At 37.7% G+C, this 52909-nt stretch carries 37 protein-coding genes and 5 pseudogenes; 5 read left to right on the forward strand and 37 right to left on the reverse strand.

The features are described from left to right. On the forward strand, window positions 1-266 hold a 266-nt coding region (locus A3I7_RS0102605; protein ID WP_018375225.1), incomplete at its 5' end, for a transposase. A 2-nt stretch (window positions 267-268) separates the two neighbouring features. Here A3I7_RS0102605 and A3I7_RS12340 read toward each other — a convergent pair. The 22 genes and pseudogenes from A3I7_RS12340 to A3I7_RS0102715 form a co-directional block, all read right to left on the reverse strand. Then, window positions 269-865: pseudogene (locus A3I7_RS12340) on the reverse strand (Fic family protein); the annotation flags it as partial. A gap of 156 nt (window positions 866-1021) precedes the next feature. Continuing rightward, complete coding sequence (locus A3I7_RS0102615) at window positions 1022-2536, reverse strand: hypothetical protein (RefSeq protein WP_018375227.1); 1515 nt, start codon at window positions 2534-2536, stop codon at window positions 1022-1024. After that, entirely contained in the window at window positions 2536-5187 is a 2652-nt protein-coding gene (locus tag A3I7_RS0102620) for a valine--tRNA ligase (RefSeq protein ID WP_018375228.1), read from the reverse strand. The genes A3I7_RS0102615 and A3I7_RS0102620 overlap by 1 nt, the downstream gene beginning before the upstream one ends. Before the next feature lie 12 nt (window positions 5188-5199). After that, window positions 5200-8220 carry a DEAD/DEAH box helicase gene (locus A3I7_RS0102625; RefSeq protein ID WP_026217097.1) on the reverse strand — a complete coding sequence of 1007 codons (3021 nt, stop codon included), beginning with the start codon at window positions 8218-8220 and terminating at the stop codon, window positions 5200-5202. A 188-nt stretch (window positions 8221-8408) separates the two neighbouring features. Then, entirely contained in the window at window positions 8409-9401 is a 993-nt protein-coding gene (locus A3I7_RS0102630; protein ID WP_018375230.1) for a hypothetical protein, read from the reverse strand. A gap of 18 nt (window positions 9402-9419) precedes the next feature. Continuing rightward, window positions 9420-11036: a restriction endonuclease subunit S gene (locus A3I7_RS0102635; RefSeq protein ID WP_018375231.1), complete on the reverse strand. Its 1617-nt coding sequence runs from the start codon at window positions 11034-11036 to the stop codon at window positions 9420-9422. Continuing rightward, entirely contained in the window at window positions 11029-12039 is a 1011-nt protein-coding gene (locus A3I7_RS0102640; RefSeq protein WP_018375232.1) for a virulence RhuM family protein, read from the reverse strand. Before A3I7_RS0102640 ends, A3I7_RS0102635 begins: the two co-directional genes overlap by 8 nt. Beyond that, the gene (locus A3I7_RS0102645; RefSeq protein ID WP_018375233.1) at window positions 12032-14014 is read right to left on the reverse strand and encodes an HsdM family class I SAM-dependent methyltransferase; all 1983 of its coding nucleotides are present in this window, start codon (window positions 14012-14014) and stop codon (window positions 12032-12034) included. The genes A3I7_RS0102640 and A3I7_RS0102645 overlap by 8 nt, the downstream gene beginning before the upstream one ends. A 62-nt stretch (window positions 14015-14076) precedes the next feature. Beyond that, the gene (locus A3I7_RS0102650; RefSeq protein WP_018375234.1) at window positions 14077-15276 is read right to left on the reverse strand and encodes a helix-hairpin-helix domain-containing protein; all 1200 of its coding nucleotides are present in this window, start codon (window positions 15274-15276) and stop codon (window positions 14077-14079) included. Between the two features lie 629 nt (window positions 15277-15905). Next, window positions 15906-16466 (reverse strand): shikimate kinase, encoded by a 561-nt coding sequence (locus A3I7_RS0102655; protein WP_018375235.1) that lies wholly within the window; start codon window positions 16464-16466, stop codon window positions 15906-15908. Then, entirely contained in the window at window positions 16466-17041 is a 576-nt protein-coding gene (locus A3I7_RS0102660) for a GNAT family N-acetyltransferase (protein ID WP_018375236.1), read from the reverse strand. The genes A3I7_RS0102655 and A3I7_RS0102660 overlap by 1 nt, the downstream gene beginning before the upstream one ends. A gap of 56 nt (window positions 17042-17097) precedes the next feature. Next, a complete protein-coding gene (locus tag A3I7_RS0102665) occupies window positions 17098-17619 on the reverse strand; it encodes a hypothetical protein (protein ID WP_018375237.1) in 522 nt (173 codons plus the stop codon). 270 nt (window positions 17620-17889) lie between these two features. Further along, window positions 17890-18278, reverse strand: a pseudogene (locus tag A3I7_RS13050) (VOC family protein). Between the two features lie 188 nt (window positions 18279-18466). Then, window positions 18467-19048 carry a flavin reductase family protein gene (locus tag A3I7_RS0102675; protein WP_018375240.1) on the reverse strand — a complete coding sequence of 194 codons (582 nt, stop codon included), beginning with the start codon at window positions 19046-19048 and terminating at the stop codon, window positions 18467-18469. Window positions 19049-19089: 41 nt separating this feature from the next. Beyond that, window positions 19090-19686 carry a ligT like phosphoesterase gene (locus tag A3I7_RS14425; RefSeq protein WP_245538832.1) on the reverse strand — a complete coding sequence of 199 codons (597 nt, stop codon included), beginning with the start codon at window positions 19684-19686 and terminating at the stop codon, window positions 19090-19092. A gap of 515 nt (window positions 19687-20201) precedes the next feature. Continuing rightward, entirely contained in the window at window positions 20202-21416 is a 1215-nt protein-coding gene (locus A3I7_RS0102685; RefSeq protein ID WP_018375241.1) for an FtsW/RodA/SpoVE family cell cycle protein, read from the reverse strand. Between the two features lie 701 nt (window positions 21417-22117). After that, a complete protein-coding gene (gene budA, locus A3I7_RS0102690) occupies window positions 22118-22837 on the reverse strand; it encodes an acetolactate decarboxylase (RefSeq protein ID WP_018375242.1) in 720 nt (239 codons plus the stop codon). 98 nt (window positions 22838-22935) lie between these two features. Next, the gene (locus A3I7_RS0102695) at window positions 22936-24162 is read right to left on the reverse strand and encodes a tetratricopeptide repeat protein (protein WP_018375243.1); all 1227 of its coding nucleotides are present in this window, start codon (window positions 24160-24162) and stop codon (window positions 22936-22938) included. Continuing rightward, window positions 24152-25333, reverse strand: coding sequence for an AI-2E family transporter (locus tag A3I7_RS0102700; protein ID WP_018375244.1), 1182 nt, complete (start codon window positions 25331-25333; stop codon window positions 24152-24154). Before A3I7_RS0102700 ends, A3I7_RS0102695 begins: the two co-directional genes overlap by 11 nt. Window positions 25334-25648: 315 nt before the next feature. Further along, the gene (locus A3I7_RS0102705; RefSeq protein WP_018375245.1) at window positions 25649-26209 is read right to left on the reverse strand and encodes a GNAT family N-acetyltransferase; all 561 of its coding nucleotides are present in this window, start codon (window positions 26207-26209) and stop codon (window positions 25649-25651) included. Further along, window positions 26193-26681: an NUDIX hydrolase gene (locus A3I7_RS0102710; RefSeq protein ID WP_018375246.1), complete on the reverse strand. Its 489-nt coding sequence runs from the start codon at window positions 26679-26681 to the stop codon at window positions 26193-26195. Before A3I7_RS0102710 ends, A3I7_RS0102705 begins: the two co-directional genes overlap by 17 nt. After that, window positions 26671-27153, reverse strand: a complete 483-nt coding sequence (locus A3I7_RS0102715) for an NUDIX hydrolase (protein WP_026217099.1) — start codon at window positions 27151-27153, stop codon at window positions 26671-26673. Before A3I7_RS0102715 ends, A3I7_RS0102710 begins: the two co-directional genes overlap by 11 nt. A gap of 83 nt (window positions 27154-27236) precedes the next feature. Between A3I7_RS0102715 and A3I7_RS0102720 the strand changes: the two genes are divergently transcribed. Beyond that, window positions 27237-28250 (forward strand): lactonase family protein, encoded by a 1014-nt coding sequence (locus tag A3I7_RS0102720; protein ID WP_018375248.1) that lies wholly within the window; start codon window positions 27237-27239, stop codon window positions 28248-28250. An 86-nt stretch (window positions 28251-28336) separates the two neighbouring features. Next, window positions 28337-28531 (forward strand): hypothetical protein, encoded by a 195-nt coding sequence (locus tag A3I7_RS0102725; protein ID WP_018375249.1) that lies wholly within the window; start codon window positions 28337-28339, stop codon window positions 28529-28531. Between the two features lie 115 nt (window positions 28532-28646). Here the strand turns inward: A3I7_RS0102725 and rfbB are convergent, their stop codons facing one another. The 6 genes from rfbB to A3I7_RS0102755 form a co-directional block, all read right to left on the reverse strand. Then, window positions 28647-29693, reverse strand: coding sequence for a dTDP-glucose 4,6-dehydratase (gene rfbB, locus A3I7_RS0102730; RefSeq protein ID WP_026217100.1), 1047 nt, complete (start codon window positions 29691-29693; stop codon window positions 28647-28649). A 363-nt stretch (window positions 29694-30056) separates the two neighbouring features. Next, window positions 30057-30542, reverse strand: coding sequence for a phosphoribosylanthranilate isomerase (locus A3I7_RS0102735; RefSeq protein WP_018375251.1), 486 nt, complete (start codon window positions 30540-30542; stop codon window positions 30057-30059). Then, window positions 30542-31135 (reverse strand): dTDP-4-dehydrorhamnose 3,5-epimerase family protein, encoded by a 594-nt coding sequence (locus tag A3I7_RS0102740; RefSeq protein WP_018375252.1) that lies wholly within the window; start codon window positions 31133-31135, stop codon window positions 30542-30544. Before A3I7_RS0102740 ends, A3I7_RS0102735 begins: the two co-directional genes overlap by 1 nt. 1 nt (window position 31136) lies before the next feature. After that, window positions 31137-32006 (reverse strand): glucose-1-phosphate thymidylyltransferase RfbA, encoded by an 870-nt coding sequence (rfbA, locus tag A3I7_RS0102745; protein ID WP_018375253.1) that lies wholly within the window; start codon window positions 32004-32006, stop codon window positions 31137-31139. A 256-nt stretch (window positions 32007-32262) separates the two neighbouring features. Continuing rightward, entirely contained in the window at window positions 32263-38751 is a 6489-nt protein-coding gene (locus A3I7_RS13530; protein WP_018375254.1) for a pullulanase, read from the reverse strand. Window positions 38752-39113: 362 nt separating this feature from the next. Then, window positions 39114-41075 carry an FtsX-like permease family protein gene (locus tag A3I7_RS0102755; RefSeq protein ID WP_018375255.1) on the reverse strand — a complete coding sequence of 654 codons (1962 nt, stop codon included), beginning with the start codon at window positions 41073-41075 and terminating at the stop codon, window positions 39114-39116. Window positions 41076-41917: 842 nt separating this feature from the next. Here A3I7_RS0102755 and A3I7_RS14435 point away from each other — a divergent pair. Further along, window positions 41918-42077: pseudogene (locus tag A3I7_RS14435) on the forward strand (transposase); the annotation flags it as partial. Window positions 42078-42117: 40 nt separating this feature from the next. On the opposite strand, the gene A3I7_RS14440 reads toward A3I7_RS14435, so the two are convergent. Then, window positions 42118-43542: a VWA domain-containing protein gene (locus tag A3I7_RS14440; RefSeq protein ID WP_018375258.1), complete on the reverse strand. Its 1425-nt coding sequence runs from the start codon at window positions 43540-43542 to the stop codon at window positions 42118-42120. A 369-nt stretch (window positions 43543-43911) separates the two neighbouring features. Here A3I7_RS14440 and A3I7_RS14445 point away from each other — a divergent pair. After that, a pseudogene (locus tag A3I7_RS14445) lies at window positions 43912-44310 on the forward strand (transposase family protein); the annotation flags it as partial. 191 nt (window positions 44311-44501) lie between these two features. Here A3I7_RS14445 and A3I7_RS0102780 read toward each other — a convergent pair. The 8 genes and pseudogenes from A3I7_RS0102780 to A3I7_RS13060 all read right to left on the reverse strand — a co-directional run. Then, window positions 44502-45479: a LacI family DNA-binding transcriptional regulator gene (locus A3I7_RS0102780; RefSeq protein ID WP_018375260.1), complete on the reverse strand. Its 978-nt coding sequence runs from the start codon at window positions 45477-45479 to the stop codon at window positions 44502-44504. A 476-nt stretch (window positions 45480-45955) separates the two neighbouring features. Then, window positions 45956-46324 carry a VOC family protein gene (locus A3I7_RS0102785; RefSeq protein ID WP_018375261.1) on the reverse strand — a complete coding sequence of 123 codons (369 nt, stop codon included), beginning with the start codon at window positions 46322-46324 and terminating at the stop codon, window positions 45956-45958. A gap of 10 nt (window positions 46325-46334) precedes the next feature. Next, a complete protein-coding gene (locus tag A3I7_RS0102790; protein WP_018375262.1) occupies window positions 46335-46775 on the reverse strand; it encodes a VOC family protein in 441 nt (146 codons plus the stop codon). 93 nt (window positions 46776-46868) lie between these two features. Next, window positions 46869-47420: a cysteine hydrolase family protein gene (locus A3I7_RS0102795; RefSeq protein ID WP_018375263.1), complete on the reverse strand. Its 552-nt coding sequence runs from the start codon at window positions 47418-47420 to the stop codon at window positions 46869-46871. A 59-nt stretch (window positions 47421-47479) separates the two neighbouring features. Continuing rightward, window positions 47480-48265, reverse strand: coding sequence for a GTP-sensing pleiotropic transcriptional regulator CodY (gene codY, locus A3I7_RS0102800; protein ID WP_018375264.1), 786 nt, complete (start codon window positions 48263-48265; stop codon window positions 47480-47482). A 530-nt stretch (window positions 48266-48795) separates the two neighbouring features. Continuing rightward, a complete protein-coding gene (locus A3I7_RS0102805; protein WP_018375265.1) occupies window positions 48796-50010 on the reverse strand; it encodes a pyridoxal phosphate-dependent aminotransferase in 1215 nt (404 codons plus the stop codon). Window positions 50011-50095: 85 nt separating this feature from the next. Continuing rightward, window positions 50096-51847 carry a glycerophosphoryl diester phosphodiesterase membrane domain-containing protein gene (locus A3I7_RS0102810; protein ID WP_018375266.1) on the reverse strand — a complete coding sequence of 584 codons (1752 nt, stop codon included), beginning with the start codon at window positions 51845-51847 and terminating at the stop codon, window positions 50096-50098. Between the two features lie 259 nt (window positions 51848-52106). Then, window positions 52107-52909: pseudogene (locus tag A3I7_RS13060) on the reverse strand (IS982 family transposase); the annotation flags it as partial.

A 52909-nucleotide genomic window follows, 5' to 3' on the forward strand; every position in this document is an offset into this window, starting at 1 on the left:
TCGAAGCTTGGTTTAAAACATTCTTACTACCCACTTTAGATAGACCATCTGTTATCATTATGGACAATGCAAGGTTTCATAGGATGAGTAAGCTAAAAGAGTTATGCAAGGAGCAGGGGCATAGACTTTTACCACTTCCTCCTTACTCACCTGAGTATAATCCCATTGAGAAAACATGGGCTCAAATCAAAAAACACCTCAGAAAAGTATTGCCAAATTGCGATACTTTTCTTGAGGCACTTTTGTCCTGCTCTTGTTTCAATTAACTATATTTGATAAGAAATACGGTAATTGTTCGAGTATTCCCTTCTCGGAAAGGATGAATTTGCCAGATACCTGAAATAAAGGATTGGATATGAGCAACGATGGCTTTTTTATCTAATCCAGCATAAGAAAAATCTCTTTCTTGCTGGAAATCATAATCCAAAGTGGCGGCGATCAATGGAAAATCTGAATAAATCACCGTATCACCTTTTAAAACTGGCTCATTTTTTGTAATGTTAACCGTTCGATACTCACCAACTGGAATACTGCTGTCAAAAATATCCTGAAAGAGTTCTTTGTGGATATGTAAGAGGGTAGTTGGTCGGAGGCTGAAACCATTTTGGGAGAGCATTTCAACAATTCGGAGAGAGACAATATCCGCCTCTTGCGTACTAGCGTCAGTTGACTGGTGGTATTTCGTAATTTCCTCGTACACCTGCTCATAGGTGTACTCTCCACGAGCTTGCCTATCAGCCAACTCTTCCATATAAACGGACGGAGTCAATCCATCCACTTTTTGAAGTCCAAAACCTGTTTCCCAGAGTTCTTGCTTGGCTTCGTAGGAAAGATTGGGGTTATCAATGTTGTAAGTTGGTTGCATAAACTCCTCCTGTTTGAATTTCTAGCTTTATTATACCACAAAACCCAGCCTTTTTAGGCTGGGCATTTGTTTATATAGCATTTCATCAAGTACGGCTAAAATCAAGGTTTTATAAGACTGTAGTGGATAAAAACATTGTAGAGATTATGGAGCCTTTTAGGATGTAAAATAATCTCTTTCTCGAAAGATTCTTTGCCTCACAAAACTCTTCAAAATATTTTGAGAAATTTCAATTATCTCACTCCTTTTATTATATTTATCTTCAAAGATATAAAATAATCCTTCGTCCCTTAAATCAATATGATAGCGTCCATGTGCCATAGCATTTCTAACTCTTTCAATGATATAATTAGAACGCAAATCCTTATTTGTTTGTAGTGAAAGCGTATCTTTATTATTTTTATAATATTCATATAAACTTAATGGATTTTTTAGAAAAATTCCGCGTATGTCAATATCAGCCGGATTAATATGAGGTAAATCATCGTCTTCCATCCTAGAGGTAATGTTAAACATCCGTAATATATCAAAGGAATATTTAAAACAAGGATGTCTATCTTCATCTTCTCTTAATTCTTCAATACTCTTTAGAATCTGCTCTAATCTGTTTACTCCCAATTTCTTATCTCTTAAATAATCAATTAGCCTATCATTTAACTGAATCATATGAACTAAAAAATTTGAAAACTCCGTATCAAAGTCAATTAAAAATTTTATTTGATTAACAAAATCTGATGGTCCACCACTAACATTTCCATTTTCCTCTAAATAAAATTTACAATATTTATCTAACTTATCTTGTCCAATCTTTGATTTTTCGTGATTAAGTTTATTATCCCTTATAAATTTGACTATTTTTCTTGGATCTCCTGTTTGTAAAATACTAGTAAATTGATTCATTGGATGTTCTCTATCAAATCCGGAATACTTTGATGTGTAATTTTCAGAAAGAGTAACCTCATGAAAGTACAACTTTTTAGAATCCCGATCAATTTCAAACCATGAATGCTTATAAGGTAAACCTGAATAACTATAATTTGAAAAAAATTGCTGAATAAAAAGATGTAAAATAGGTTCAAAAACAAATCCTATCTCTTTAGTAACTCCTTTATCATGATTGTATATTGAAAAATTGCTTAAAAATCCTGTTGAATCACTAGCATAAAATCCATATTGCATGTGGGCAAAAGCATTTCTTATTATTTTAAATTGATCCCAAACTCGTCTTAATTCTCCATCAAGAGAGTAAAAGAAGGAATCAAAATTACCGATACTTATTTTAAAAAGAGTATTCAAATATTTCTTATAATCCTCCAAAAAAGACCTTTCACGAATCAAAATTTTGGGATCGTTCAATCTGTCAAAAAATGGCTGAAATGCAAATTTATCTTGCAAATAGTCATTATAAACTTTCTCATTATTAAAAATTAAAAGTGTGGCATCTAAAAATATTCTAAATCTATTAAGATCGACAATATTTAATCCATCAAAATCTCCCTTTTTTAACTTATCTATTAAATTACTTATGGAAATTTGATCGATATAAATTTCTTGATAGAAATCAATCATTCGGAAATTATTATTCAAATAATCAACGATTGAATCCTTTGACTCTAATATATTCAATGGGCTATTAAACCAAGATTTATACTTTTGATAATCTTCACTCATTACCCCACCAACTTCTTCATCTCTTCAATCCGTCCTACTGTCGCATCATACTTAGCTTGGTAATCGGCTTGTTTTTCTTTTTCTTTTTCAACAACTTCTGGTTTGGCGTTGGCGATGAAGCGTTCGTTGCTGAGTTTTTTGCCGACCATGTCTAGTTCTTTTTGCCATTTGGCGAGTTCTTTGTCCAGACGAGCCAACTCTTCTTCGATGTTGAGGAGGTCGGCGAGTGGCAAGAAGATTTCAGCACCGGTGATAACAGCTGACATGGCTAGTTCTGGTGCAGCAATGCTTGAGCTGATTTCCAGATGCTCTGGATTTGTAAAGCGTCGGATGTAGTTTTCGTTAGCTTTGAAGAAGGTTTCAAGCTCGCTATCTGCCGTCTTAATCAAAATGGTAATCGGCTTAGAAGGGGCAACATTCACTTCTGCTCTGCTATTTCGCACCGAACGAATCAGATCCTTAAGGCTTTCCACTCCCTTGTGGGCTTCCACATTGTCAAAGGCTGGGTTGACAACAGGGTAGGCGGCCACCACGATAGAGCCCTCTGCATACTGGGCGAAGATCTCTTCCGTCACAAACGGCATGATTGGGTGGAGGAGGCGAAGGATTTGGTCCAGCGTGTAGAGAAGGACAGAGCGGGTCATAACTTTCTCAGCCTCGTTGTCGCTGTAAAGCACTTCCTTGGTCAGCTCGACATACCAGTTGGCAAACTCTTCCCAGATGAAGTTATAAAGGATGTGACCTGCCACACCAAACTCGAACTTGTCAAAGTTTTCAGTGACTTTAGCAATGGTTTCGTTGAGGTTGTGAAGAATCCAGCGGTCCGTCACGTTACCAGCCGTACCAGCAGCAACTTTTTCAACATTTGCACTTGCTTGGTCAAGTGTAAGGCCTTCATTGTTCATCAAAATGTAACGAGAAATGTTCCAGATTTTGTTAATGAAGTTCCAAGCAGCATCCATTTTTTCATAAGAGAAACGAACGTCTTGACCTGGTGCAGAACCGTTTGATAAGAACCAACGCAGGCTGTCTGTACCATATTTTTCGATAACATCCATTGGGTCAATGCCATTGCCGAGGGATTTGGACATTTTACGTCCTTGTTCGTCACGAATCAAACCGTGGATGAGGGCATTCTTAAATGGGCTCCTACCTGTAAATTCGATCCCTTGGAAAATCATACGGGATACCCAGAATGGGATAATATCATATCCAGTTACCAACGTAGAGGTTGGATAATAACGTTTGAAGTCTTCTGCTTCTGTGTCAGGCCAACCCATTGTTGAAAATGGCCAAAGGGCAGAGCTGAACCATGTATCAAGGACATCTTCATCCTGTTTCCAGCCATCGCCTTCTGGAGCTTCTTCACCGACGTACATGTCACCTTCAGCATTGTACCAAGCAGGAATTTGGTGACCCCACCAGAGTTGACGAGAGATAACCCAGTCATGAACATTTTCCATCCATTGGAGGAAAGTATCGTTGAAACGTGGTGGATAGAACTCTACCTTGTCATCAGTGCCTTGGTTGGCAATAGCATTTTTGGCTAACTCATCCATCTTAACGAACCACTGGGTGGACAGCCGAGGTTCAACCATAACACCTGTACGTTCTGAGTGACCGACTGAATGGGTCATTTTTTCAATATTGACAAGAGCACCGATTTCCTCTAATTTAGCAACCGTTGCCTTGCGGGCCTCAAAACGATCCATACCAGCAAATTCGCCAGCCAGTTCATTCATGGTGCCATCATCATTCATGACATTAACTTGAGGCAGATTGTGGCGTTGACCAACTAAGAAATCGTTAGGGTCATGGGCAGGTGTGATTTTAACAACCCCTGTTCCAAATTCTGGGTCAGCGTGTTCATCACCAACGATTGGGATTGGTTTGTTGACGATTGGCAGGATAACATTCTTACCAATCAAATCTTTGTAGCGATCATCATTTGGATTGACAGCGACAGCCGTATCCCCAAACATGGTCTCTGGACGCGTGGTCGCAACTTCGAGGGCACGCGAGCCATCTTCCAGCATGTAGTTCATGTGGTAGAAAGCACCTTCGACATCTTTGTGGATAACTTCGATATCAGAAAGGGCTGTACGAGCTTTTGGATCCCAGTTGATGATAAATTCTCCGCGGTAAATCCAGCCCTTTTTATAGAGTTCTACGAAAACCTTACGGACCGCTTTTGACAAGCCTTCATCAAGGGTAAAACGTTCCCGCGAATAATCAACAGAAATCCCCATCTTGCCCCATTGTTCCTTGATGGTCGTAGCATATTCATCTTTCCATTCCCAAACTTTATCAAGGAATTTTTCACGACCAAGGTCGTAACGTGAGATACCATCTTCAGCAAGACGTGCTTCAACTTTTGCCTGTGTTGCAATCCCTGCGTGGTCCATACCTGGAAGCCATAAAGTATCAAAACCTTGCATACGTTTTTGACGGATAATAATATCTTGCAAAGTAGTATCCCAAGCGTGACCAAGGTGAAGTTTACCAGTTACGTTTGGTGGTGGAATAACGATAGAATACGGATGAGCTTTCTTATCGCCAGAAGGCTTGAAAACATCCTCATCTAACCATTTTTGATAACGCCCAGCTTCAACCTCGGCTGGATTGTATTTTGGTGATAATTCTTTTGACATATTTTGTCCTTTCTAATTGTTAAAATCAGTAGTTTTATAATCGTCTAAAATAGCAATAACATCAGTGATAATTGGACTATTTAAATGTTTATAAAGAGCTTTATCTCCAATGATATAAAACTCTTCTTTAGCTCGAGTTGCTGCAACGTTTAAGATACTCGGTTCTGAAACAGCCCATCGCGCTGCACCCTTACTTCTACTATCTGCGCCAAGTACAAAATAGACTATCTTATTCTCCTTTCCTTGGAAAGTATGAACTGTACCTACATTGATAACCTTCTTATTTTCTCGTTGTGTAAAGTCAATTTTATCTAATTCTTTTATTAATCTAGACGCCACATTTTTAAAAGGAGTAATGACATAAATGTCATCAAATTCTTCTCTCCTCTTCTGCAATTCTTCTTTTAAGAACTCGGCTTGCTCGCTCACAAACTTATCCTTAGCTACTCCACTAATATCAAACCATTTCCCTTTCCCTTGTACTTCTTCTTTCTTCTTTCCTTGTACCATTAAATTATCATAAGATATTTTATTGGAAATACTAAACATCGGTTCGCTAGAACGACGGTGCACCCAGAGAGGGATACCTATCCATGTACCATCTTGTTTCTTAAAACCGTATTTACTTGCTGAATCCATCAGTGACTGCGTTGATGACGACAGATATCTTTCCTCTACTTTATAGCGTTGGGCTAGAAATCCTAAAATATTTTTATCTAGAGTCATTACTGGTTGTATTTGTGAAGGATCTCCTACAGCCATAACCCTTCTACTTCTAAAGATTGCTCCTATACTCGCTTGGGGCAGAGCTTGACCTGCTTCATCAATAAACAAGTTACCTATACTATTTTCTGGTAAATATTGAAACATTGTACTAAAACTAGCAAATGTTGTGCTAATAACAGGAATTGCAAAGTTAACCCAATTCCACGCAGCCTTAAACAACTCATTAGAATTGTTCCGGATCAAATAGGTTTTGGGAGCTTCCCAAATCCACAATGCCTTTTCAAAATGCTTTTTATTATCATATAAAAACTGCTTTCTGACTGCTAGCGCTTTTATAAAAAGCTGACTCTGATCTTTTCGATATTCCTCACCAAACCAAAAATTTGAAACTTGGAGTTCTTCATATGAAAGCGAAAAATCCAACTTAACATTTGAATACACTGAAAGTTCAGATTGAAGTTTTGAAATCTGAGTTTGATAACTCCTAAACTCATGTTCTTTGTCGGACTTCCATTTCTCATAATCCTCTTGTGCTTGATACAGATGATTCATCTGAAAACTATATTTCCTAATTTCACCTTCAAGCTTACTACAGTGTCTCTTTTCAAGATTTAACTTCTTAGAAATCTCTTTTAAATTTGAACTTGCTTCGTCTAATGTTTTAAAATAACTTTGTAGCTTTGACGGAGCAAAGAATCTTTTTAGCCAAAAGAACCTTGGAACATGTAATTTTATTATCTCAAAATCTTGTTGTGCTAACTGTTTTCTATCATCGGTAACAGAAACAAGATTCTGATAATCAAGCAATTCAGATTCTGTTCTCTTTTTGGTATCATCCAATTGAGTGAGTTCACTTTGAATTTTAGACATCTCCATACATTTTTGGATATTAGTATTTTCAAACTCTGCCTTCATTATTGAAAACACTTTTTCAAGCTTTGAGTGCAAATCAAACTTATCTGCAATTCTCTGCATTTTCTGTCGCTTCTCAATTAATTCTTGATACTGAGCTTGAAACTCTACATATACAGATGGATTGGGTTGAAACTTCTCTGAGCATAACTCATTTTTCACTGCCTGTAAAGTTTGTTGCAAGCGATACCTATTTTGACTGTTTCCCCCTTCAATTGAAAATAAGCCCCAGTATTTTTTACAAGTAATCTCAGATTTCTCCTCTGGATGTAATTCATTACTAATTTCAGTAAAATAGTCTATATTATTTAGCTCTGTCAACCAATCCAACTCCTGATAGATTGACTTACTTTGTGGCAACTCATTGACAATATTTTTTACAGCTCCATTATTCGAACTTGCCACTACAATTCCTTTATTTGCAATTTCAGTGGGCAAATCTGCCATAAGATAAGGATGATCGTGATACACTAGATTTCCTTTTAGCACCGGATTTGCCAAATCACATATTAGCTTGGCCTGCTCTGTTACTAAATCAGCAAAAATATCTCTCAAAAGAGTCGTTTTTCCAGTGCCGGGAGGGCCATTGACACTTCTTATATTCTCACCATCATTAGAAGCTATATTTACAGCTACTTGTTGCATCATAGAAAGTGCATACTTTGGATTACTTGGAAACCGCCCTAACGGATAGTTTTTAGGCTTTAGAATCGACTTCAAAATGCTTGGGTGAAAATTTGAGGACGAACTATTGCTGTCTAAATTAATTACTTCTGAAAGAAAACCTGATAAATATTGCTTCACATTTTTAGTTGCATGTGATTTCGCATATTCCAGATCACTGATAAAAAATGAATGTAAATTTGTATCATCATCTAAATCTTCAATAAATCGATACATACAATTCTTGGGTGAAATAGAATATTCTTCGAGAAGTTTCATAAAAACTTCGTTAAAATCGCTAGCAGAAAATGCCTGATTCATACGTTCTCTAAAATCATTTTCAATCTTAAAAAAATTATCAGGCAGACTCTGTCGCTGATGAATATATCCACTCATGGTCAAGAAAAGTTTATCGGCCAAAAAATTCAAATCCTTATCAAAGTATAAGGCAAAGGTAAATTTTTCAGAGGTCGTTAATTCTTCCTCAGTAGCTTTTAATCCATATTTTATCCTTAGTTTTTCAATAATTTCTTGAAAAGGAAAAATTCCGCAATAGATGGCAATCCCAGAGTTAGCCTTTTGTTTTTGTCGATTTAAGAACTCCCTTAATATTTTTTTATAATTATTTCCTTCAAAATTTGTATAGCCACCGTTTTTTCTATCAATGTTACCTTCAGATAATTGTTCTACTTTTATCCATGCATCTAGAATTTTATTGTTATTTATCATCATTTATCCTTTAAGCAAAAACTAGCATATATTCGTTTTATATCTATTGTTCGGCAAGAGCCCCTAGATTACACTACTAGCACCAATCCGTTAGATACCCTTTGCGAAGCCTAATAATCAAAGTGTAATCAACTCTCATAACAAAGACTTAGTTTCAACTAAAGTACATTTTAATGAAAGCTGTTTTAACATTAGATTTCTTCCTTATAATAATTTGCATCCCCAACATAACTCATGATACTTTCAAAACTATTTTTATCACTATTTATGGCGTAATCAATAATCTGATAACCGGGATTAAAATTTACATGTTCTGTAAAAAAAGTACATTCAAGAAATGGTGAGCATTTTACAAATTCCGAGAGATTTATAATCATAGCATTGAAGTGTTGTTGAAAGTAATCCTCATATGATGAATGGTCCCTATTGGGAATACTACCGTTTTTAAATTTTATATTATACTGTGGTTTAAAATAATTGATTAACTTAGCTTCAATAATATTTATTTGTGACCTTGAAGAAGGGAAGGTATTCATTTCTTTCTGTATTAGTTCTGAATAATAGGCCAACCTCTCCTTATCTTGACTAATCTTAACCACCTCTGAAAAAGAAAGGCTATCTTGAAAGAGATCGTCACCTAATGTAGTAACTATTTTTTTCTCTTTAACGCTAAATGTTAAAATTCTAATTTCATATTCTAAGATTCCTTGATCAACATCTGACATGATTTTTTGAAGAGTCTTGTGGCTTATTAATCTATCATTTGCTGTACGACTATGCTTTTTCCCTTGAGCTTGGCCAATATAGAGAACTTCAAAACCAGGACAAAATTTTTCATAATTTAACATGGTATCAATTGCTGAATATTGGAGCTTCCCATTCAACGTCAAAAACCTTTCATCTCTAGATACCTCTATTTTTTCTATCTTTACTGGTTCACCCTTGTTATCAACGATTGTTACCGGTATGCTAATTTTTACATTATCATCAGAAATCAATTTTAAATAAAGTTTTCCTTTTTTTGATAAAGATTTCCTAGGATAACCATTAAAAAACCATCTTGGAATACCCAAAACAAAATAAAGATTAGATTTAAAATTCGAATTGAAACTTTTATCAACTTCATTGGGCTTTAGCAGTTCAAAATAATTCACATTAATTTCAGAATATGAATTCAAAAACATGATTTTACTTTCTAACGATTAGTCGTTTAAATAATTCAAAATATTAAAAATTTGTTCTAACTCTTGTTTCTGCATATACGATTTCATATAGTCATAATCTGGCAGTCCAGCCTCAGTAACTGGTAACATAATCTTCTGGCGTTTCATCCGTTCACCATTAAATTTATAACCATAGGCATATTTGATTTTTTGAGATAAAATCATTTGCTTTAAGAAAAGATAGGTGTATTTACTGCCCTTTGCCTCATCTTTCCATTTTAAGCGTTTGACATCATCTGAAAAAATAGCTTGGTAAGGGTGATAGAAATTTTCGACAACACTGCCATTGTAATTAACCCCAAGTACATTTTCATCAAGACTTTTGTTGTTGTTAGATACAAAGGCAGTCACGCCATTGTCACTATCACTGGCACCAATAAAAGGGCGCTCCCCAACTTCTTGATTAGCCTTGGTCAGACGAACACCAGATTTAACGTCACAAATATCTTCAATCCAGAAATCTTTCCAAGAAATTTCACAAACTTTTTCTTCAAGCATTGTCTTCAGTTTGATATATATATATATATATATATATATATATATATATTCAAGCACTTCTTGGACTTTATCAAGTTCTAATTTTTTCACAAAGTCTGACATGTATTGAAAATCAGGATTGCCGTTTTTGTCAGCGGGTAGTGTTAGAGTCTCTCGTTTCAATCTTTCTTGATTTCGTTTATATCCAAAATTATATTTTCCCCTAACTTGATTAGCTACTGTGGTTATAAATTTAGCATTATATTCATTCAGATTTTCATTATATCCAACTGTTATATCCTGTGATGCAATGAAGTCTTCTTTTTTATAGACGCTATATCCCATTGAACCTTCTCCGTTCCGAATAAAAGCAATAGCATTTCCGGAGTATATCAGGCTTTCTTTTTGTTCAACAAAATCCAAAACGCCATTATTACGATTGGTTGCTCCTACATAACTGATTCCGTCGGATATCCCTTTTTCTAAATGATTAAGACCTTTACTACCTTTTGTAATTAAATCAAATACTTCTCCTAAGCAAAACGTTTTCCACTCAACCTTATCCAAGCCCACCACTTCGCCAGCTAAATCAACCAGTTTACGCTCATAATAGTCAATGACTTGCTGAGCTTGAACTTTTTGTTCCTGCTTAATGTAATCTTCCATAAATTGCCAGTTGGGCTGTCCTTCACAAATAATCGGGAGAAGTATTGTACCGTTTCTCAATCTATTACTATTAAATAAGTAACCATACGAAGCCTTAGACATTGATGTGTTTTGAATAGCTGTACAAATAAATTGACCGCTAAATTTATTCAAATTTTTATTTCTTAAGACATTTACTGAAGCTCCACTAAAACCACGACCTACAAAGTCATAGTCATGATAAAAACAAATACCTTTTATTGGATCAACAGTTATAACTCCAGAATCAGTAATAATATTTTCAGTAGCTTCTACAAAACTTACGACGGCATTATTCGTACCTGCAGTGGAAACATACGGTGTATTGCCAGATTGATAATTCTCAACTGGTTTTCCTTTGACATTAGAAACATCAAATAGCTTTCCGATTTTAACCTCTCCCCACTTCGCATCGCTCAGTTCTATTTTACTCATCTTTTTCACCTGCCATCAGTTTCTGGATTTGCTTATCAAAATCTGACATGATTTTCTGGGTGCGATTGAATTTTTCATACTCTTGATTAGCTTTTTCTTCCGCTTGCTTTTTGGAAATGGTGCCTTTGCCTTCTAGAATTTGGTATTCATTGAAAGATAGGAAGCGGTCAATACTTTCTGCCAAAGCCTGCATGGTGAAAGTATTTTGACGTTCAATCAAGCCTTCAATATAGTCAAAATAAGAGGTTACGGTACGTTCCAGTTGGCGAATTTCTGCTTCTTGCAGATAATTTTTAGCTACTGTCACATCTGATTTCAGCACGCGGCCATCTGGGGCATTCTTCCAAGTTGTCAGTCCCATCTGCTCCTTATCAGCGTCTGCTTTATGATAAATAATTTCCGCGGCGGTATTGCCCGTAATAGCAAAATGGAATTTATTTTGCACCATAGCATAGAAATTCTTGGTGATTTCTGAATTTCTGTCATAGTCAATCGCACATTCTGCAAAAATATCGGTCACCTGCTGATAAATACGGCGCTCACTGGCACGGATGGAGCGGATACGCTCTAAGAGTTCACGGAAGTAGTCCTGTCCAAAGACTGTCTGCCCTTGTTTAAGCCGATCATCATCAAGCACGAATCCTTTTATGATGAATTCTTTTAAGGTATTAGTCGCCCAAATCCGAAACTGTGTTGCCTTTGTTGAGTTGACACGATAGCCAACTGAGATAATAGCGTCAAGGTTGTAATATTCTAGTTCTCGCTGAACCGCTCTAGTACCCTCTTTTTGAACTGTTCGGAATTTCCGAACAGTTGCCATTTTTTCCAATTCACCATCATTATAAATGTTAGCTAAATGCTCACTCACCGTTGATCTGGTGACACCAAACAATTCAGCAATCCCTTTTTGCGTCAGCCAAAGATTCTCATCCTGTAAAAGAATATCCAGTTGTACCTCACCATTAGGCGTTGTGTAAAGGATAAAATTAGAAATTTCATTCATACTTATCACCTTCTTCCGCTACCATCTGAAGTTCATCAGTGTCACTCATTTCTTGATAATTCTCTTTGTCTTCTATCCCAAAAAGATATCCGCGTCCATGTGTAATCATATTTACTTCAAAGGTGAGGTAGTCTGCAATGGTTTTTTGGAAATCTTCTTCAGTTGGGATTTCATCATTGAAATAGTAGAAAGAATGGAGCCATTCATCATCAGCTTCAATTGTCGTATTAACACAGAATTTCGTTTCCGCATCTGTACGATTAAACCAAACATCCAGCAAATGCTGTTTTTTATCTTTAGCTGTAGCCGTTTCAACGAGACCAATATGCTTAGAAACCTCAAACCCATCATTTTCAAAATTGATAAACTTGCATTCCTTTTCTGGACGATGGGGAATACCAGCTGTAAATACTGCAATGCAAGGGTTTGTCCCCACTCCATAGAAAGTATTTTTATTAAGGGTAATAACACCTTCCAAAGTGTGATGTTTTAAGATGTTTTGTTTCGCTTCCTTTTCAAACTTTGTCTTTCCTGTAAAGGTTGACTGAGGTACAATAACAACAGCCTTAGCCCCTTCAACTAAGGAATTTAACAAGTGTTCTGTAAAGTTAATTTCATATAATTCAGTATTTGTTTTTGAACCCATTGAATAGGGCGGATTCATCATACCAACATTACATTGCTTTAATTGGAGTTTACTAGGATTTTGGCGCAGAAAGTCTTGATTTTCAAGATTACTCTTCCCATCACCTCGTAGGATCATATTGGTGGTTGCAATGGTAAACATATAAGATTGCTCTTCAATACCAAAAAGCTGGTGCTTACGAATCTGCTCACGTTGATAATCACTCTCTGCTTTTGTCAGCATATCATGCATAGCAGCAATCAAGAAACCAGCCGTTCCGCACGTTGGATCAAAAACCTTATCCGTTGGCTTCAAATCAACTAAATCACAAAACAGCTCAGTAATATGTTTTGGTGTCAAAACAATTCCTAAGTTCTGCCCATCTCCGCCAGAATAGGACATAAATTCACCATAAAAGCGACCAAGATAATCTTCCGCAGAGCTATTGTATCTTAGGCTTTGATAGATACTCTTATAAAGAAATTCTGTAAAATGCTTAATAGGTGTTTTCCCTAACGTATTATTCTTCTCATTAATTTTTACATCGTCTCTGATGATCGCAAACTGACTAAGTAGTTTATCTTTTTTCACCTCAGGTGAGACATTAGCACGCCGAAGATTAGCTTTAATGGCAGCATAAATTTTTGAACCATCCGTTTTTACAGCATCACCTGTTAAACTTTCCAGTGAAAAATTCCCGTGTTCTGTTTCTCTCAAAGCTAAGAGAATCCCTGAAACAATTAACGGTTTATTCTTCTCTTCAATGTTACCGTAATTTCTAAGGTCATTATGCAAAGTCGCTGCATCTTTTAAAATTTCAGCTGTTTCTTTTTCAAAATTAGTCTCTTCTTGAAGAATTTCTTTGACATAATATTCATCAATATTGTCTATTGCAAAGGAAATCAAGGTTTCAATATCCGCTAGTTCAAAATATTCTCCGCGCTCATTAACAAAAACAGGAGTAATACGGTGCTTTTTTTCATTGCCACTAATGCCTAATGCAATGATTTTTTTATAACTGACTTGACCTGCTAAGTGCCTAGCATAAAATACAGCACCATTTACTGCATAATCTGTATTTGATTTGACATCATCTGCAATTAAGTCATTATCGGTATAGTTTATGTGTTTTGATAATCCTGGCTTATCCTCAATAATGATTAAAAAATCTTTAACAACTCCTACGTATTCTGGAAAACCTGATTTACCAGTTCCTTTTTTAGAAGCCGTTTTTAGAGCTTCGTCTAATTCCTTGATATTACTTCCTTGAGCATCAAATTTATCTCGGATACCAGCTTCTTTTAAAAGTTCATGTACCCATAGATCAGTATTTACTTCTTTTTTTGCCATTATCCTATATTCCCTTTAATGTATTGGTAATCTATTTATTCAACCTAATTCTACACGAGTTCCTAGCTCTTTTTAAACCTCACACCGTTTTCTTTGAGTTTTTTGACTGTTGCTGGGCCGATTCCTGAAATGGCTAAGATTTCTTTTTCAGTGTATTTTTCTAAATCCTCTTTGCTCATAACACCAGCATCGCATAGATATCGGCTTTTATCTATCTGAATTCCTTTCATGCAGGGAGAATTAAAAAACTCCAATCGTTTGCGCGGAGAGTCAGGCAGACTATCCTGATAGTCTTCTGCTAAGGCAAGCATTTGATGGATAACAAAGTTTTTTGTCTCCAAAAAAGTCTGGAGAGGATGCAAGGCAATCTGGAGAGATAAAGCTGAATTAGGGCGATAGACTGAAACTTCATTAGCCATGTCAAGCAGGTGAACCCAATACGGGCTATCAAAAGCATACAGAACTTCGTTATTGATGGCAACTAAGTCAGCAAACAAGGCTCTAGCCGTCTCCATGTCCCCGTTTAGCAACTTAGCAATAATCAGGTGCACAAGCACACCATCATCCTGCCAATCTTGGGCTAGCTGCTCTTCATAAAAATCTTCAATTTTCTCTTCTTGATAGAGGGAATTGTAAACACCCATCATCAGATAAATAAAGCCAGGTGGAAATCTATCATCAGCAGCAATTTTAGACCGTACAAAATCCACTACTTGACCAGCTAAACCGACCAGCCCCTCTTGCAAATAATTCTCTATCACAAAAGTGATAACGGTCAAAGGACTGCGCGCTTCCAAACTATACCAAGATTCATAATCAGCTTTCTTCCACTCTTCTAAAGCCACTTGATAAAAATCTTGTAGTTCTTTTAAATAGTCAGCTGAAAATTCTGTGCTTCTCAAGATCAAGGATTGAAATCTTGCTTCAAAGTGGTCTGGATATTCTGCCAGTAGATTGGTAAGTAAACGGAGCTGTATCTCTTCATCTTCCTCTTCCATCGCTTGGTAAAGGAGCTCATCTGCTTCGTCCATTTTAGTATCTCCAAACTCTAAAATAGAAGCTAATTGTTCTAAAATTTCAGGATTCCTAGTTTGTTCATATTCTTTAAAAAGTCTATTAACTGACTCCTCATCTAATTCAGGTTCAGAAAAAGCTTGTGGGTAATCAGCCTTTTCTGCAAAAGAAGCAAAATCAATAATTTTGTTTTCTTCTTGTTTTTGCTTCCGTTTTAATTCTTTTTTCCGATTTTTCTTCTTAGCCATAATTTTTCCTTTTTGTTCTGAAGTGTCAAATTAAACACACAGCTTCCCCATAATATCCCTCGTAAGGTGTTGTTCATTTGGGACATTTTTTAGCCTATATTAGCTTGTCTTCTCACTCACTTTTCAGCAATCCATAAATCGAATTTGTGCAACGTTTTTCTTGATCGTTTTGATACCTATGAGTATAGGCATTTAGGTAAAACAGATAAAGATAGAACTTTGCTATTTCTAGTTTTCAGATATAGTCTTTTAGTTTGCTTTTAGTACAAGGCAACGAGCTGCAGGTTGCTAGAACAGCCTCTAGGCTGTTCTAGGTTGGAAATAAGACATGCGAAGCAAGTCACTTTCGTAAAGTACGACAAGGCGAGTTCAAACAATCCAGTGGAGTGTTTGAAGTTGGAAATAAGGAAACGGAGTTTCCTCTTACGTCGAAGTAATAAAAGATAAACTAATTGACTATATCAAACTACGAAGTTTCAATGGAGTTTACACGTCGTCAAGTCAAGCTAATAAGGTCTAAATTCTATTTTCGAAGAATATTAAGTTTCATTTAAGCATTAATCGATATACTATAACCAATCCTAAAACTTTTCTTTTTCATAAATCTCCTAGGAAGTAGTCAGCTTATATTAACTGGCTACTTCCTTTATTTTTTCCAAAATCAGCTGAGCCGTTTCTTGCGCAGAAAGGTTGGTGTTGTTAATTTTGCAATAATGCTGTAGATTTTCTGGAGCTTGCTTGGGATTAAAATTCGCAAAACTAGCAGTATCAAGAATATCCTTCTCAGACCATTCTAAATTTCGCTTCAAAGGCTTGTGCTGCAAACGATTTTCAGTGCCATTGCGACGCAAACGCTCCTGCAAATCTGTCTCAAGTTCGACAAATAAAACCTTTCTCTCGAATGTGTGAAAAACATCTTGAATTTGTCTTAAAAAATCAACATCATTTGAATCATTAAAGTCAATCACAACTGTAAAAATTAAAGGTCTATTACTTTGAGCAAATGCTTCAAAAAAGTTCATTCTAATTTTTCGAATAAGCTCGGTTGAGATTGGCCCATATTCCATAAAACGCCGAACAAAATCAATGCTATCGTGATTATGAAACAAAGTCATATCAGTCATCTTTTCAACTTCTTGACCAATTGTCATCTTGCCAGATGCCTGTGCACCAATAATAACAAGATTCATCATCTCTCCTCCCACTCCCTCTTCAACAGCCCATAAGCCAAATCATCACAGCGATTGCCTTGGGTATCTTTGCGGTCACGGATACGAGCTTCCAAAGTAAAACCTAGTTTTTCGGCCACGCACTGGCTTTGTTTGTTTGAGCCATAGCAACGAATTTCAACTTTGTGAAGGTTGAGAAGGGTAAAACCAATTTCAATCAAAGCACTGACAGCCTCTGCCATGATGCCTTTCCCCCAATAATCTGGATGGAGCATGTAGCCAATTTCAAAGACATCATCTTCATGATGGTGGTTGAAATCGCAAGAGCCGATAACGCGGTCACTCCCCTTGACTGTAATACCATATCCTGATGGCAGATTTGCTTTTTCAAGATTTTGGTAGTAACGATTTTCAAAATAATCATACTCGTCTTCCAGAGTTGCAATGGGTGGCAGACCAGCTGGATAAGCCACATTTTCTAAGCTGACGTAAGCAAACATGTCTGGTACATCATCTATCGTCCGTTGCCGTAAAACAAGACGGTCAGTCTCAACTTTTGGTAGTTCCTTGCCATTATAGTTTTCTAAAATTTTCACAAAATCACTCCTCTCACTAACCGCCATTGTTAACAAATTAAATGGTCAGCAACCAACTATTTTTTACTTTCTGACCATGAATTTTCAACATAGGCAACCTGATTTGCAAAAATATTACTGCTTTTATCTCCTTCAAGAGAAATTAGGTACACGCGATTACTTTTCTTAGTTTTAAAAATCCATGCACACAAGAGCTTTCCATCAACCTTAGAAGTACCATAAACTTGATAAGCTTGGTAAGAAGCATCAGTGTTATAGTCTGTAATCACTGCTTTTGAACCCGTCAAACCTTCAAAATTACCAGTTGCATCCATATTTCCTATATAATTATCGGCCACTTGTTTAACTGTTACTTCATCAATTGCATCTACACCTAGTGTCTCTTTTGTGTAACCACCCATAGTAATAATCGTATAACCATCTATTGCTGAATACTGATAGCTACCTTCTCCATTTTGATCAGTAAACTTCACCCAATCTTTAGGAACATAAACATACCCAACTTCGTCAGTCCCAATTTGTTGCATGTTCGTAAGTGAGTTGTCTTTTTTCTTAGTGGTCTTCTTTGTTTTCGACACAATCTTTGTTGTCTCCTGCTTCCCTTCACTCTTAGAATTTCCTTGAGCGGTACAGGCTACAAGTCCTGGTATTAATACTAGCACGCAAAGTAAAAATATTAAGTTCTTTTTCATAAATCATTTGAAGCACCCTGAATCTATATCTGAGCACTATCTCCTTTCAATATACCTTTCAACGTAAGTCAATTTGCTTCAATGAAACTTGACTTTTATTCCCATACCCATAATATTATGTTACGGGTTACATCCAACTTTGGCAGTTCCTTGCCATTATAAGTTTCTACTATTTTCATTGGCTATTACCTCAATTTTTATCCGATCAGGATCTTCTAAATACAGGGCAAAATAATTTTCTCCACCTGCAAAAGGATACTTCTCTTCATAAAGCAAGGGGACATCGTGTTCTTGAAGAATTTTCTTCAAACGCTCAACATCCCTTCTGCTGCCTCCGTTTGATTAAGACCTACATGGCAACGGTGATAAGGGAGGGAAGCATACTTTTCAACCACTTGAACAAAGACAATATAATGCTCATCTTTACGATAACTAAAACCAACTGACCATTCCTGATAGAGCCGATAGCCTAATTTAGGTAAAAGAAAATCATAAAATTCCCTGCTTTTTATCAAATGACTGACATAAATCTCGATATGGTTCACCTAGACTTCCTTTCTAGGATAAGTTATTAAGAAGCCGTATTCACAAGCAAAGTGCTTGTAGATAAGAGATAGTTTTTCGCTAATCAAGGCAATTTTTTGAGGAATACTGACTGTATTTTGAAAAAAACTAACAATGAGTAGCTCAAAAACTAGCCTTAGATGAAAGTGTTGAACTGTGAGTAAAGATTCTAAGTTCTTGAAGCTAACTTTCTAGACTTACGACTAAAACTTCCAAGTTCATCACTTTCCACTTTGTCCAAATAGCGATAACGTCGCTCCTTCCCATCCCCCATAAAATAAAGTGGATGAAAGTTTCTACTGTTCAAATAACCTTCATCATCTAGTAAATCTCTATCTACCCAACGTTTAACAATCCGTGCTGTAAAATTCACATAGTTATCAAATTCCTGTATAGCTTCAACTTGGCATTCTAATGACAAAGGACAATCAGCTAACAAAGGAGCATCTATCTGTTCTGCCTTACTATAGTCCACATCAAGCATTTTCAACTTATCGCGATGTGTAATAAAACCTGCTCGTTCCATCAAGAAAGATTGATTTTCTGTTGGAACATTTAGGGTGAACTCTTTAAAATATTTGATTTGTTCAGTAGCATTATTGCTACTGGACAGACCAATGACAACCATGTCACCTAGACTATAGGAAGAGCTGCTTGTTGTGATATTATAACCAAAGCACTGGTCCTTGTAGCCTAAGATAAAAATGGGGAAGCCATAATAAAGTTTCTCAGTTTCAAAAGGAAGTTTCATCTTTTGCTCCTTAAATAAAGTAAAAACGTTCTGATAATTTTTCATGCTCGTAAAAGTTTGATAATAGAGCTTACCAGTATCCAAGGCACAGTCACGCTGCATTTGTTTAGCTCTGCAACAAGCTTTTTCAGCTTTCTTGCTTCTTCAGCTGAAAAACCATTGGCATTGTAATAGGCTAAAGTCACATGTGGCGTAAAAGGATAGGGCAAAGGCGTCACGCCATCAACCAGCCTGTACAGGCTCATCAAGTTAACATAGTCGACCTCCCTGTCTGGCACCAAGCCCATCACCAAGCTGGTATCTACCATATTAAAGATAAAAGAGCTTCTCATCTTGATTTTTGGAGAAAACAAAGACCTGGCTGCCAGTTGCTGTTTCAACTTCTGGCGATTGCTTTTCAACTCAGGCATTAAACTACTCAGGCGTGAGCCACTTGACAAGTCATATAGGGTCATGTGGTAACTGGAAACAGGAAAAGCCTCTGCAAAACAGGCAGGCACTTCATCATAGATCTTTTGGACAAGGGCTGCCAGCCAAGTCTTATCTTCCTCTTCCAAGTCAAAGACAACCGTATCGCCGTAAAAATCACAAAAGCTATTATCTGGATGGACTTTTACTGCTACAGAAACACCAGGCAAAAAGTCCGTTTCTGGTAAGGCTTATTCTACCTGCTCAAATTGATTGATCCGTTCTAAAAACTCTACGAAAGTTTCCATCACTGCTATCCCTTCAACAAAAAATCGCCCCTGCCTTTCGACAGGGACGAACTTTTTATAAATCCGCGGTACCACCCAACTTCGGGCAAATGTACCCGCAACTTTGTTTATCCAATTTTAGCCTCAGCAACCAGCCTTAACATTTGTACGGATTTCTCAACCACACCGCTTTCTGTAACAAATGGTCTTTAAGACACCTCTGAATGCTTTTATTTTAACAAAAAATATCTGAGAAAGCAATGTTTGGAAATAGTTCTAAAAGATTTTTTGAAAAAGATAGTCATCCATAAAAATTAACAATAAGCTGTCTCAGACCTATAGGAAAATAATTAAACTAGAGGTAGTGGTTAATGTGAGTAGGATGAAGGCACCAACATATCATTTGATTTCTGCGTATAAGTACATTAAAACCTTGCCGAGGCAAGGTTTTTACTAATTCAATCATATTTCCGACTACGTTCGAAACGCGCTTCTATTTCTTTTTCTTGATTGAGGCTATTTTGATAACTCATTGATAAAATAAGCCCAACACCAATCAAATTTGAAATAAGGGAACTTCCCCCTTGGGAAATGAACGGTAGAGGAATTCCAGTTAATGGTAAAATACCAACAGTTGCACCAATATTTTCAAAAATATGGAAAAGAATCATCATGATAAAACCAGTAGAAATGAAGGTGTAGAAACGATTATTAGACTCAATGGTTACACGAATCATACGGTAAATCAAGAGCAGATATAAACCTAGTACAACTGCCCCACCCACAAAACCAAAATCTTCGGCAATAACGGTGAAAATCATGTCACTTTCCCTGACAGGTACCGATAAATCAAGAACGCTGAACCCTTTACCAAGTAACCCACCACTGCCAATAGAAATCATACCTTGAGTTTGTTGGTAGGCAATCGTCTCTGAAAAATCAAAAGGATGCAGCCAAGCAGATATCCGATTAATCTGATAAGTATCCATACCCAAATTGAAAAGAAACTCTTTTCCTTGTGGCAGTAAAAAGATAAGCATAAAAATGCCAAAAAGGAGAATCACAAGTCCAATAATAGGTAAAATAATCCACCAAGAAATTCCAGCCAAGAGAACTATTCCAGCCAAGATTGCCGTAAAAACTAAGGCTGTCCCCAAATCTTTTTGTAAACCTAGCAAGAGCATGACAGGGGCCGTGATAAGAGCAAAAAGACCCAATAATTTGAAGTCTTCTCTTAGCGACATTGTTAAACGCCTCTCTTGAAACCAAACCGTCGTTTTAGCCAGCATCAAGATATAAGATATTTTCATAAATTCTGATGGTTGAAAAAGTGTCACGGAACCGATGGTAACCCAGTTTTTAGCCCCAGTAGAAGCGACTAACACCGGACTATAAAAGATTAGGGGAAGAATCATCAGCCCCAAACCAAGCACATACAAAAATGGGGTTATCTTCCAGAGAAATTCCGTCGAGAAAAGCATGACGACCACTGCAATAAGTCCACCTAGAGCCATCCAGATGACTTGTTGAGTCATGATACTACTCACACTGTCTGAGTAATCGTTAGCCGTTGCGATATAAACGGCTACGAGACCAATTAGAAGAAGAAAAAAAGTCGGTAAAATAACGGAATAATCCACACGACTATCAATAGAACGTTTCTTGCTTGTCATAGTACTTCCTTTAATTTTTTACCATCCTTTGCTTGTCACCGTAGACTGATATTTGAGTTTTGATTTGTATATTAGAACTTGTATTCACAAGTGAAGTGCTTATAGATATGAGATAATTTTTTCGCTAATCAAGGCAGTTTTTTTGAGGAATACTGACTGTATTTTGAAAAAACTAACAATGAGTAGCAAAAAAACTAGCCTTAGATGAAAGTGCTGAACTGTGAATACAGGTTTTTAGACTGATTCGACAATCAAAGATACAAAAACAGTGTAAGAAAAGTCTTAACACTTAACTCCGGAAAAGTCAATTTTCTGTTTAGAAATGAAAAGATACTTTCCAATCTATGCTGGCTAACCTCAGGATAACTTGGTACTTTAGTATTTTTATAGGCATTTACTGCTTCATTATCTCGCTTTGCCGTACTCCAGTATGGCTTACATCTCACAGCCGTATACCAAAATATCATAGCAGAGAATTTAAAATCTTGGGAATGTCACAAAGAAATAGAGATTGCTTCCACTGACGCTAGACAAGAAATGTAACAATCAGATTTTATCTTGAACTGAGTATCAACTTACGGGATGGTCTGACAACCATTATACCATGTTTTGAAAAAGTCGGTGGTCAGAAAATGACAAAAATTTTATGTAAACGAAATCAAAAAAATAAAATCTGAGAACATGTCTCAGATTGATAGCCTTTATTCGCTTTTATTAATATCTTCTTTTAGTTCATCAAGCTTAAATTTGGCAAAAAGGTATTCCCGATCTTGAACAGGAAAACGTTGATCTAGTTGGTCAACAGGACCAACCTCAACAACACCCTCGGTAATAACAAAATCCATAACATGGCCGCCAAAAGTGTGATCATCTGAGATGAAATGCAAGTGATAACCAGCAACACTAACACCGTGAAACATCTCTGGCGTCCAAATACCAACAATCGTGCCAATAACGTTTTCTTTGGTGTATTCAGGTTGATGAGTTGCCACATCCGCAAACTTAGTATCTGGGGTTGATTTCGGAATCATTCGGACATGCATTTTTGAAAAGTGTCCCTTAATTTTGATAGAACGAAAAAGATTGACACCATCATAATAAGATTCGATGCGGTCTTCAAGTTCTTTATCGGTCATCTCAAACCGCTGTCTAAAGATTACTTCTGCCTGATGAGGAACCACCGCAGCATAAGGAACTTTGACATCATTTGACACTTCGACCACTTCTGCCTTCCCATCAGATCCCTTGGCTTGGTAGGCTTTACCATCAAGCACAATCAGCTCACCATCAATAGAATCTAAAGTCCCAATGCCTAAATCACCATGCTCTAACAGCTCACCTATTGTTAACGTTCCACCATACAACCCTGCCATCAAGGCACTGAGTGTATTGTACTGAAAAAGTTTAATTGCTTCTGCCATGATTTCCTCATTATCTCTTGGATTCTTATTTCCATTATAACACAGTTTCAAGATTGCTTTCTATGATTTTGTTTGCTAAAGAAATTGAGAAGCTCTTCTTATTCGCTCAAGAAATCTAGCATATTGACATCATCTGGTACTAATTTGAGATAACGCTCTGCTATGTCGCGAGCACGCTCGCGGTAGCCAAATTCACGCAAAATATAAGCATAATCTTGAAGAAATTCTGGATTTTCTTGTAAATCAGACGCCAAACCTTCATAGATCGCCAGAGCAGCCTCTTCATTTTCCAAGGCTTGATGGGCTTTAGCCACATTCCATTTGGTCAATAAATTATCAATATCATCATTTTCCAAGGCAAGAACGTCTTCAAAACGCTCTTCCTCAAGATAGAGATTGGTCAAGCGCATGAGAACTTCCTCATCATCTTCAGCAACTTTCTTAGCCTTGAGCAGATAATTTTCTGCTTGGGTACTATCATGTAATTCGTAGGATAATTGCGAAGCTAAAAGTAAGAGATTAACTGCAAATTCATTCTTCGTCAGGCCTTGCTGCACAAGGCGTAAAGCCTCTTGTGTTTTGTGTTCTTCATGTAGTGACAAACCATAAACGTACTCGTATCCAGCAAAATCAGGATTCATGGTATCTAGTTGTTTGAAGTAAAGATTAGCTTTTTGATACTCTTTTTGATCATAAAGAATAGTCGCCAATTCAAAAACAGCTTCATCTTCGTATTCAATCTCAATTGTTTTTTCCAAAAATTCAATAGCCGCTTCAAACTTACCTAAACAAGCATAGGCACGGCCAATACGTTGATAAGTAGAAACTCCTGTCAATTCTAAAATCTCACGATTATCCAATTTAGCATAGGTTTGAATGGCTTGCTCATAATGCTCTAATTCATATTCGATTTCAGCTAAACCAAAGATAATCAATGGATCTTGACTTATTCGGTTAGCTTCCAATAATTTTTCACGCGTAACATCTGTCAATCCCTCCATGTCATACAAATCAGCCATGACAAGAAGAGCAGACAAGTAGTCCTCACTATCTGGTGAGATGGCATCCAAGTACAAGAAAGCTTCCTCAATATCCCCATCTTCTGCAGCAATTTGTGCCAGATTGATGTTTACCTCTGGAAATGCCTCACGTTCCTGCAAGTAGATGCGTTTAGCCTGTGGCAAAAATCCAATAGATTCCAGATATTCTGCCAATTCCAAGAGAACATCGCTTCCATCTTCTTTCAAAGCACGTTCAAAATATTTATTTGCATGAGCTAAATCCTGATTCTGGATTGAGGTCAGCATTTTTTCACTATTTAACATTTTTTATGTCATCATCTCCTTGCTTAAAATCCTCTTCATAGAGGCCACTTATCACCTTGTACCAATCAAAGATTTCCTTAACGACAACCTTAACAGAAGCATAGATTGGGATAGCCAAGAAAACGCCCCAAACTCCAAACATAGAACCAGCGGTTAACAAAATAAACATAATAGTCACTGGGTGAATACTTAATTTACTTCCTAAAACTAACGGAGATACAAAACGTCCCTCAATGGTCTGTTCAATCATGAAAATAATAAGAACCTTAACCAACATCAATGGTCCCTGAACAGCTCCCATAATGACCACTGGAATCATAGCTAGAAAACTTCCTAAATAAGGAACCATATTCAATATTCCCGCCATAATCCCGAATGTTAAAGCATAGCGTAAACCAACAAGGCTAAACATAATCGAAAACATAAAACCAACTACAATGGCAACAGTCACCTGACCTTGCACATAGCCTGAAAGCTGCTGGTTGATATCTCCTAAAACCCTAGCAGTAGGTTGGCGAAATTTGGGAGGTAACACCTGAACTAAGCCATCCTTCATTTTGCCACTGTCTCGTAAGAAATAAAAAAGGACAAACGGTGAAATAATAATAGCAATCGTTACCCTAGCAATGATGCCTGCAAAACTAGACGCCCAATCAAGTGCATTTTTTGAAAAGCTTTCAGCATAAGTCACTGCCTTGGCTGTAATATTAGAAAGCATATCTTGCAACTCAGACTTATAATTATTTAACCAAGGATTTTGTAAAACTTTTGTCGCCTCGTAATTTACTGAACGAACATAACCCGGCAAATTAGAGACGAAAGATAGGATTTGTTCACGAATCATAGGAATAATACTAGCAATTGCCCAAATCAGCAAAATAACAATGACTGTAAAAACCACAAAAATGGCAGAGACACGCCCCAAACCACGACGTTCTAAAAAATCAACTAAAGGTTTAATGAGATAATAAAGAAGCGCCGAAATGACAAGAGGCAGCATGATAATACCCAAAAATGATAAAATTGGAGTAAAAATAAAGGAAACTTTAGTCAATAAATAGACGGTTAAAAACACCAAAAAAGTAATCAGAACCGCTACAACTGCCTGATTATCTAAAAACCATTTATAAAACCATGAATCTGAAAATGTCTTCTTTTTTTGAGATTCCATCGAAAAGTCCTCACTATCTAATTATCAAGATAATATCAATTATATCATTTTCAACCAAATTAGGCTTATTGCGACTACATCCCAGTTTTGCTTTTTTGTCCTATCATCCTTGAATCTGCTTTGATACTAAATTTAATTTCCCGTTGCATTTTATTGAGTAAGGTCGATATCCCTTTCTATCAGACCAACATTTCTTTTGTACGAGTTGAAGGATACAGCAAATTCGCTTATCACATTTCGTATCAACTTCTCAACACCGTTCAATCCTGACTTTTGTTAAAAATAATCAAATAAAGAAACAAATATTCAGGACAATCAACAGTCATGAACAGACTTAATAGGACTTACCTGGCGAGTATGCTCACCTAACATTTTCTCCATCCAAATCATATCATACCATGTTTGAAATTTATAACCAGATTGGTGAAATTTGCCAACCAAACGAAACCCCAGTGCTTCATGAAATTTTTGACTGCCGTTGGTCAAATAAGGATCCTCGTGATCTGTTGTCGCAATGCAGGCATTTAAATTAAGGACACCCATTTTTTTGAGTCTATTTTCCAACTGCTCATACAAAAGGCGGCCGATACCTGCACCTCTAGCAGTGTTCGACAGATATACCGTTGCTTCAGCTGACCAAGCATAGGCAGCTCTAGGATGAAAGCTAGAAGCGTAAGCATAGCCTAAGATAGTCCCCTCATCCTCAGCAACTAAGTAAGGATAAAAAGCTGAAATCTTTTGAATACGCCCCTGAAATTCCTCCAAACTGGGTATTTCATATTCAAAAGTGATGGCAGTTTTTTCCACATAGTAGGCGTAAATCTGAAGTAGGTCTGCCGCATCCTCCAAAGCTACCTCTCTAATCCGAATTGACATAATCGTCTCCAATCTCATTTTGAAAAACATGAACAATCTGACCTTGCCATTTTGGTAATTCCTCTTTTAAAAAAGAGGGTTTTAAATTGATAGAAGGCAGCTGAGTAATTTCCACCCATTTGCAAGTTCCCGAAATATCTGGTTCATTCATGTGGCTAGGTGTCCCTTCCAGAAGCTGACACAGATAGTGGAACTCAATGTTGTGATATCGCTGACTTCCTTGCTGGAAATGGTTTTCCACAATAAAAGCTAGTTTATCTGACGAGATGGTCACTCCTAATTCTTCCACAACTTCTCTAACCGCAACCTGATAGCTACCCTCGCCTAATAAAATTGCACCTCCGGGTACAATATACTGATTTTTTTCTTCACTAAAAACCGTCAGTAACTTACCATTGTTGACAATCAAAGCAGAGCTTCTTACGCCAAAAGTCAGTTGCCCTGCCTGCACCCTAAAATCTTTACTTGTCATAAAAAGTTACCTCTTTGTTCACCAATTTCTGCTCTTTGTCATAGGTAAATTTGGCAGAGAAAAAAGGAACATCTGCTAAAATCCATTTAAAAATTTCATAATCTCCTTCCCAAGTCGGCTTGGACAGGACTTGGTCATAAGGAACCCACTCCAGAGTCCCCTCCCTAGACTCCTCATCAGAAATCAAGACTCCTTCAAAATCGGTAACCTTAAAGACGTAGGTATACCAATCTTGATTCGGGGTAAATTCAGGGAAAGTAATGACCCCTTTAAAATCCATTTTCTTAACAGTCAGATGGGTTTCTTCCAGAATTTCTCTTTTGGCACATTCATCTGGCGTCTCACCCGCTTCTATCTTCCCACCAACTGATATCCACTTACCTTCATGAACATCATTTGGCTTTTTATTGCGATGAAGCAAAAGCAACTCCTGACCGTTATCAATGTAACAAATCGTTGCTAGCTGTGTCATACCACTCATCCTCTCTATTTTTCCTTCTATTATAGCAAAATTTTGTGATATAATGACTTTATTAGACAAATAAGGAGTCACAAATGATTGAAACGGTTTATTTTGGAACCTATACTCAAAAAACATCAAAGGGTATTTATGCCGCTGATTTTGATACAGAAACAGGACAACTTGATAATCTCAGACTTCTTGCCAAGGAAGGTTCACCAACTTATCTAGCTTTTTCCAGAGATGGCTACCTCTACTCTGTCAGTAAGCAAGAGGGGCGAGGAGGTATTGCCAGTTTTAATCCAGATTTCCAGCTTATCAATCAAGTTCTCGAAGAGGGATCTGGGCTTTGCTATGTTTCCGTAGATGATAAACGCCAGTTGATTTATGGCGTCAACTACCATAAGGGACAACTCCTTATTTATAAGCGCCAAAATGATGGTAAGTTAAATCTAGTCAATAAACTGCAATGTCATGGGGCAGGTCCTCATCCAAACCAAGATCGTTCACACCTTCATTTTGCAGATTTAACACCTGACAAGTATCTGATCACTTGTGACCTAGGAACAGATAGTCTAACTTCTTATGACATCAACGCAGATGGTAAGCTGACTAAAATTGGTAATTATCAAGCTGCACCAGGCGCAGGCTGTCGCCACCTCATCTTTCATCCCGACTTCAAAATAGCCTACATGATTTGTGAGTTAAACGCTACCATTGAAGTTTTGATTTATGATGGCTATGGTCAGTTTGAACATTACCAGACTATTTCTACTCTCCCCGATGACTATCATGGCTTCAATGCTTGCGCAGCTATTCGCATTAGTTCAGATGGCAAGTTCATCTATGCTAGCAATCGCGGGCATAATTCTATTGCCGTTTTTGAAGTGGCGGGGGATGGTATCCTTGAAACACGCCAAATTATTTCAACTTCTGGCGAGAATCCACGTGATTTTAACCTTTCTCCTGATGGCAAATTTCTTCTAGCTGCTCATCAAGATTCTGACAATGTGACTATCTTTAAACGTGATAAAGCATCAGGAATACTAACCGAAATTAGCCATGAATTTTTAGTTCCTGAAGCCGTCTGTCTTGTTTTTAAAAAATAGCTGATATTTCCAATAATTAGCAAACAAATTGGTTTCAAAAAGTAAATAGTTATGGTTTAATAAAGGAAAAAGAAAAGAGGATTACAATGAACCCAAACGAACTATTTGAACAAATCAAAGAATTGATTGCCCAAAAAGACTTCAAGGCAGCCCAAAATTTCCTTGATAAGAACAAAGATCAACTAGGCGAGTATTTTGACCAAGCCAAAGCCCTTCTCGATGGTGCTGGAGGTATCGATGGTGTCATGAACAAAGTCAAAGGACTTTTTGGTAATAAATAAGACAATCAAAAACTTAGCCTATCCTTAGATTAGCTAATTTTTTAGTATCCCCCAAAATACAAAAAATAACCTTGCCACCAACGACAAACGTTGATATGACAAGGTTTTTTTAATTTTACTTAATAACTTCCTGAGTCTTAGCATAGTTGGCTTCAACAGCTTCTTTTTCAGCCTTCCACCAGTCTTGGTGTTCTGTATACCAGTTGATGGTTTCTTGAAGGCCCTCTTCAAAATTAGTGAATTGTGGCTCCCAGCCGAGTTCTTCACGTAATTTTGTGGAATCAATCGCATAGCGCAAATCGTGTCCTGCACGGTCTGTCACATGGTCGTAAGCATCTTTAGGTTGACCCATTTTTTCAAGAATCAACTCAAGAACTTCTTTGTTGTTCTTTTCACCATCAGCACCGATAAGGTACGTTTCACCGATGCGTCCTTTAGTCAAGATTGCCCAAACACCGGTTGAATGGTCGTTGGTGTGAATCCAGTCACGAACGTTCTTTCCTTCACCATAGAGTTTTGGCTTGATACCTGACAAAATATTGGTGATTTGACGTGGGATGAATTTTTCGATGTGTTGGTAAGGTCCATAGTTGTTAGAACAGTTTGAAATCGTTGCTTTGACACCAAATGAACGCACCCAAGCCTTAACAATCAAGTCTGAAGCAGCCTTGGTTGATGAGTAAGGTGATGATGGATTGTACTTAGTTTCAGCCGTGAATTTCTCACCTGGTCCTTCACCATGACCTGGCAAATCTTCACGAAGAGGAAGGTCACCATAAACTTCGTCCGTTGACACATGGTGGAAACGGATGTCGTATTTACGCGCCGCTTCAAGTAAAGTGTAAGTTCCGATAAAGTTGGTGTGAATAAATGGGCTTGGGTCATTGAGCGAATTGTCGTTGTGGCTTTCAGCCGCATAGTGAACGATTGCATCCGCTTTGGCAGCCAATTGGTCAACCAATTCGGCATCCGCAATATCACCAACAACCAACTCAACGCGGTCACCAAGAATTTCTTCAATGTTAGCCCGATTCCCAGCATATGTGAGTTTATCAAGGACGGTCACATGAACGTCTGGGTGATTGTTATAAACGTAATGTACAAAGTTTGAACCGATGAAACCAGCGCCACCGGTTACGATGATCTTTTTATATTCTGTCATTTTTTTCTCCGAAAAGTTTTTTTCTTTTTTGATAGTTTCCTTAGGTAGTGGGGACGCCAGCAAACCTTCGGTTTCATGGCTAAATTTTGAACCTAAGGTTTCAAAATTTCCCTGCAAGATTACGTAAAACGTAATCTCGGAACCTGTATTCACAAGTGAAGTGCTTTTATATAAGAGATAGTTTTTCGCTAATCAAGGCAGTTTTTTGAGGGAATACTGACTGTATTCTGAAAAAAACTAACGATGAGTAGCTGAAAAAATAGCCTTAGATGAACGTACTGAACTATGAATACCGGTTCCTATTTTCACTACAGCGAAAACTATCGCTAATGGCTCGCTATGCTCGCCCTCTTTGATGCCAGACTACTTCAACATTTCTTTCAAGTAAGCAATCTTAGCAAAATCTTTTTGGTTATTTTTGTCTGCCCGATAGGAATCTTTGGAAGAGGCCAGATAGATTTTCAGATATTGCTCAAGCGTTGGTAAGTAATAATGAACACCATTCGTCTCTAATTCTTCCAAATCCTCAAGCTCAACACCTGCAAAACTTGGCAGAGAGTGAAGGCCACCAAATTCAACGGAAACACCATTTTTCTGGAACTCATGCTCATGGCGGTCGACCAAGGTATAACCCAACCTTTCCATCATGGCAATCAGCTTATCTGATTGATAGATACGCTCCTCGTCTGGCACTTCCCAGCCTCTGGGATCACTAGGGACATGAATATCTAAATCACGGGCTTGCCAGTCTTGACCTGTTCGCTCTTCTAAACCGACAGATCCCATCAACAACGGTGTAATTTCTATTTGATTAAGCTCTCTTGCAATTTCCAAGAAAATTTCAAACATTACAAATCCTCTTTTTTCAAAGGCTTTACGTCTTTGAGGAGTGGATGATGTTTATCAGCTTCTGAGACTTCCGCTTCTGCCAAATTTTCCCATGTGATGCCCAGAGCTGGGTCAGCGTAGTTGACAAAGGCATATTTGGGCTTGAGTTCAAGCGCCCAGTAGTCGTTGACAAGGTAAGTATAAGCTACTTTGTCAGTCAACACTTGGAAGCCATTAGCTACACCGCGAGGGACAAAGATTCCTTTTGACGCATCGATAACAGTTTGGTAGGTATTGCCAAAGCTCTCCCCTTCACGAAGATCAACCCAAGAACCAAGAACTTTTCCCTCATCAGCGACTGAGATGTATTTATCCCATGGTTCAGCATGTAAACCTCGAAGCACGTTCTTACGTGAGAAAGAAATGTTATTTTGCAATTTGCCCGCTTCAAAAAAGCTTTCTGGGAATCCTAGCGGCACCATTTTTTCTTTTTGGAAGTTCTCTTTAAACCAGCCACGGTTGTCACCACGAACTGGAATATCAAATTCCAACATGCCTGGAATGCCTTCGACAGGACGGCAAGCAAGTTCTTTTTCAAAAAATTGTTCTGTCATCTTATGCTTCTCCAATCAAACGGAGCAAGTATTGTCCGTATTCATTTTTCTTAAGCGGCTGTGCCAATTCGTACACTTCTTCTTTGGTGATATAGCCCATACGATAAGCGATTTCTTCCAGATTGGCGACTTGTACATTTTGCATGCGTTGAACCGTTTCGATATACTGAGCCGCTTCAAGCAAGCTTTCGTGTGTTCCTGTATCCAACCAAGCAAAACCACGTCCCATCAGTTCAACAGACAAATCACCGCGATCAAGGTAAGCCTTGTTGACATCTGTGATTTCAAGCTCGCCACGAGGGCTTGGTTTGATGTTTTTAGCAATTTCTACGACATCATTGTCATAGAAGTAAAGACCGGTTACGGCGTAGTTAGAACGTGGGTGTTCTGGTTTTTCTTCAATAGAGATGGCATTCATGGCTTCGTCAAATTCTACGACACCAAAACGTTCTGGGTCTTTGACTTGATAACCAAAAACTGTTGCCCCTGATTCTTTTGCGGCAGCCTTTTGCAGCATCTTAGACAGACCTGGCCCATGGTAGATGTTGTCTCCAAGGATAAGGGCAATGCTATCATTTCCAATGAAGTCTTCCCCGATAATAAAGGCTTGCGCCAGTCCATCTGGACTTGGTTGTTCCGCATAAGACAGGGAAATGCCAAACTCAGAACCATCTTGAAGCAAATCCTTAAAGCGAGGCAAATCTTGAGGCGTTGAAATAATCAAGATTTCCTTAATCCCTGCCAACATAAGGGTTGAAAGGGGATAATAAATCATAGGTTTATCATAAACCGGCATGAGTTGCTTAGATGCAGCGCGCGTCAAAGGGTACAAACGTGTCCCCGAGCCACCTGCTAGAATAATACCTTTCATAGTGAGTCTCCTCTTTTAATTCGTCGCTACTATTTTACCATTTTTTGCAGAGGCTGTCACTAATCGCCATTTTCCAACTATTTTTGACCACTGACTAATGTTGAATTTTGAATAAAACTCTAGTGGAAGACACTAATCTTTCAAAAGATTTTACAGTTGCAGCCATTTTATACTAAAAACGAGTTTGGGATCAAAATAATCCCAAACTCGTTACTGCAAATATCTAAGGTTATCAGATGTCTATGACGACTGCTTACTAGGCATCTTTTTCGTCACGCTTTTTAGAAGCTGCAAGACCTAGACCACTTACAAGCAAGCTCAATCCTAATAAGTGATAAGGGAGATTTTCTGTATCACCGGTAGTAGGTAGTTGACTGCTTTCTTGAACTGCTTGTTTCGCTACTGGGGCAGAAGAAGTATTTTTAGCTACTGTTGCTGCTGTCTGAGTAGCTTGAACTGTTTGCCCGATTCCAATCAGAATGTAGGCATCTTCTGCTCGTACAACTTTTTCTTCTAGCAACTGGCTTGCTACCAAGACGCCTTCCACATAAACGTCACGGTAGGTGCGTACCACGCTGCCTTCTTTACCAGTTGTTACTTCTTGTTTTACTCCTTTTGCTAGATCTGTCGTTTCTTGATAGTGCGTTGTAAACTCAAGAGGAGACGTTTCAGTCCTTTCTTTTGTTGTAAACTTCAATTCTGGTTTTTCTGCTGCTGTTGGCGCGTTATCAGGCACTTCAGTTACGAGTGAACTCAAACGTACAATTGCAGCTGTTAATGGTGCCAAAATAAAGCTATCTGCTGTTTTTGTTACCCCAACTGGATTAGTAATTGCTTCAAGACCAGCTTGAGCTCCATCAACAATAATCTCACCATTTAGGAGCGCTTTGTAAGCATCACTGAGAACGAAGCTACGCTCTTTGCTATCTGCATTCACAAAGACTGCATAACGATCTCCATTTGAAGCAATGGTTTGATAAGCAATGACAACATCCTCTTTAGCAATGCCGTTTTGACCAGGAAGACTAATTAGAGAAACAGTAGTGTCCACATCAGTTTTCGTTGATAATCTAAAGGCATCTGTTGATTTTCTAAGTGCAATCAACCCTTTAGTGTAAGCCTGTGTCGCTACATTTTCAGGATAGGCTTCGGCATCAGTTGCCTTTGTCCAATCAAAATGATTAATAGCATCAGATGAATCATAGGAATCATGAATATAATAAGGGTAGTCAAATGGTGTACCATCTGCGTTGGTCAAGAGGTGAGATTTATTTGGAACCTTGTCATCTGATACAGGGTAACGGTAGGCTTCATCTTTGAACTGCTTGGTCCGACCATATTCCTGTCCAGAATGAATAAATGGTGTTCCTTGTGCTGTAAGAATGAGAAGATTTCCTAAACGTTGACGTTGTAAGATTTCCTTATAATTCTCAGCCTTACTTGGATCTTTCTTGATAGACTGCGCAATGATGTCAAATAGGGTGAGATTATCATGTGCTGCAATATATTGAATCACATCGCCTGGGTCATCTGCCGTGAAGTTTCCAGGTTGAGCCTTAATGTCATTAAAGATTGATTGAATATCTCTAGCACCTGTTGTGATGAAGGCAGGTTGGCCTTCATTTGGATAACCTGATTTTAGGCTATTTCTAATCTCATCAGAGAAGACCGCAACGGTATCCGTGCTGCTCATCCAATCTTGATCAGCGGCTTTCTCAGGTTGGTTAACGTCCCCTGTATAAGTTCTCCAGCCTTCTCCTAGCATGATAATGTTAGGGTTAAGCTCTTTAGCAGCATTATAAGCTGCCTCAATCGCTGCTGCATCATGATCTCCCATCATATCAAAGCGGAAACCATCAACCTTAAATTCATCAACCAAGTACTTGATAGAATCTACCATGACGCGACGACTCATATAGTGAGTTGTTCCCAAGCGACCGCCACCAAAGCTAGATTTAGCAGTGCCATCAGCCTCCATAAAGTGGTAATAATTTGGCTCCAAATCTTCAAATAGTGACGTTTGTGCTGTGTGATTATAGACCACATCTAAAATCACACCCATTCCACGTTTATGAATTTCGTTGACAAGATTTTTAAATTCTTCGATGCGTTTAGCTGGATCAGTCGGATCACTTGAGTACATGCCTGTTAGAGAGAAATAGTTTTGAGGATCGTATCCCCAGTTGTAGTTACTGTTGCTTGATGCGTATTCACTGAGACGCTCTGCATTTTTCAACTCATTGACAAAATAGTAACTCATAACAGGAAGTAATTGAATGTGGGTAACACCCAAATCTTGTAAATAGTCTAGACGTTCAGCAAAAGCTGCAAATGTACCAAACTGAGCCTTCAAATCATCTGAAATCGCTTCATCTGATGTAAAATCACGCACATGGGCTTCATAAATTACCGCATCTTCCCGTTGCTTGAAGTTTGGAATATTAGCATAAGTCAAATCACTTGGTCCATACTCGCTAGGATCCACAAAGGCTGCCTTAGCCACCTTATAAGATGGATCGGTATCTGCAAGGTCACTATTCCACTCGGCCAATGATTTAGCATAAGGATCAAGAACCAAAACAGTTGTATCACCGCGCGTGATTTCATAGTGGTAGTAGTAACCACGGTAATCAGATAGACCTAACGCTTTATCTGCTAAATGAACATCCCATTGACCTTTGTCACCCTTAGTCATGGCAACTTTTCCAATCACTTTGCTTTGATCGTCTTTGTCATAAACCACCAAATTAACAGCATCCGCACTTGGAGACCAGAGAGTAGCATCCACTACACTACCGTTAGCTGTCACACGCGCACCAAGTTCGCCATCATATGCATAGAGGCTATCTTTCAATTGCCAGCTCATCTTAGTAGTAAAGCTATCGCTACCATATTTAAGCGTATAGCCTGCATGTTCTTGGTTAAAGTCACCTTTAATCCGTACTTTTTTACCAGCTTCATCCAAAGTCAATCCAGAAATAGTAACAGCTTGACCATCTTTGTCAGTAATTGTCATTTTCTCTAACAAACTTGCTTCATCTGCCCCTTCAAGGGTTGTAAAGCTGGCTTCTAGCTCTGTTAAACTAATATGTGACACCCCTGTAACACGGACGTTGTTGATGAAATAAGGATTAGTGTAAACTGTTGCATCATCATCTCTTAGGAAAATTTGACTATTTTTGGCCAAATCAGCAAACTTATAGTCATTTGGTTGGATTTTAACAGCATCGCCTTCCTTACTTTCATCAAGAAGAAGGAAACCAATGGAACTTGCAGCATCTGACAACTTCACATCAATATAGCGACCATACTTGCCTTCGTTATCAAAGTTGATACCGTCTGGCCAATCACCCAAAGTGACATCTTGGACATCTCCCCAAATCCAGAGAGCTTTATTATCATAATCACCATCCGTACGCAGATAATTGATACGGATATAACCTTCCTTAAGTGGTTCTGAATAATGCAAATTATAATTTTCATCAAACCAAGCTTCGTTCATCGCTGGACTAATCAACTCAACTAGTTTATCACCTGTGATATTGTCCCCTGCTGTGTTGTTAATCAAAAGACTAATCTTGCTAGGTTTTTCTGTCATTTTGACATCAAGGTAATAACCATAGTCATCTTGTTTAGCATTAGCAAAGCTTGTGGCACCAGTTGGCCATGCACCATTATCACTTGATGGGGTTGCTACATCATCCCAAGTCCAAAGACCCAAGCTATCCAAGTTATCTGATGGTAAGGTCTTGAAATGAAGACGAATACTACCTTGGGCAATTGGTTCTTCTTCCTTGACTGGACTCGTAGCAGATATAATATCTCCGTTAGCCACCTTAATTAACATGGTACCGCCATTAGCCAAGGTTGGAACATCTACTTGAACAAACCATTTATCACCATCAGCTTGAGGCTTATAAGTTTTTCCAGAGTAATAATCTGTAAGAGTCGCATTTTCTCCTGATACTTCGATTAGAGCAGGTTTAAACTCATCAGCAACTGAATAAAGAATGTAAGCTGAATCGTCTTTATAGCTACGTTTCGCAAGCACCCATTGAGCCCCATCACTTCCACCAACAATAGTGTGTTCCCCTCGAGAAAGTAGCTCTGAGTTGGCATTACGGAAGTCAAGGACTTTCTTATAATGCGCTAAGATATCACTGTCTCCCACCTTAGACCAATCAAAATCATAACGATTATCATATTGTGGCCAGTTGTTAGCACCACTTTGACCTAATTCTTCGCCATAGTAGATGACTGGCTGACCTTTGGCAGTTAGGAGAGCTGTCGCTGCTAGCTTTAATTTATTTGTATCACCATTGATACTATACAAGAAACCATCTTCATCATGACTACCCAAGAATTGTCCCAAAGTAGCTGCACTGTTAATGGCCTCACCGCGCGCCGCTAATTCTTTATTGGCTGCAATCAAGTTGCCGTTTACCAAGAGTTTAGCGATATCCTTGAAGCCAAAATCAAGCAATGAATCCATTGTACCTGCTTTAAGGTCACCCTTAGTATCTTTATAATTAGCACCCCAAGATTCGCCAATCAGGTGGAAATCAATATCTTTCTCAGCTAACTCATTTTTAAAATGTTGCCAAGTGGTATCATCAACGTGTTTAACAGTATCCACGCGGAAAGCATAAATGCTGTTGCCCTTAGCTGTGGTTGAACGTTCCAACCATGAGGTTTGCCAGTCAACCAATTGACGACGAACAACATCATCTTCTGTCTTAAAGTCAGGCAATCCAGATAGAGAACCTTGTTGATCATCACCTTCTTTGTTTTCTTCCGGTGTTCTAACCAAACCTTTAAAGGTATCTTCTGTACCATAGCCAGCATGGTTTAGAACCACGTCCACGATGATATTAATACCTTTTTCAGCAGCCTTGTCAATCAATTCATGGAAGTCAGCAAGGCTTCCCAAATGAGGATTAAGTTTCTCAAAGTTTGATGCCCAATAACCGTGGTAGGCATAGTATTCTGCGTCCCCAGCGCTCCCTGGAATATTTTCTACAATAGGTGTCAACCAGATAGAAGTTACCCCTAATTCTTTAAGGTAATCAAGTTTTTCTGTAACCCCTTTGAAATCACCACCTTGATAAACACCACGTTGGTTGGTTGCTTGTGCATAAGGCTGATTGTAAGGATTATCATTGCTAGTATCACCATTCTTGAAGCGGTCTGTCAGCATGAAGTAGATGATTTGCTCATCCCAATCTTTCTCGCCATCTTTCTTCTGGTGCTCTGTAATCGTTACTTTAACTTTAGTTTCATAGTAACCATTATTCGTATCATAAACCCTTACAGGCAGTTCATAATCTCCTGCAGCAACCTCACTACTTGCATTCAAAGTGACTTTGTTTAACTCCGGTGAAATATCAATGATTCCACCACCTATAGCTGTGCTGTCAACCTGAGTTTTGTAAATATCAACATTATCTGGGTTATTTACTGAGATAGATAAAATACCATGTTGATTGTAGTCAAACGCTTTATCAACTTCTGCTGTTAAGCTGATATTGGCTTTCCCAGGTTCCGCTTTGGATAAATCTAATTCCAAGGTTTCTGGGATATAATATGGATTTGTATAAACTGTTGCTTCGTCATTTCTGAGGAAAATTTGGCTATGAACTTGACGATTAGCAAAGCTCATATCTGAACTTTTATTTCCTGGTAGTTCTGGATTATTTTGGTTAACCACTAGGAACCCAATGCGAGATTCCAACGCCTTTGACAAGGGAACATCAACATAGCGTCCATATTGTCCTTCTGCTGTAAAATCAAGCGCACCGTCTGGCCATCCATCGCTAGCTACCGTATCACCCCAAAGCCAAAGACCCCAGCCATCATAGTTGCCATCATCACGCTTGTAGTTAATACGAACAACTTTTTCATCACTAAGAGGTTTGTAGGTATTTAACTTAAAGTCTGGCGCAATCCAAGCCTCATTCATTTGAGGAGCAACAATTTCAATTTTTTGATCCCCTTCAGTAACTTTTTCGCCATCTTTTAGGAGGAGATAACCAATAGAGGCTGGATTTTCAGATTGCTTAACATCTATATAGTAGCCATAATCGTCTTTTTGACTAGCGACGAATGGCTGGGCATCAGTTGGCCATTTATTACCATCAGAAGGAGTTGCAACACCGCCCCAAGTCCAAAGACCGTAGTGATCAATAGCACTATCATCCAAGCCGGCGAAGTGTAAACGAATGTTCCCCTCTTCAATCGGTACTGGGGCTGTTTCCTCAGTAGTTGTTGCTGGAGAAACGGTTGCCGCATTTTCTGTAGAATCAGTTGTTGACTTTTCAACAGAAGCCGCAGCACTTTCTGAAGGTTGCTCTTCAGAAATCGGGGTAGTTGTTGCTGGAGTCGCATCAGCTGTGATACTTTGATTTTCTGTTTGACTATCAGCTGCTAGCGCAGGGGGTTCAGCAGGAGATGAACTACCCGTTTCAGTTGCCACTACTACTTCATCTGTAACAGTTGTAGTTGTTGCCTGACTTGTCTCAGGACTTGCTGTCAAGTCTGTTACTTGAGTAGTCGAGCCACTATCACTTTGAGCTGTTACAACTTGCTCAGACTGAACGGCTGCCTCGTCAGCTCTTACAAGAGAATTAGGCTGACCTAGAGCAAAAAAACTAGCAGCAATAGCTACTGAAGCTACTCCCACTTTAAATTTTCGAATGGAAAAAATTTCTTTTTTCTCAAGCCATGATTTTGAACGTTTCTTAGGCATAATAATCTCCTTTGGATCTTACTTATACTTCAGTATAACTTTTTTTAAAATAAATGCAAGCGGTTGCACAAATGTTACCGGTAACATTTTTATGCCTAGTTATGACAAATATAACATTTGAATACACAGATTTCACTGAAAATAACGCTAATTTAATCCTATCTAGAGGGGCAGACAAAGCTTTAACATAGTAAAAACAAAAAGCAAATAAACATCTTCAACCATTAAATACTTTGAAGGGTTATTTGCTTTTTAGGAGATGAACATTTGGACCATAATCTAGTTTTTTCAGCTCACCTTTACTATTAAGTTACTCTGTAGACTTTAAACATAATGAACTAACAAAATTCAAACAAGTACGATCATCGTTCAATAATACGATAATAGATACGGCTGGTCAATTTGTAGATAAGATAATAAATAGCACAAATCAACAAAATGGTTATAACACTGACACTATAAATCAAAGAAGATGAGGTAACACCAAAGACTGCTAACATGCGTTTTAAAAGAACAAGGGAAACTGCGAAATGCAGACTAGCCATCAGAAGTGGCAAGAAAAATACCAAAATAATTTGCGAGTTGATTGTTCGTTGGACAAACTGCTTGCTCATACCAACTTCTTGTAAAATCTTGTAAGATTTCCTATCTTCATGACCTTCTGAATATTGTTTGTAGTAAATAATAAGAGCCGCTCCTAAAAGGAAGCTGATTCCCAACATAAAACCTGTAAAAAGAAAGCCACCTGTAAAACTGAGCATCATAGCAAGTGTATCCGATTTTTGGACAATGTAACCATTAATGTTTTTATCAGTAAAACCTCCGCCTTTTGAGGTTATATGTTGTACTTGTTTATTAGATAAGTCTGTGAAAACATGATATTCCATCTTTGTTTCTACGCCCATCACTTCATCTACTTGACTGAATTTTTCCATAACCATTTCCAAAACGTTGTCGTTCGCAACCACAAGTAAAGCTGGATTAAACGTAGCATAGAGGTCAGGTAAGAATAACTTTTCAGGTCCTTTTATAGCTTGATAGGTTTCATTTCCTATAGTAAGCTGTCTAAGTTCATTGCTCACCTCCGGCGTGATAAACGTAATCTGATTATCTTTAAGTTGAGCTAACTCATTACCTAGTTTGCGAAAATCATCCTGCGTGACAAGGATAGTATAATAAAATTTTCCCTTTACTGGATTCGTTTGATTAGTAGGATTTAGAGCAAGCGCTTGCCCTCCATCATAGGGCAGTGCTAAAGTTGCAGTCAAGTATCTAATAGCAGCATCTGCCTTTGCAGGATATTTTTTCAAAACAGATAATTGAAACGCTTCTTCTCCTTGCGAACGGTTGGCAACCTTGTAAATGATTGAGCTCTTTTTGGGAAACTGTTTATCGACAGAGCTAATGGTACCCGTGTGAAGTGAAACCGTCGTCGCAACTGTTACAAATGCCATAACGGCTAACAAAGTGATGTTAGCCAGACCAACAGCATGCTGTTTCATACGAAAAAGCATCTGCGATGTTGTGATAAAATGCTCAGGCTGATAAAAATAGACTTTATTCCTACGACGTCTTTTCAAATACCAGGCAATAAAGCTGACATAAAAAAGGTAGGTACCCAAAATAACAGGAAGTACCGCTAAAAAGAAGAGATAAATGACTGCTAAACCAGACTTATTACCCGATGAAAGAGACAGGTAATAACCTAATCCCAAAGATAAAAGTGATAAAACAGCTAAAAGTAAATTTCCCTTAGGTTCCTGTTCTCCCTTTTCACTGCTCCTAAAAAGAAGAAGGGGAGTCACTTTTCCAATTGTACGCACTGCAATGATTTCTAAAACAGCAAATATACCTGCAAATATCACTGCAGTCAATACAAATGCCATAGGAATTACCACAAAATTAAACTGATTGACCTGTATTAGATTAATAAAAATCAGATATAGTAGATTAGAAAATGCGCCACTGAGAATACTACCTAGACAGATAATAATGATAAAAATCATCCATAGTTCAATACTTGCAATCAGCGACACTCTTTTCTTAGTCATGCCCAATATATTATACAGCCCAAACTCACGCGCCCTTTGTTTCATCAGGAAGTTAAAACTATAAATTTCCATAATCAAGGAGAAAATAGTCATAACGACCACCCCCAGTACCAAAGCTACTATGCCAGAACCCATAGTATTCTTTACAGGACTGAGTATTATCAGAAAAAGGGAAGAAAGCAAGGTGTACAGTACTGTACTTGCCAAGACAAAAGGAGCGAAAATAGATAGCGATTTTCTGATATTTTGATAAGCAAGCTTAAAATAAAACATTACTCACCTCCAGTATTTCTATTGAAACTCATTAACAAAAGCAAAGCCACAGCCTCTCACGCTATGGTATAAAGACGATTCATCTCTTGTGAGAGACCGGCGAGAAAATACCCATGTTCTAATAATTCTTCCGAGGTTTTTGAACGATTATTACGACCATTTTGAGGGGTTAAATTTGATTTTTTTCTAAACATAAAATTTGCCTCTTTTCTTAACTTGATAATTCTATTATAGACTCTTTTTAGACACGCTAACTTACAGTTCCTATCATCATTCTTACAAATTTGTAAGAATAGGATTTATTAAAAATCATCTTGTGATAATTGGTAGAGGAGTTAGGAATTTCCTTCTACTTTTCGGATGACTATTCTTCACGACTAATAAAAACATCAATAGCTTGCTTCGAGAATATTTCCCAAAGAAAATCGTTCTAGCGGTGATTTACGATGAGACACTAGCCACAACTTTATGTGATATCAACCAATCACTCCATACACATCTTTAGCTTACAGAAAGTTTTTTTGTAGCCCTGATAGGTACCTTAACAAAAATTAACTTATTCTTACAATTGTCATATACAAAAAACTCATTGAGCAAAAAATGACTACTGTTCACCCTATTTTCCACACTATCTTTAAGATATTTCTTAGAACCTGTATTCACAAGCGAAGTGCTTATAGATAAGAGAGAGTTTTTCGCTAATCAAGGCAGGTTTTTGAGAGAATACTGACTATATATTGGAAAAAAAACTAACGATGAGTAGCTCAAAAACTAGCCTTAGATAGAAGTGCTGAACTGTGAATGCAGGTTCTTAAAGAAGAGAAAGCCTTAAATGCTTTGGAATACCTTGTTCTAATGCAAAGTTAAAAGCAACTAACACTCTCATCAAAAACATTAAGCGCAATGCCTTGGGTTCAGGAATTTTGACAACTTCAAAAAACGCATAGATTTCGCTTTGAACAGCAAAAAGCGAGAACAACATCCGTTCTCGCTAGAGCTTAGCTTTTGTCGCCCACTACAGCTAACAAAAGGGCCATTATCGTTAGTCTTCTTTCTTTTTATAGAATGCTAGTGCTGATACAATTGCTAAGCTAACTAACCCATAAACACTCAAATAATCATTTGATTTTGAGCCAGTTTCTGGAAGAGCTGTAGCTTTAACAGATGTTTTTTTTACAGAATCAGCCTTGTAAACTGCTGGCTTGGGAGTTGTAGGTTTGTTTACAGCAGAATAAATCATTTCGGGTGCTTTTTTAGTTTCAACTGTTGTTGTCACATAGAATTGATAATCTTCCGTCACAACCTTAAGCAACTTACCTTCATAAACTGTTTTTACAACCCAATTCGAAATATCATTTGAAAGAGTCTTTGCAAAATCACTCTCAATATCTACTGCAAGGCCATTTGTTTCAGCAATCATCTTGCTGAATTCATCCTTATAGTACATATCTTCAATAACCGTTACACTGATGTTTTTTGATTTCAATGCATTAATGGTTGATTCAATTGATGGTGCTGCCGCAGTATGCAAATCAATCCCCTCATCCGTGATTAAAACTGCAAAACGTCTTGTACCAGCCTCTGTTGACCAATCATATCTATCCGTCGTAATATAAGTCAATGGAACTGTAGGTTCTTCGGTTCCACCATCAAGTCGAATGTTATCTATTGCTTTGATAAATGCAGCTGGATCAGTTGTAAATTTTGAACCATTGAAATCAGCATAATTGACATGTTCACTATCTTCATAGTCAATTAGACCAAGACGCGTACGAACACTTTGTTGTCCCAAGCCATTGACAAAATCTGTAATGTTATTTTTTACAGCAGCAATCTCATTACTCATTGAACCACTATGATCAATAATGAAAACCACATCAGCATTCGTGCTGTTTTCCTCAGTCTTCACAATATCCTGCTCTTTGACAACTTCTACATTAACTGTTTTAACGACTTTTTCGTTAACTGTTGTTGTCGCCTCAGCCGTTTCAGTCACATAGCTAGTTTCTTTTTCAGCAATCACTGCTTCCTGCTTACCAACTGAAGCATTTTTTTCAGCAATGCTTGTGGTTTTAACTTGAGCAGTTGATGTCTCATATGTGATAGTTTTATTACCCTCTTGATGTGCTTCTGATGTCACCTCAGAAATATTAGATTCTACTGCAATAATATCACCAGCTTGAGCTTTACCCTCTTCAACAACAGGTTGTTTTGAGGCAGCTTCAATATCCTTTGTTGCCTCAGCAATAGGACTTTCAGCTGTTGTAGGTTCCTGTGCTTCAGAAGAGGTTACTGAAGTCATGGGAGCAATTTCAGTTGACTGCGTAGAAGATGATTCCTCTGTTGTTACTGGTGTTTCAGCTAAGGTATTTGTTGTAACCAAGAAACTAGTTAAAACCGCTACAGAAGCTAAGCCAAATTTCATTTTTCTAAAAGAAAATGTTGCTTCTTTTGAACTCTTTTTCATAAAAAATCTCCTTTTTTAAATAGTGTGAAAATTAAATATATTTGTATTATAACATTTTTTTAATAAAATGTTAACTGTTTATTGTTAACTAAAATATAACAAGATACTTGAGACAGAGTGATTACGAAACTAAGTAAGAAAGGTGATACTTTAGCACATCTAGACAAGATTATGGGCTGGTCTCAATTTTTATCGCTCGTTTTGGAGAGGTTCCTAGTTCAAACAAGGTTCATGAGTGAGGAGGAGAGCCAACTTGACTATACGATGATATGGATCGGTTACGCTAAACTAAGCAATCTTATAAAGTGTTCTACACTAAAGAGAAGAGAATAATGTCTAGAAAAATGCCGCCAATTCACGGATGACTTCAAACAACAAATTGTTGACTTAATTCCTAACAAATCGACCTCTTCGGCTATTCAAGCCTTAAAAGTTGTTTTACAAAAATATCAGATAACGTCCATCACAGCTGATAATAGAACAGAATTTAGTTACTTATCAGATCTTTTTTGATCACGAGCATATTTATTATGCCCACCCGTATGCTCCTTGGAAGCATGGGAGTAAATTAGTCCAGTGGATTAATTTAGATCGGAGCTTGAAAATCAAAAAGCAACTAGAGAATCATAACAGACTGATTCATAGATGGTTACCCAGAGAAAGCAATAGTGTAGCTCAACAAGTCGCATTCATTGAAATTGGATAAACAACTATCCGAAGAAACTATTGGACGACAAATCTTCTAGAGAGTTTTTACACAGTGGCTAACTTGCACTTGAAATTTACCCTTGTCTTGATAATTAGCTATTAGATTTTATGAGTTCAATATAACTGAACAACTTTCATTTGGACGTAGGAAAAATCCCTCATAGTCTCTAGTGAATTTTTTGATTCTCACTATCCACTATAAGGGAGTAGGTCATATCCCAGCCTCTCTTATTTCATATTTCCCAAAATCACTAAAACGATACTCTCTGTTTTCCAAGAGTTTGCCGAGTTGTTCCTCCAACGACCAAATCTGCCCGATGATAATAGGATTCTTTTGTTTTTCGATGGTCAATTAGGTCTAAAAGGCGCTGTGCACAGATTTCTCCCATTCTTTCAACAGGTTGCTTTATAGTCGTTAATCGTGGTGAAACAATTTTATCCAAAAAAACACCATCAAATCCAATAATCCCAATCTCTTCAGGTATCTGATAGCCTTGCCCTTCTAAAAAACGCTCTGCTCCCAAGGCAATACGATCAGAAGCACAAATAAAGCAACTGTTTTTAGGTATAGGTAACTCTCGCTTTAAAACTTCTCCCACTTGAGAAGCGCTATTAGCTGAACGAAGAATTTTAGGAGTAACTAACTTGTTAGAAAAAGCATCCAAATACCCCTCTTCTCTCGCCTGTTCAAATCCTTCCTTACTTTCAATTCCTAAAAAAGTCAAATGCTCATACCCCAACTCTGCTGCATAACGGGTAGCATCTCTACTAGCCTTGTAGTTGTCGGAGTCAACGAAAGGAATACCATAGTCATTTTCACCAAAGGCTACAACAGGCTCTGATAACTTTTTTATAAAGGGAACATCTTCTTGCCGCAACCCTGTCACAATATAACCATCACACTGCTTAATGGCCTGTAACTGTGACAAATCCGTTGCCAGCTGTAAGGCATACTGGTGCTTGTTTAATTCTGCAGATATTCCTTTGATTAGTTTCATAAAATAGGGATCAACGCGTTCCAAATCTTCTAAAACAAGCACAGCAACCACAAGCGATTTTTTACAAACAAGTGCTTTAGCAACAGGATTAGGCTGATAGTCTAAATCTTCCATAGCTTTGTAGACTAATCTTCTCAATTCTGACGTTACCATCTCTGGATGATTGATAACCCTAGAGACCGTCATTTTTGAAACATTCGCACGCAGAGCAACATCCTTCAAAGTTGGCATATGTTTTCCCTTCTAAAATAAAATTCGCTTCCATGCAAGCGCTTGCTTCAATTGTAACATATCTCTAAAAAAAAGTCAGCAAAAATATTAAGCGTTTTCAAAAATAATGTTTGCTTTAAATCAAACTAATACTCAATGAAAATCAAAAGTAGCCTAGGAAACGAAGCCGACGATAGAACTTGAGTTCATCAAAGCAAGTTGACAACGGATAATTTTGATTTTCGATGAGTATAAGCAACGCAGATGCCGATAAAGCTAGAGTTCATCAAATCCAGTCAGTAAAGACTGAGTTTGATTTTCGATGAGTATAAAAATAAACTTGCATAAAAACAGACATCAGGTCTGATGATATACAAGTTTTAAATGGGAAAATTATAACAATTTAGAGTAAGTAAAAAGATTAAATTAATTCAAGAAGCATTATCAACTTCACATGTATAGGAAGTACGAAACAAAATATTGCTAAATGCAAAGACTTAAACACCTCTAACAGCGAAATAAATCCCACTTGGTGACGCAAAATTAAAATTAGGAAACGGCTCTGTTTGAACATCACTTGCTGTATCTGTCAATCCAGCAACACGTTCCTGAAGATTTTCAATCTCTTTAGCTTCAAACAAAACGCTTGGCACATGATCAATCACTTGAGGCGATACCTGTTTAATGAATTCTTTATCATAAACAGTAAAGACTGTGCTACTATCTTTATGCGGCTTCATCTCAAAACTCTCATAGCCCATCATTTCAGTTTCATTTTGAATGCTAAACCCAATGGCAGCCCAAAACTCCTTCTCAGCAATTACATCATCAACATAGAGCATAATACCTGTAGTTTCTGTAAACATCTCTTCCTCCTTAAAATGTAACAGTTTCAGACACAAAACCTGGGATATCAGTATTGATCTGCCAAGAAATACCAAACTTATCCACTAGATTAGCATAAGCTGGACTCCAAGGTGTTTCCTGAAGTTCCAAATCAATTCGTTTGGCATCAACAGACAATTTTTGATAAATAGCCTGAGCTTCTTCAACACTATCCAACTGAATACAAGCTGTCATGTTATTCCCCTGGATGTAGTCGTAATCTGGACCATTATCAGACAACTGCAGACGAATGCCACCAATATTCAAATTAGCATTAAGGACCAAATTTTTATGTTCTTCTGGAGTATCAGGAATGGCTTGTCCAAAAGTTGTACAAGAGATTACTTCTGCGTCAAAGACATCTTTGTAAAATGCAACAGCCTCTAAGCCGTTATTATCCGTTACTAAATATAGTTCTAGGGCTTTAACCATGAAAATCCTCTGTTCTTTAAAATACGCTTTATTATACCCAAAAAGTATCAAATCAGCAAAGAATTCGACTTATAATTAGCCTTTTTAACAAACTTATTCGATAATTTTTGCACCTAAGACATTTTGAAAATGGCTGAGCGCCCAGTTATGATTTTCTTTGGTCAAACTAGCAACAGCTGCTGCCGGAATTTCGAGTTTGTAGCCCAGATTATAAGCATCAATAGCCGTATGCAAAACACAAATATCCGTCAATACACCAGTCAAAATAATGGTTGTCACATGCCGTTCACGCAATCTGATGTCAAGATCAGTCCCAGAAAAAGCCGAATAATGACGCTTATCCATCCAGAAGACACGACTATCCGATTTAATATTTTCATAAACCACTCCTAATTTCCCATAAAGATGACGTCCCTTGCTTCCCCTGATATTGTGTGGTGGGAATAGCTTGGTTTCAGGATGAAAAACATCCCCTTCGTCATGTCCATCGATAGCAAAGAAAATATAATCACCATTCTCAAAAGCTTCCTGTGTTAGTTGGGCAATTTTATTTTCGATAGCTTGAGCAGGCTTGCCAGCTGTCAGTTTACCATCATCTGCAACAAAATCATAAGTATAATCAATTGAAATCAAAGCTTTTGCCATTAGACATTCTCCTTTTATGCAAAAGGGGCTGAAAAGTGTATTCAGTCCCAGTTTATGTTTTATTTGTAATCTTTTAATTTATCAAAGATACCTTCATTGATAACTTTAAGATAAGTTCCCTTCATACCAAGTGAACGGCTTTCAATGATTCCTGCTGACTCAAGTTTACGCAGAGCATTAACAATCACTGAACGAGTGATTCCAATACGGTCAGCAATAACAGAGGCAGTCAATCGACCTTCAATCCCACCAAGTTCGTTCAAAATTGCTGCGACAGCCTTCATTTCAGAATATGAAAGTGTGTTAATAGCCATATTAACAGCTGTTTGCTTGCGAATCGTTTCTTCAAGATTTTCAGTCTGGAGGTTAAGTAACTGGATACCAACTACTGTACTGGCAATTTCAACTAGAATCAAATCATCTTCTAAAAATTCCTTGTCATTGCGCCAGATAATCAGTGATCCCAAACGCATACCCCCTCCATAAATAGGGGCGATAGTCGTCAGCCCATCTGGGTAGATGTCTTTAGATTCTACAGGGAAGATTGTCAGATCGTTATCAACAGAAAGGTTAGCTTCTGTATCATAAACACGACTAGCTGCCTTGACATACTCCTCTGACAGTTTCTTTTCCTCAAACATCTTTTCAACTCGGTCTGTATTAGTCTTATACTTGATGGCATACCCTAAAATATTACCACCACCGTTAATAATACATGAATTGCAATCAATAATATCTGCTAACTGAGCGGCCATTGTGTTGTATGGCAAATCAGTATCCAGATTATCTACCGAGCGTTGCAAAATAGATGTAATTTTTCGAGTTTTGTTTAATAAATTCGGCATTTTTCCTTTATCCTTTGAAATTGTTTGCAGTACAATTATATCAAAGCAAAACTGTTTTGGCAAATAATTATCAGAAAATTACTTCTTTTTTTGACAATTATTCATACCTTGAAAAAAGTCAAAACTAATACTCAATGAAAATCAAAAGTAGCCTAGGAAACGAGGCCGACGATAGAACTTGAGTTCATCAAGGCAAGTTGACAACGGATAATTTTGATTTTCGAAGAGTATAAAGCTACCAATCATACAGATAAATATAATAAAACACACTAAGAAAACAGCATTTTGATTGCATATTTCTCTCCAACCCTGATTTATCCTAAATAGACACAAGAACAAATGAAGTACTTTTATAATAAGAGATGTTTTTTCGCTAACCAAGGCAGGTTTTTGAGGAAATACTGACTGTATTTTAAAAAACTAACGATGACAGCTTAAAGACTAGCCTTGGATGGAAGCGCTGAACTGTGAATACAGGTTCTAAGAGTATAAAAGTAAAAAACCACCTTCACGGTGATTTTGGGGCTGAATTAACGGCGATATTGGCGAAGGACGCGAGTCAATTTTTCTTGAACTTCTGCTAACTCTTCAACACGAGGTAAGTAAACAATACGAAAATGGTCTGGCGTCATCCAGTTAAAGCCTTTTCCGGGTACTAGCATCACTTTTTCTTGCTTCAAAAGCTGTAAGCAAAATTCTTCGTCATCATCAATCTGGTACATATCACGATCAATTTTAGGGAAGATATACAGACCTGCTGTTGGCTTGACTGCTGACAGCCCTGGTACTTCATTCACAGCCTTATGAATAAAATTGCGCTGTTCATAAATACGACCACCCGGTTTTAAAAGTTCATCAACCGACTGATAGCCACCTAAAGAAGTTTGTACAACATGCTGTGCCAAAACATTAGAACAAAGCCGCATATTGGCTAACATATTTAACCCTTCAATGTATCCTTTAACGTTGTGTTTTGGTCCCGAAAGTACCATCCATCCCACGCGGAAACCACAAATACGGTGAGACTTTGATAAACCATTCATGGAAACACAAAAAACATCTGGAGCCAGACTGGCAATGGCGACGTGTTCTTTACCATCCATAACCAGACGGTCATAAATTTCATCAGCGAAAATAATCAAGTCATTCTGACGAGCAATATCGACAATTTCCTCAAGTAGTTCTTTGGGATAAAGGGCACCAGTTGGATTATTAGGATTGATAACAACAATTGCCTTGGTATTTGAAGTAATCTTTGATTTAATGTCATCAATATCTGGGAACCAGCCTGCTTCTTCATCACATAGATAATGCACAGCACTCCCACCGGCAAGGCTGACACAGGCAGTCCATAAAGGGTAGTCTGGCATCGGTACAAGCACCTCATCACCATTGTCAAGAAGAGCTTGCAGGGAAATCGAAATCAGCTCAGAAACACCATTCCCAATGTAAATATCATCAATATCAACGTTTGGAAAACCTTTTAGCTGACAGTATTGCATAATAGCCTTACGAGCCGAAAAAATCCCTTTACTATCTGAATAACCTTCGCTGTTACGGGCATTCATAATCAAATCGCGAATGACCTCATCAGGTGCTGTGAAACCAAACTCAGCAGGATTTCCCGTATTAAGGCGAAGAATTTTTTCACCGTTGGCAATCATACGATTGGCTTCGTCCAAGATAGGACCCCGAATATCGTAAGCAACATGTTCTAGTTTTGATGATTTGTCGAATGTTTTCATAGATTTTACCTCGTAAGAAGTATTATAACCCTTATTTTTGTAATTTTCAATCGGGACTATAATTCCCAATCAAAATTCTCGACTATTAAAGGCTGAAAATGCGTAGGAAATATTCAAGATAGCTGTCATCTTTTTTAAAGTTTGCTTTCATTTCTTTGACATCAGTTGGATAATCAGTAATAATACCATCACTGCTGCTTTGCAGATACTTGGTAATATCTTCTTCAGCATTAATCGTCCAAGCGTAAATTTTCTTTCCTTTTGCATGTGCACTTGCCGCTAGCCACTCATTGTAAGAAAAATCCTCAATAGCATAGAAATCAACTGTTTGATTTGTAAAATCTCCAACTTGCAATGAAATCGTGTACCCAACCGTTAGGTTCTTATCTAGGCGTTTAACTTTTTCAACCGTTGGCAAATCTAATGACATAACTAGATAATCTCTTGAAACTCCTAACTGATTTAACTTATCAACAAAATCTTGCTCGTAATTTCTAGCTTCCTTTCCAGTTGGTTTCAATTCTACTAATAATTTTATGCCTAATTCTTTAGCCTTTTTGACATAAGTATCAAAGGAAACAAGGTGAGACTTATGACCATTTTGGTGGATTGGAAGACCCACGACTTGCTCAGCCTTCGAATCTGAGATAGCAATATTCTTTCCAGTTAAGCGTTTAAGATTATCATCATGACTAACTACAAATTGCCCATCTTTTGAATAAATCACATCCATCTCAACATAATCTGCTCCTGCTTTCGCCGCTGCTTCCAAGGCCTCCAATGAATTTTCAACTCCTTTGCTGACAAGCCCTCTGTGGGCAATAACCTGAATATTTTCTGTTTTTTGACTTGACAGCCCGCTGCTATTATATATAAAGCTGACACCGCCAATAGCTATTAGTAGAGCTACTAAAGCAAACGAACGTCCTTTTTTGGGTTTTTGAGGAGTTAACTGATCCTGCTCTGCTTTTTCCAAATCTAAAACATGTAGTAAGTAAGATAGAAAACCTAGTTTGAAAAGAAGGATAGCTGCAAAAACAGTTCCCCAAACAAAAGATAGGAAAAGTGTCTCTATTAGAAGATCGCTCTTGTTGCTATCTAGCACACTCGCTATACTAATCCCTAAAACAACAAAAACCATCGTGACAATCATCAGAATAAAAAGCACTAAAAGTAGACCTGATAAGGCAAATAATTTTCTTCCTTTTGTCATCTTCCATGATTGTGCCATACTTTGAGCGAAATGCTGACCTTTATTGGTTACTGTTAAGGGTAAAGTGTAGATGAAACGCAGATTCAAATATCCCAACAAAGCATAAAGTCCATAGTAAATCACACTCCCACTAGTCGTTTTGACCAACTCCCCTGAGATAAATTTAGGAATATAGAGATTTTCAAGAAGAGCTGAAGATAAAAAAAGTTGCAAAAAAGGAATTGTTAGAATCAAATATACCAAAAAGGCAACGATATGACCTCCTGATAATGATGTGAAAAAATTGCCTATGTCCTCTTTCAGTCTTGAAAGTGTGAGCCGTAACTTCTCTTCCTTATAGCGGAGCATTTCCACCAACAATGTAAACTCAAAAAAGACCAAGAATGCCAATGCAAATAGGTACAGAAGAAGCAAGCCCAATGTCATCGGATTGATTAAAAAGGAGCTTAGATTATCAATGGTCAGTCCAGGCAAGTCCGAGCTGACTAGAGCTGCACGAAGTAAGAGAGACAAAACATAGGACCCAAGCGTTGTAATCACTAATTGCAAGATGGTCGCCCGTAAAATGTAGGTGTACTTGTAAGCGTACAAATCTTTAAGAATTGTAACAATTTTATTTTTCATCTTATTTCTATTTTTCCCCTATTCATAAAAATCAAAAGCCAATTTTTGTGACTTTTCTTAGTCAGTGGACGTAGGCTTTCTCTTGTTTAAATTGCATTCCTTTTTGGAAATCAGGCTTCAAATCCAATCTCACTTCACAAAGTCCATACCAACATCTCAGCGCAGAATCAATTAGCAGATTAGCTCGTCTTTTACATTCCAAAACTGAGCCATACACAAATTGAAAACTCCTAATTTATATAGTCTTTAACCCCTGGTGCTAGTTCATTTCAAAATAGCGTAAATTATGAGCTAGAATAATTTGTTCAAGTCGTAACTGTAGTCCAGCTAGCCCTCTAGCTAATGTGTGTTCAATATCAAAAAGTCGACACAGTTCAGAAAAACGTGTTTCAATAGTTCGTCTCATGGCCATTATTTTCCAATTGTTATGTTCTTCGGCTCCTGTCATGTTTTTTACGAAATGGCGTCCATAAATGGTAACCTTGTTGTTCTAAGTCCTTCTTGAGTTCACTGCTCAGGTAGCCTAAATCACCTAGGATAACCGATTGCTTACACCCTTCTAATAGTTCATAAACCACCTTGATATCGTGGACAGAGGCTGGTGTGACAACATAGTTCAGAATATAACCTGATAAGGTCACCAGCATATGAACCTTGAANCCGTAGAACCAAAGATGTTTAGAGGCNTTNTANCCAATATCNGCTAATCCTTTAAAAATGGTAGCTCTGTGATTGCGAACAAGTTGGCAAAGTGGCAAAGGAAAACTATCTATAATGGCTAGCCTATCAGATGGAAGCATGTCACTCATAGCTTTTCGGATTAATTGGACTAGCCAGATCAATTGTCTAGACCGACGATTGAAACGACTTCGNTCTAGTAACTGACCACAAGGAAAGAGGGGGCAGATGGTGTAGAAATGGCGTTGTGATGTCATGCCTAGTTCAGCTTGTAACAAAAGCAAGACAAGGATTGATTCATCCGAAACTTTGACTAAGCCAACATTACGTCGATATTTGAAGGAATCTGGGCAATAATTTTGGTAGAAGTGATGACAAATTTGT

Origin of the sequence: Streptococcus orisratti DSM 15617 (assembly GCF_000380105.1) — a bacterium.
Classification (GTDB): domain Bacteria; phylum Bacillota; class Bacilli; order Lactobacillales; family Streptococcaceae; genus Streptococcus; species Streptococcus orisratti.

Excerpts from the sequence above, each read along its gene's own strand:
- A3I7_RS0102615 (WP_018375227.1), bottom strand. The coding sequence starts at position 2,536 with ATGAGTGAAGATTATCAAAAGTATAAATCTTGGTTTAATAGCCCATTG.
- A3I7_RS0102620 (WP_018375228.1), bottom strand. The coding sequence starts at position 5,187 with ATGTCAAAAGAATTATCACCAAAATACAATCCAGCCGAGGTTGAAGCT.
- A3I7_RS0102625 (WP_026217097.1), bottom strand. The coding sequence starts at position 8,220 with ATGATGATAAATAACAATAAAATTCTAGATGCATGGATAAAAGTAGAA.
- A3I7_RS0102630 (WP_018375230.1), bottom strand. The coding sequence starts at position 9,401 with ATGTTTTTGAATTCATATTCTGAAATTAATGTGAATTATTTTGAACTG.
- A3I7_RS0102635 (WP_018375231.1), bottom strand. The coding sequence starts at position 11,036 with ATGAGTAAAATAGAACTGAGCGATGCGAAGTGGGGAGAGGTTAAAATC.
- A3I7_RS0102640 (WP_018375232.1), bottom strand. The coding sequence starts at position 12,039 with ATGAATGAAATTTCTAATTTTATCCTTTACACAACGCCTAATGGTGAG.
- A3I7_RS0102645 (WP_018375233.1), bottom strand. The coding sequence starts at position 14,014 with ATGGCAAAAAAAGAAGTAAATACTGATCTATGGGTACATGAACTTTTA.
- A3I7_RS0102650 (WP_018375234.1), bottom strand. The coding sequence starts at position 15,276 with ATGGCTAAGAAGAAAAATCGGAAAAAAGAATTAAAACGGAAGCAAAAA.
- A3I7_RS0102655 (WP_018375235.1), bottom strand. The coding sequence starts at position 16,466 with ATGAATCTTGTTATTATTGGTGCACAGGCATCTGGCAAGATGACAATT.
- A3I7_RS0102675 (WP_018375240.1), bottom strand. The coding sequence starts at position 19,048 with ATGAAACTTCCTTTTGAAACTGAGAAACTTTATTATGGCTTCCCCATT.
- A3I7_RS0102685 (WP_018375241.1), bottom strand. The coding sequence starts at position 21,416 with ATGACAAGCAAGAAACGTTCTATTGATAGTCGTGTGGATTATTCCGTT.
- budA (WP_018375242.1), bottom strand. The coding sequence starts at position 22,837 with ATGGCAGAAGCAATTAAACTTTTTCAGTACAATACACTCAGTGCCTTG.
- A3I7_RS0102695 (WP_018375243.1), bottom strand. The coding sequence starts at position 24,162 with ATGTTAAATAGTGAAAAAATGCTGACCTCAATCCAGAATCAGGATTTA.
- A3I7_RS0102700 (WP_018375244.1), bottom strand. The coding sequence starts at position 25,333 with ATGGAATCTCAAAAAAAGAAGACATTTTCAGATTCATGGTTTTATAAA.
- A3I7_RS0102705 (WP_018375245.1), bottom strand. The coding sequence starts at position 26,209 with ATGTCAATTCGGATTAGAGAGGTAGCTTTGGAGGATGCGGCAGACCTA.
- A3I7_RS0102710 (WP_018375246.1), bottom strand. The coding sequence starts at position 26,681 with ATGACAAGTAAAGATTTTAGGGTGCAGGCAGGGCAACTGACTTTTGGC.
- A3I7_RS0102715 (WP_026217099.1), bottom strand. The coding sequence starts at position 27,153 with ATGACACAGCTAGCAACGATTTGTTACATTGATAACGGTCAGGAGTTG.
- A3I7_RS0102720 (WP_018375248.1), top strand. The coding sequence starts at position 27,237 with ATGATTGAAACGGTTTATTTTGGAACCTATACTCAAAAAACATCAAAG.
- A3I7_RS0102725 (WP_018375249.1), top strand. The coding sequence starts at position 28,337 with ATGAACCCAAACGAACTATTTGAACAAATCAAAGAATTGATTGCCCAA.
- rfbB (WP_026217100.1), bottom strand. The coding sequence starts at position 29,693 with ATGACAGAATATAAAAAGATCATCGTAACCGGTGGCGCTGGTTTCATC.
- A3I7_RS0102735 (WP_018375251.1), bottom strand. The coding sequence starts at position 30,542 with ATGTTTGAAATTTTCTTGGAAATTGCAAGAGAGCTTAATCAAATAGAA.
- A3I7_RS0102740 (WP_018375252.1), bottom strand. The coding sequence starts at position 31,135 with ATGACAGAACAATTTTTTGAAAAAGAACTTGCTTGCCGTCCTGTCGAA.
- rfbA (WP_018375253.1), bottom strand. The coding sequence starts at position 32,006 with ATGAAAGGTATTATTCTAGCAGGTGGCTCGGGGACACGTTTGTACCCT.
- A3I7_RS13530 (WP_018375254.1), bottom strand. The coding sequence starts at position 38,751 with ATGCCTAAGAAACGTTCAAAATCATGGCTTGAGAAAAAAGAAATTTTT.
- A3I7_RS0102755 (WP_018375255.1), bottom strand. The coding sequence starts at position 41,075 with ATGTTTTATTTTAAGCTTGCTTATCAAAATATCAGAAAATCGCTATCT.
- A3I7_RS14440 (WP_018375258.1), bottom strand. The coding sequence starts at position 43,542 with ATGAAAAAGAGTTCAAAAGAAGCAACATTTTCTTTTAGAAAAATGAAA.
- A3I7_RS0102780 (WP_018375260.1), bottom strand. The coding sequence starts at position 45,479 with ATGCCAACTTTGAAGGATGTTGCTCTGCGTGCGAATGTTTCAAAAATG.
- A3I7_RS0102785 (WP_018375261.1), bottom strand. The coding sequence starts at position 46,324 with ATGTTTACAGAAACTACAGGTATTATGCTCTATGTTGATGATGTAATT.
- A3I7_RS0102790 (WP_018375262.1), bottom strand. The coding sequence starts at position 46,775 with ATGGTTAAAGCCCTAGAACTATATTTAGTAACGGATAATAACGGCTTA.
- A3I7_RS0102795 (WP_018375263.1), bottom strand. The coding sequence starts at position 47,420 with ATGGCAAAAGCTTTGATTTCAATTGATTATACTTATGATTTTGTTGCA.
- codY (WP_018375264.1), bottom strand. The coding sequence starts at position 48,265 with ATGCCGAATTTATTAAACAAAACTCGAAAAATTACATCTATTTTGCAA.
- A3I7_RS0102805 (WP_018375265.1), bottom strand. The coding sequence starts at position 50,010 with ATGAAAACATTCGACAAATCATCAAAACTAGAACATGTTGCTTACGAT.
- A3I7_RS0102810 (WP_018375266.1), bottom strand. The coding sequence starts at position 51,847 with ATGAAAAATAAAATTGTTACAATTCTTAAAGATTTGTACGCTTACAAG.